The organism is Neisseria sp. P0001.S005 (assembly GCF_051963715.1).
This window is the reverse complement of sequence record NZ_JBQCTZ010000011.1, coordinates 1-42,476: the sequence shown is the minus strand read 5'-3', so window position 1 is coordinate 42,476 and position 42,476 is coordinate 1. Positions and strand designations below refer to the sequence as shown.

The 42,476-nt window shown below is 51.1% G+C and carries 36 protein-coding genes, 2 tRNA genes and 1 riboswitch; of the genes, 28 read left to right on the top strand and 10 right to left on the bottom strand.

Annotation, left to right across the window (positions count from 1 at the left end):
• Nucleotides 1-36: 36 nt before the first annotated feature.
• Nucleotides 37-933, top strand: a complete 897-nt coding sequence (hslO, locus tag ACTHSP_RS03115) for an Hsp33 family molecular chaperone HslO (protein ID WP_314511121.1) — start codon at nucleotides 37-39, stop codon at nucleotides 931-933.
• Nucleotides 934-1,104: 171 nt separating this feature from the next.
• On the opposite strand, the gene tyrS is transcribed toward hslO, so the two are convergent.
• The 5 genes from tyrS to ppc all read right to left on the bottom strand — a co-directional run bounded on the left by tyrS (nucleotide 1,105) and on the right by ppc (nucleotide 9,483).
• Nucleotides 1,105-2,400: a tyrosine--tRNA ligase gene (gene tyrS, locus ACTHSP_RS03110; protein WP_063069041.1), complete on the bottom strand. Its 1,296-nt coding sequence runs from the start codon at nucleotides 2,398-2,400 to the stop codon at nucleotides 1,105-1,107.
• A 75-nt stretch (nucleotides 2,401-2,475) separates the two neighbouring features.
• Nucleotides 2,476-4,335, bottom strand: coding sequence for an acyltransferase family protein (locus ACTHSP_RS03105; protein WP_285071401.1), 1,860 nt, complete (start codon nucleotides 4,333-4,335; stop codon nucleotides 2,476-2,478).
• A 484-nt stretch (nucleotides 4,336-4,819) separates the two neighbouring features.
• Nucleotides 4,820-5,911 carry a redox-regulated ATPase YchF gene (gene ychF, locus ACTHSP_RS03100; protein WP_107857353.1) on the bottom strand — a complete coding sequence of 364 codons (1,092 nt, stop codon included), beginning with the start codon at nucleotides 5,909-5,911 and terminating at the stop codon, nucleotides 4,820-4,822.
• A 124-nt stretch (nucleotides 5,912-6,035) separates the two neighbouring features.
• Nucleotides 6,036-6,425, bottom strand: coding sequence for a hypothetical protein (locus tag ACTHSP_RS03095; protein ID WP_314511115.1), 390 nt, complete (start codon nucleotides 6,423-6,425; stop codon nucleotides 6,036-6,038).
• 355 nt (nucleotides 6,426-6,780) lie between these two features.
• Complete coding sequence (ppc, locus tag ACTHSP_RS03090) at nucleotides 6,781-9,483, bottom strand: phosphoenolpyruvate carboxylase (protein ID WP_440345619.1); 2,703 nt, start codon at nucleotides 9,481-9,483, stop codon at nucleotides 6,781-6,783.
• A gap of 187 nt (nucleotides 9,484-9,670) precedes the next feature.
• Here ppc and ACTHSP_RS03085 point away from each other — a divergent pair, with 187 nt between their 5' ends.
• From ACTHSP_RS03085 to ACTHSP_RS03060, 6 genes are all read left to right on the top strand, one after another.
• Nucleotides 9,671-10,135: a cyclic pyranopterin monophosphate synthase MoaC gene (locus tag ACTHSP_RS03085; protein WP_154953147.1), complete on the top strand. Its 465-nt coding sequence runs from the start codon at nucleotides 9,671-9,673 to the stop codon at nucleotides 10,133-10,135.
• Between the two features lie 49 nt (nucleotides 10,136-10,184).
• The gene (locus ACTHSP_RS03080) at nucleotides 10,185-10,931 is read left to right on the top strand and encodes a HesA/MoeB/ThiF family protein (protein ID WP_440345622.1); all 747 of its coding nucleotides are present in this window, start codon (nucleotides 10,185-10,187) and stop codon (nucleotides 10,929-10,931) included.
• A 186-nt stretch (nucleotides 10,932-11,117) separates the two neighbouring features.
• Nucleotides 11,118-11,462, top strand: a complete 345-nt coding sequence (locus ACTHSP_RS03075; protein ID WP_440345618.1) for a CidA/LrgA family protein — start codon at nucleotides 11,118-11,120, stop codon at nucleotides 11,460-11,462.
• Nucleotides 11,462-12,160, top strand: coding sequence for an LrgB family protein (locus ACTHSP_RS03070; RefSeq protein ID WP_440345621.1), 699 nt, complete (start codon nucleotides 11,462-11,464; stop codon nucleotides 12,158-12,160). Before ACTHSP_RS03075 ends, ACTHSP_RS03070 begins: the two co-directional genes overlap by 1 nt.
• Nucleotides 12,161-12,202: 42 nt before the next feature.
• The gene (gene argJ, locus ACTHSP_RS03065) at nucleotides 12,203-13,423 is read left to right on the top strand and encodes a bifunctional glutamate N-acetyltransferase/amino-acid acetyltransferase ArgJ (RefSeq protein WP_137040050.1); all 1,221 of its coding nucleotides are present in this window, start codon (nucleotides 12,203-12,205) and stop codon (nucleotides 13,421-13,423) included.
• Between the two features lie 77 nt (nucleotides 13,424-13,500).
• Nucleotides 13,501-14,871 (top strand): chloride channel protein, encoded by a 1,371-nt coding sequence (locus ACTHSP_RS03060; RefSeq protein WP_440345620.1) that lies wholly within the window; start codon nucleotides 13,501-13,503, stop codon nucleotides 14,869-14,871.
• A gap of 75 nt (nucleotides 14,872-14,946) precedes the next feature.
• On the opposite strand, the gene ubiB is transcribed toward ACTHSP_RS03060, so the two are convergent.
• Nucleotides 14,947-16,458, bottom strand: a complete 1,512-nt coding sequence (ubiB, locus tag ACTHSP_RS03055; protein WP_314511109.1) for a ubiquinone biosynthesis regulatory protein kinase UbiB — start codon at nucleotides 16,456-16,458, stop codon at nucleotides 14,947-14,949.
• A 206-nt stretch (nucleotides 16,459-16,664) separates the two neighbouring features.
• Nucleotides 16,665-16,762, top strand: a riboswitch (glycine riboswitch).
• 210 nt (nucleotides 16,763-16,972) lie between these two features.
• On the opposite strand from ubiB, the gene gcvT reads away from it, so the two are divergent.
• The 16 genes from gcvT to ACTHSP_RS02975 all read left to right on the top strand — a co-directional run bounded on the left by gcvT (nucleotide 16,973) and on the right by ACTHSP_RS02975 (nucleotide 33,317).
• Nucleotides 16,973-18,073: a glycine cleavage system aminomethyltransferase GcvT gene (gene gcvT / locus ACTHSP_RS03050; protein WP_314511108.1), complete on the top strand. Its 1,101-nt coding sequence runs from the start codon at nucleotides 16,973-16,975 to the stop codon at nucleotides 18,071-18,073.
• Nucleotides 18,074-18,206: 133 nt separating this feature from the next.
• Complete coding sequence (gcvH, locus tag ACTHSP_RS03045; RefSeq protein WP_063068454.1) at nucleotides 18,207-18,605, top strand: glycine cleavage system protein GcvH; 399 nt, start codon at nucleotides 18,207-18,209, stop codon at nucleotides 18,603-18,605.
• Nucleotides 18,606-18,712: 107 nt separating this feature from the next.
• Nucleotides 18,713-19,264 (top strand): DNA-3-methyladenine glycosylase I, encoded by a 552-nt coding sequence (locus tag ACTHSP_RS03040; RefSeq protein WP_314511105.1) that lies wholly within the window; start codon nucleotides 18,713-18,715, stop codon nucleotides 19,262-19,264.
• A gap of 55 nt (nucleotides 19,265-19,319) precedes the next feature.
• Nucleotides 19,320-22,172 (top strand): aminomethyl-transferring glycine dehydrogenase, encoded by a 2,853-nt coding sequence (gene gcvP, locus ACTHSP_RS03035; RefSeq protein WP_314511103.1) that lies wholly within the window; start codon nucleotides 19,320-19,322, stop codon nucleotides 22,170-22,172.
• Between the two features lie 224 nt (nucleotides 22,173-22,396).
• A complete protein-coding gene (gene thiD, locus ACTHSP_RS03030; protein ID WP_314511101.1) occupies nucleotides 22,397-23,206 on the top strand; it encodes a bifunctional hydroxymethylpyrimidine kinase/phosphomethylpyrimidine kinase in 810 nt (269 codons plus the stop codon).
• 111 nt (nucleotides 23,207-23,317) lie between these two features.
• Nucleotides 23,318-23,737, top strand: coding sequence for an OsmC family protein (locus tag ACTHSP_RS03025; protein ID WP_314511099.1), 420 nt, complete (start codon nucleotides 23,318-23,320; stop codon nucleotides 23,735-23,737).
• A 261-nt stretch (nucleotides 23,738-23,998) separates the two neighbouring features.
• Entirely contained in the window at nucleotides 23,999-24,712 is a 714-nt protein-coding gene (locus tag ACTHSP_RS03020) for a GntR family transcriptional regulator (protein ID WP_070646633.1), read from the top strand.
• Between the two features lie 73 nt (nucleotides 24,713-24,785).
• Nucleotides 24,786-25,565, top strand: a complete 780-nt coding sequence (locus tag ACTHSP_RS03015) for a DeoR/GlpR family DNA-binding transcription regulator (protein ID WP_101755833.1) — start codon at nucleotides 24,786-24,788, stop codon at nucleotides 25,563-25,565.
• A 105-nt stretch (nucleotides 25,566-25,670) separates the two neighbouring features.
• Nucleotides 25,671-27,359, top strand: coding sequence for a glutamine--tRNA ligase/YqeY domain fusion protein (locus ACTHSP_RS03010; protein WP_440345617.1), 1,689 nt, complete (start codon nucleotides 25,671-25,673; stop codon nucleotides 27,357-27,359).
• Between the two features lie 74 nt (nucleotides 27,360-27,433).
• On the top strand, nucleotides 27,434-28,189 hold the full coding sequence (locus tag ACTHSP_RS03005; RefSeq protein WP_314511093.1) for a BPSS1780 family membrane protein: 756 nt from the start codon (nucleotides 27,434-27,436) through the stop codon (nucleotides 28,187-28,189).
• 57 nt (nucleotides 28,190-28,246) lie between these two features.
• Entirely contained in the window at nucleotides 28,247-29,149 is a 903-nt protein-coding gene (locus tag ACTHSP_RS03000; RefSeq protein WP_314511091.1) for a DMT family transporter, read from the top strand.
• Between the two features lie 245 nt (nucleotides 29,150-29,394).
• Nucleotides 29,395-30,654, top strand: a complete 1,260-nt coding sequence (gene rho, locus ACTHSP_RS02995) for a transcription termination factor Rho (protein WP_003680905.1) — start codon at nucleotides 29,395-29,397, stop codon at nucleotides 30,652-30,654.
• A 56-nt stretch (nucleotides 30,655-30,710) separates the two neighbouring features.
• The gene (locus ACTHSP_RS02990) at nucleotides 30,711-32,069 is read left to right on the top strand and encodes a deoxyguanosinetriphosphate triphosphohydrolase (protein ID WP_314511089.1); all 1,359 of its coding nucleotides are present in this window, start codon (nucleotides 30,711-30,713) and stop codon (nucleotides 32,067-32,069) included.
• A gap of 132 nt (nucleotides 32,070-32,201) precedes the next feature.
• Nucleotides 32,202-32,278, top strand: a tRNA-Arg gene (locus ACTHSP_RS02985).
• Nucleotides 32,279-32,290: 12 nt separating this feature from the next.
• A tRNA-Glu gene (locus tag ACTHSP_RS02980) sits at nucleotides 32,291-32,365 on the top strand.
• A gap of 394 nt (nucleotides 32,366-32,759) precedes the next feature.
• On the top strand, nucleotides 32,760-33,317 hold the full coding sequence (locus ACTHSP_RS02975) for a hypothetical protein (protein ID WP_107769215.1): 558 nt from the start codon (nucleotides 32,760-32,762) through the stop codon (nucleotides 33,315-33,317).
• Nucleotides 33,318-33,400: 83 nt separating this feature from the next.
• Here the strand turns inward: ACTHSP_RS02975 and ACTHSP_RS02970 are convergent, their stop codons facing one another.
• From ACTHSP_RS02970 to ACTHSP_RS02960, 3 genes are all read right to left on the bottom strand, one after another.
• Complete coding sequence (locus tag ACTHSP_RS02970) at nucleotides 33,401-34,711, bottom strand: NCS2 family permease (RefSeq protein WP_314511085.1); 1,311 nt, start codon at nucleotides 34,709-34,711, stop codon at nucleotides 33,401-33,403.
• Between the two features lie 229 nt (nucleotides 34,712-34,940).
• Complete coding sequence (miaB, locus tag ACTHSP_RS02965) at nucleotides 34,941-36,263, bottom strand: tRNA (N6-isopentenyl adenosine(37)-C2)-methylthiotransferase MiaB (RefSeq protein WP_440345616.1); 1,323 nt, start codon at nucleotides 36,261-36,263, stop codon at nucleotides 34,941-34,943.
• Nucleotides 36,264-36,334: 71 nt separating this feature from the next.
• A complete protein-coding gene (locus ACTHSP_RS02960) occupies nucleotides 36,335-36,730 on the bottom strand; it encodes a hypothetical protein (protein ID WP_004519559.1) in 396 nt (131 codons plus the stop codon).
• A 198-nt stretch (nucleotides 36,731-36,928) separates the two neighbouring features.
• On the opposite strand from ACTHSP_RS02960, the gene hemL reads away from it, so the two are divergent.
• Nucleotides 36,929-38,212: a glutamate-1-semialdehyde 2,1-aminomutase gene (gene hemL / locus ACTHSP_RS02955; protein ID WP_296185907.1), complete on the top strand. Its 1,284-nt coding sequence runs from the start codon at nucleotides 36,929-36,931 to the stop codon at nucleotides 38,210-38,212.
• Nucleotides 38,213-38,290: 78 nt separating this feature from the next.
• On the opposite strand, the gene ACTHSP_RS02950 is transcribed toward hemL, so the two are convergent.
• On the bottom strand, nucleotides 38,291-38,755 hold the full coding sequence (locus tag ACTHSP_RS02950) for a universal stress protein (protein WP_003680896.1): 465 nt from the start codon (nucleotides 38,753-38,755) through the stop codon (nucleotides 38,291-38,293).
• 186 nt (nucleotides 38,756-38,941) lie between these two features.
• On the opposite strand from ACTHSP_RS02950, the gene ACTHSP_RS02945 reads away from it, so the two are divergent.
• From ACTHSP_RS02945 to brnQ, 4 genes are all read left to right on the top strand, one after another.
• Nucleotides 38,942-39,718 carry a tRNA threonylcarbamoyladenosine dehydratase gene (locus ACTHSP_RS02945; protein ID WP_314511082.1) on the top strand — a complete coding sequence of 259 codons (777 nt, stop codon included), beginning with the start codon at nucleotides 38,942-38,944 and terminating at the stop codon, nucleotides 39,716-39,718.
• A gap of 13 nt (nucleotides 39,719-39,731) precedes the next feature.
• Nucleotides 39,732-40,199: a hypothetical protein gene (locus ACTHSP_RS02940; protein ID WP_314511079.1), complete on the top strand. Its 468-nt coding sequence runs from the start codon at nucleotides 39,732-39,734 to the stop codon at nucleotides 40,197-40,199.
• Between the two features lie 92 nt (nucleotides 40,200-40,291).
• The gene (locus ACTHSP_RS02935) at nucleotides 40,292-41,188 is read left to right on the top strand and encodes a segregation and condensation protein A (protein ID WP_070607002.1); all 897 of its coding nucleotides are present in this window, start codon (nucleotides 40,292-40,294) and stop codon (nucleotides 41,186-41,188) included.
• Between the two features lies 1 nt (nucleotide 41,189).
• A partial coding sequence (gene brnQ, locus ACTHSP_RS02930) for a branched-chain amino acid transport system II carrier protein (protein WP_440345615.1) occupies nucleotides 41,190-42,476 on the top strand: 1,287 nt, incomplete at its 3' end.

Below are 42,476 nucleotides of genomic sequence, written 5' to 3'. Positions count from 1 at the left end.
TAAGCGGCATTCATTGATTTATTTTCAGAGACTGACATGACACAAAATCACAGCGATATCCGTACACGCTTTATCTTCGACGATATGCCTATCCGCGGCATGCACATCCGCCTCGAAAAGGTTTGGCACCACATCGTCAACCAAAAACATTATCCTGTCGCCATCCGTCGCGCATTGGGCGAATTGTTGGCCGCCGGTGCTTTATTGTCTGCCAACCTTAAAAACGAAGGCGCGCTGATTGTTCAGGTTCAAGGTCAGGGCCGTCTGAAAATGTTGGTGGTGGAAGCAACTTCTGAAAATACTGTCCGTGCTACCGCGCGTTGGGACGAAACCGCTGAAATCCATGATGACGAAAGCCTGACTGCGCTGTTGGGCGAAAACAGCGTGTTCGTTTTGACTCATCAGCCTAAAGATGCTGACCCATGGCAAGGTGTTGTCCCGCTGGAAGGCGACAGCATTGCGCAAATGCTGGTCAACTATATGAAACGTTCCGAGCAGCTCGATACCTATATTACGCTTGCCGCCGATGACCAAGCCGCAGGCGCATTATTGCTGCAACGTCTGCCGGAAGAAGAATTGGATGATGCTGCTTGGGAGCATGTGACCACGCTTGCGCAAACGCTTACTCCGCAAGAATTGACCGGTTTGGACGCTCATCACGCCCTTTACCGCCTTTACCATGAAACCCCGCCCCGCGTTTTTGAACCGGAGACCATTGAATTTGCCTGCACCTGCTCTCGCGGCAAAGTCAGCGATATGCTGTTGATGCTTGGCGGTCAGGAAGTCGGCGGCGTGGTGGCAGAACAAGGCAGCATTCAAATCGATTGCGATTTCTGCCATAGCAAGTATGTGTTTGATGAAACCGATGTCAACGCTTTGTTTGGCGCGGATGTGGTAAATGCCGTCCGTCAAGAAAATGAGCGTTTGCAGTAAGCAGGGGATAAAAGTTTCTTAAGGAAATTGGCTTTATAGAAGGGCAGGTGTAATACCTGTCCTTTCTTTTTGGGAAAACTGAATATCATCAATAGAAAATGCCGTCTGAAAAAAGCGTGGCTGATTTCAGACGGCATGATTGTTTTAAACGATGCATTTAATGTTTAAAGATTATTTCCAAACCAACAAAGCGTGGTTGCGTTTGCCGCGGCGGACGATGGTGTATTTGCCGAAACGTTTATGTTCATCGGTCAGCATATAGGCATCGTCAGGTTTTTCAGCGGCATGGTTCGGATTGTTGGCTTCGGCAGGTTTGCCGTTGAGCAAAACCGCTTTGCTGTTTACAAAGCCGCGCGCTTCTTTGTTGGAAGACGCCAAACCGGTTTTTACCAAAGTCTCAACTACGTTGAGGCTCTCGGAAACTTCAAAAGTCGGCAGGCCGTCGAGTGCCAGCTGCTCGAAGTCGCTTTCGGTGAGATGGCTTTGGTCTTCGGCAAACAGGCTTTCAGAAATACGTTGGGCGGCGGCAAGGGCTTCTTCGCCGTGAATCAGGCGGGTCATTTCCTCGGCAAGAATGCGTTGCGCTTCTGGCTTGGTGCCGCTGGCTTTGTCTTTGGCTTCGATGGCATCAATTTCTTCGATAGACAGGAAGGTAAAGTATTTCAGAAATTTATACACATCGGCATCGGCCACTTTCAGCCAGAATTGGTAGAACTGATACGGAGAAGTTTTCTTCGCGTTCAACCATACCGCGCCGCCTTCGGTTTTGCCGAATTTGGTGCCGTCTGATTTGGTTACCAAAGGCAGGGTCAGGCCGAATACTTGTTTTTGGTGCAGACGGCGGGTCAAGTCGATACCGGCAGTGATGTTGCCCCATTGGTCGGAACCGCCGATTTCCAAAACTGCGCCATGGCGTTTGTTCAATTCGGCAAAGTCGTAGCCTTGCAGCAGGGAGTAGGCGAACTCGGTAAAGGAAATACCCACATCGTCGCGCTCGATACGCTGTTTGACGGACTCTTTGTTCAGCATAGCGTTGACGGAAAAATGCTTGCCGATGTCGCGCAGGAAGTCGAGGCAGTTCATGCTGCCGAACCAGTCGGCGTTGTTCGCCATAATGGCTGCGTTGTCGCCTTCAAAGCTTAAGAAAGGGGTCAGTTGGTTGCGGATGCTTTCAACCCAGCCGGCAACGGTTTCGGCAGAATTCAAGCTGCGTTCGGCGGCTTTAAAGCTTGGGTCGCCGATCATGCCGGTCGCGCCGCCTACCAAAGCAATCGGCGTATGGCCAGCTTGTTGGAAACGGCGCAATGCCAATACAGGCAGCAAGTGGCCGATGTGTAGGCTGTCGGCTGTCGGGTCAAAACCGCAATAGAGGGAAATTTTTTGTTCGTTTAGCAAAGCGTCTAAGGCTTCGATGTCGGTAGTTTGGGCGATTAAGCCACGCGATTGTAGGTCTTTGATGACGCTCATTGTTATCTTCCAAAAAAATTAGCAGTTTTACAAACTGCTAATTGTAACAAATTTCATCGGATGAATGGCTATGGCTTACTGAAGAAGCGTGTGTTTTTCAGAAAAACGCTTGGCCAGTTCTCTGCCGCCGTAAGGGTTGATGTGGTCTCTATCGGAATAAACCGGCAATCCGTTTATTTTGAAGTTCTCCGGAATATAGGCAGTGGCATCGACAATGTGCACATTGGCATATTTTTCCGCCAAATTTTTGATGCGTTCATTTCCTTTTGAAGTAACTGTTTCATCAATGGCAAGATTCTGACTAAATCCCGGTATGCGGTAAGACAGGATATAGGCGCGCAAGCCGTTGTATGACAGATTAGGGTTGTCTATCATCAGGTAAACCGCTTGTTTTTCCGAAGAAAGTTTTTGCAACATGAGGTCGAATTTTTTGAAAAAATCGGCATCGTAAGCAAGGGAGTGGCTGTTTTCAGGCATTTGGCTGCCCCAGCGCATGGCCAAAAGCACTTTTGAGTATTGGGGCAGATGCTCTTTGGCGTACTCATAAACGGCACGGCAGGAGGCGTTTTGCTTGAATACGGGCGCGGCATAATCTTCTACATAGGCACAACTGTCCGCAGAAACCATCGCTGCCGACCAGTTTTCTTTTTTGCCGACGGTATCAAAAAACGTTTTATATTGGTCGGCATGCGAATCGCCTAGAATCAGTAATTCCGGCTGTTTGTCGGTATCGCCCCAAATACACTGTTTGTCGGTATTGTTGTGACAAGAAGTGTAGGAACGTGCCAATCCCATACGGTCGTATTGCTGCATAAACGGGAGCTTCATGGCAAGAAAAGGCGTAATGGCCAAAACAAGCATGGGGACGGCATAAACCCATGTCACAGATTGGGCAAAAGAGCCTTTCCAGTTTTTAAACGGCTTCTCGACAAAATAATAAGAAAGCAGAGAGAGTGCAAACATTAAGACAATCGCGACCGCAGTCGAATAAGAAGGCAGATTATTTGAACCGATGTATCTCATAAAAGCCAATACAGGCCAATGCCACAGATACAGTGAATAGGAAATCAAGCCTATGCCGACAGTAATCTTCCATTGGAAAAATTTTTTCAGCCGGTGTTCAAATTGATTGAAATAAATGAATGCGGCGGCGGCCAAACAAGGAATCATGGCGGCAGGCCCCGGGAAATAGGCAGTTTTTTCTGTATAGGTAAACAGGCAGGCAAACAGTACGCATAAGGAAAGTAATGCGCCTGCCGCCGCATATTGTTTGCCGGTATCCAGCCCTTGTTGTTGCCGATATTGCATCCACACTGCCGTCAACGAGCCGATCAGCATTTCGCAGGCGCGCAGATGGGGAAGGTAATATTTATCCAGTGCAGTCGGCATAAAAGAAGCCAAAATACTGAATACGCATAGCGTGATGAGGAAGGCAAACTGGGTGCGCCAGCTTTTGCGGACAACCAATAACAGCAATATCGGGAAGACGAAATAATATTGTTCTTCGACCGATAAAGACCAAATGTGAAGCAAAGGTTTTTCTTCTTGTATGGGATCGAAATAGCCCTGACCCTTGGCAAAAAAGATATTGGAGATGAACCCCAAGGTGGACAGGGCTGTCCTCCATAAAAGGGAAAAATCATCTTTGGTGAATAAAAGAAAGCCGCATATCAGCGTTACCGTCAATACGGTAAAAAATGCGGGCAGTATCCGCTTGATACGGCGGATGTAAAACTTTTTGAACGAAAAAATCCCACTGCTCATTTCACGATGGATAATCATCGTGATCAGAAAGCCGGAAATAACAAAAAAGATATCAACACCAAGAAAGCCGCCAGGCAGCCAGTTTTTTTCAATATGGAAAATGACAACGGATAGAACAGCAACGGCACGCAATGTATCAATATCTGGGCGGTAAGATAAAACTTTGCTCATAATATTTTGATTTTAATTAGTTTATTTTAATGGCGTCGTCTGAAAAGTGATTCCTGCCGAGAATGGCAGCATTTCGGAGGTCGGCCATCGTTTGTCAGTACTGGGCAGTTTGTTTGCCTTCTTAGAATGATTGCTGATGATATGCGTTTGAATAGTAATAGATTAGAGTAGGGATACAGTTGATAGTTTCAACATAATATTTAATATGTTGTTTTTATAATGAATCAATACGATGTGGTATTGTTTAATTTTTTATTGTCATATCAGTGGTATTGTTATTGATGATGTAACCTTGCGCTATTTTTAGGTGAAGCGTCGATAAGAAATGGGAGATTTTAAGAGAGAAAAATTACGGACCATGCCCGCATTTATTATGGAGATGATGTCTTGTTTTGTTGATATTTCAAGACATGAGGCCGGCTGAAAATAAATTCAGACGGCCTTAATCTTAGAAAAGGCCGTCTGAAAAGGCGTTTTGCTGGGTTTAGACGTTAAAGAGGAAGTGCATCACATCGCCGTCTTGTACGACGTATTCTTTGCCTTCTACACGCATTTTACCTGCTTCTTTGGCTTTGGCTTCGCCGCCTAAAGCGATGAAATCTTCGTAGGAGATAACTTGGGCGCGGATGAAGCCGCGTTCAAAGTCAGTGTGAATCACGCCGGCGGCTTGTGGGGCTGTGTCGCCTTTGTGGATGGTCCAAGCGCGGACTTCTTTGACACCGGCGGTGAAGTAGGTTTGCAGGCCCAAGAGGTCGTAGCCGGCACGAATCAGGCGGTTCAGGCCCGGTTCTTCCAAGCCCATTTCAGCGAGGAATTCGGCTTTTTCGTCGTCTTCCAATTCAGCGATTTCGCTTTCCATTGCAGCGCATACTGCCACAACCGGCGCGTTTTCTTTTGCAGCCAATTCTTTCAGGCGGTCGAGGTGCGGGTTGTTTTCAAAACCATCTTCGGAAACGTTGCCGACGTACATGGCGGGTTTGGCAGTCAGCAAGAACAGCGGCTTGAGCATGGCGAGTTCTTCTGAGTCCAAACCGAAGGAGCGTACAGGCTTGCCTTCGTCCAAATGCGGCAGCAGTTTTTTACACAGATCGACCAGTTTTTGCGCGTCTTTGTCGCCTGAGCGGGCGCGTTTTTCTTCGCGGACAATGGCTTTTTCGACGCTGGCCAAGTCAGCCAGTGCCAACTCGGTGCCGATGGTTTCGATGTCGGCGATCGGATCGACTTTGCCTGCAACGTGAACGATGTTGTCGTCGTCAAAGCAACGCACGACGTTAACAATTGCGTCAGTCTCGCGGATGTTGGCGAGGAACTGGTTGCCTAAGCCTTCGCCTTTGCTCGCGCCTGCAACTAAACCGGCAATGTCGACAAATTCGACGATGGCGGGCTGCATTTTTTGCGGATTGACGATTTTTGCCAATTCGGCCATACGCGGATCTGGGACTTCAACGATGCCGACGTTGGGTTCGATGGTACAGAAAGGATAGTTTGCCGCTTCGATACCCGATTGGGTCAGCGCGTTAAAGAGGGTGGATTTGCCGACGTTGGGCAAACCGACGATGCCGCATTTCAAGCTCATGGTTTTTCCTGAAAAGATAAAAGTTTAACGGCGGATTATAGCATATTGTGAAGGTACTCAAAACAGCCGCAATGCTGGTGTGTTCTTATGATAAAAGGCCGTCTGAAAAAAGAGGGGTAGACATTCAGCTTATTGTTCTTCCGAAGAATGAGTAAATGAATAAAGCCGTTAAATAAAACAATTTTTCAGACAGGAGGCTTAAGATCAAACCCAAAAGAATGCCCAGTACCCAATAAATCATCTGCCGGTATTTCGGGTCGGATGCGGTACGCAACATTTTAAAATACAAAACCAGACAGCCGAACATGCAGATTGTTTGAAACAGAATGAGGGGGAGGCTGTCAATGGCTCCGGAAATCGAATCATGAACGATGATTGTTCCTATGCGTATGCATAAATAAATTAAAGCCGAGCCTGCCGCCGAATGCCCAAAAGGGACGGGCGTGTCGGATGAATCGGGCGTTTTGTGGGGCTGAAGCCTGCCGAATAACAAGATAAATACAATGTCAAACATATTGATAGTTGCCTTGGTGTGAGATGTTTTTGTTTTTCAGACGGCCTCAGGGTTGTCTGAAAGCTTATTGTGCGGCGATATGGGGCAGTGCCGCGGTAAGGTATGTCAGTAGGTCAACCATCCACCATGCTGAAGTGGTTGCCATAATTAAGTTAATAATTTGATTTTTCAGTGTATTATCTGCTGTTGCCAGTAATGGTTTGAAATACAGGGCAAGTTAAATGAATAGAGGGGAAGAGGGGTAAGTAGGTTGAAAAACGGTATGGGGTTTCGTGGGTAAAGCCTTTGCCGTGGTTCGCAGTTAATTTAAAGGCCGTCTGAAAACTGTTTCAGACGGCCTTTTTTCCGTACTGCCTTAACCGGTATTACGCAAACCTTGCGCCACGCCGTTGATGGTCAAGTGAACCATCAGCAGGGCGTGCGGATTGTCGGGCTCTTTGCGCAGGCGTTTGAGCATGGCGACTTGCAGGCCGTTGAGGGCGTTCAGATATGGAATCCTCAAGGCAAGAGAACGGGCGAGGCTGCGGTTGTCGCGCAGGAGCTCTTCGGTTTGCAGCAGGTCGAGTAGTGCTTTGCGGCTGCGTTGGTATTCTTCCTTGATCATGCCGAAGATGACTTTTGCTTTATCGGGCGATTCGCTCAAGCCGGCATAGTTTTCCGCCAAAGTGATGTCGGTTTTCGCCATCACTTGCTCCATATTGGAGAGCATGGCTTGGAAGAACGGATTGCTTTGAGCATGTTCGCGCAGGGCGGCCAGTGTGTCGGGATTACCTTCGCACAAGGTTTCCACTGCGCTGCCAAAACCGTACCAAGCCGGCAGCATGAGGCGGTTTTGCATCCATGAGAATACCCACGGAATCGCACGCAAGTCCTGAATCCGCGCCAAGGTTTTGCGGCTGGCGGGGCGGCTGCCGAGGTTGAGGGTGGCGATTTCCTGAATCGGGCTGGTTTGCAGGAAGTAGTCGATGAAGTCGGGGTGGGTAATCAGTTCGCGGTAGTATTTGAACGATACGTCCGACAAATCCTGCATCAGTTTGGCATCAGGGTCTTTTTTGTCCGGCAGGATGCTGGCTTCCAACGTCGCGGCAACCAAGGTTTCCAAGTTGCGTTGGGCATTGCCCGGGTCGGCGTATTTGGCGGTAATGACTTCACCTTGCTCGGTAATGCGGATTTGTCCGGCAACGCTGCCTGCAGGTTGCGCCAAAATGGCTTGGTAAGAAGGGCCGCCGCCGCGACCTACGCTGCCGCCGCGGCCGTGGAACAGGCGCATGCGGACCTCGTATTTTTTGAAGAGTTCGACCAAGCCCAACTCTGCCTGATACAGACACCATGAGCTGGTAACGTAGCCGCCGTCTTTGTTGGAGTCGGAGTAGCCGAGCATGATTTCTTGAATGTTGCCGCGGCTTTCGAGCAGGGCGTCATACCAGTCGAGGCGGAACATGGTTTCCATGACCGGGCAGGCGTTTTCGAGCGCTTCGATGGTTTCAAACAGAGGCACGATATTGATGCGGCTGTGCGGTTTGCCGTTTTCTACCACCAACAGGCCGCTTTCTTTCAGTAGCAATGCCAAGGCGAGCAGGTCGCTGGGTTGTTCGCAGTTGGAAATAATGCTTTGTGTAACGGCATCTTCACCGAATTCGTCTTTGATTTTGCGCGCTTCGTTGAAAATTGCCAGTTCGTGGCGGGTATGGTCGCTGTATGTGATAAACGGGCTGTACAGCGGACGTTGATGGCTCAATTCGCGCAACAGGGCGGTTTGTTTTTGCTCTTCGTTCAGGCTGTTGTAGTCTTCCAAGCCTGCGTGTTGGAAAAGCTCGGCAACCACATCGGCGTGTTTGCCTGCGTGTTGGCGCAGGTCAAGCGGCATCATGTGGAAGCCGAATACGGACACGCTGCGGATAATGTCGGCCAGACGGCCTTCTGCCAGCAGTTGGCTGCCGTTTTCGTGGAGCGAGCGTTGCAGTTTTTTCAGGTCGTTGAGGAATTCTTCAACCGTAGCATAAGGCTCGAGGAAGCCGAATTTGCAGCCCATGCCCAAACCGAGTGAGCGCGCTTTGCCCATGGCGCGCGCCATGATGTAGGCGATGGCGCGGCGGTAGGGTTCTTCGGTACGGGCGATTTCTTCGTCAGGCGAGAGGGCGGCCAATGCCATCACGTCGTCGTTGACTTTGACGCGGCGGATGGAGAGTGGCAGTTCGCGGTAAAGTTTGTCAAGTTCGCCACGATAGAAACGGAACACTGCGTCGGCATGCCGTCTGAACGCAAAACGCAAGGTTTCGGCAGAAACGAACGGGTTGCCGTCGCGGTCGCCGCCGATCCAGCCGCCGATTTTAAGGATATTCGGAACGCGGACGCCGGGATAGGCCGTCTGAAAATCGCGTTCCATTGTGCGGTAGAGTTTGGGCAGGGCTTCAAAGAAGCTCATCGGGAAGATGGATACGCCGTTGTTGATCTCGTCGTTGACGCTAAGTTTGTGGCGGCGCGTTTCGCTGGTCTGCCACAAGCCCAAAAGCACGGTGTCGATTTCGCGGCGTAACTGAGCCAGCGCATCAGGATTGGTGCAGCGTTCGCGTTGCGGCAGCAGCGCGCGGATGCGGCGGTTGAAGCTCAAGACGGTTTGGCGTTGCACTTCGGTCGGGTGCGCGGTTAAAACGGCGGTAACGACCGTGTTGTCCAGTTGTTGTTGCACCGCTTTGCCGTTGACTTTGCCGGCTTTGAGTTTGCGTACGGTTTCCGTCAGGCTGCCTTCTGCTGCGCTGTGGCCGGCATCTTCGTGGATTTGGCGGCGGCGTTCGTGGTGCACGTCTTCGGCGATGTTCAAAATCTGTGCGAACAGGCCGCAGGCCAAGGTTAAATCGTGGGTTTGTTGTTCGTCCAATTGCGGCAACACCTTCTCAATCAAGGCAGCGCTGTCGTCTGAAGTCGATAATAACTTAACGGTTTCGACTACCAAAGGCGACGCTTCCTCATGCAGCAGATTGAAAAGAGACTGTTTTAAAAATTCCGCATCCGCTGCCAAAGCGGCATCTTTGGGATTGTTTAAGATATGCAGTTGCATGATTTTTCTCTTATTTAAATGTTAATTTGGGTTTGTCCTGAATCCATTGTATAGCAAATTTTTGTAAACTGCCAATGCTGCCGTCCGATACATTTCAAACCAGAAAACAGCCGTCCGTATCCGCCGCGTGGTCGCTGTCTGTAAAATGCCGTAAAATATTGCCCATCAAAACAGAGGCGAGAAACCCATGATTGAATTTCCCAACCAGCCCGATTTTCCTGAACAACACACCGCCGTCGCCGTCGGCACCGTCAACATGAGCCAGCAGGCGATACGGGTGTTGATAGAGAATGCCACCGAAAAGGCAAGTATCCTGACCATCGCCCGCGTTGCCGCCATTCAGAGCATCAAACAGACTGCCAACCTGATTCCGCTGCACCTGCCCGGCCGCATCATCGGCGTGCAGGTTGATTTCGATATTAACGTTGAGTTGGCCTGCCTGAAGGCCACGCTGACCGTCCAAGCGCACAGCAACGGCAGCATTGCCACCGAAGCCCTGGCCGGCCTCAATTTGGCGCTCTTGAGCGTTTACGACATGATGAAAGACGTTGACCGCAATATGATGCTCAGCGGCATCCGCCTCGAATCCGAAACCAGCAGCGAAGGCCGTCCTTTCCTGTTTGACAACGCATACGAAAATATTAATTTCTAAACCATTCAGGCCGTCTGAACGTTGGGTTTCAGACGGCCTTATCATTATGATGAACGATCAACAACTCTTGCGGTTCAGCCGCCATATCCTGCTTGACGAAATCGGTATCGAAGGCCAAGAAAAACTCATGGCCGCCCATGTGCTTGTTGTCGGTTGCGGCGGACTGGGTGCGGCGGCCTTGCCGTATCTTGCCGCCGCCGGTATCGGCCGCCTGACGATTGCCGATGCCGATACCATTGACGAGACCAACCTTCAACGCCAAATCACGTTTACCGAAGCCGACATCGGTAAAAACAAGGCTTTGGTCATGCAAGGCCGTCTGAAACAGATCAACAGCCAAACACACATTACAGCCATTGCCGAATTTCTCGATGAAGCCAGGCTTGTCGAATTGGCAAACGCAGCCGACATCATCCTCGATTGTTCCGACAATTATCCCACGCGCCAGGCGGTCAACCGCGTCGCCGTTGCCACGCGCACGCCTTTGGTTTCCGCCGCGGCCGTCGGCTTTGACGGACAAATTGCCGTGTACCGTCCCGATCTTCCCGATACGCCCTGCTATGCCTGCCTGTTTGACGGCGAACAAGCCAGCGACGGCGCTTGTGCATTGTTCGGCGTTTTTTCGCCATTGGTCGGCGTTATCGGAACGACCCAAGCCGCCGAAGCGCTTAAAGTGCTGCTCGGTATCGGTGCACCGTCGCACGGCAAACTTTCTACCTACAACGCGTTGAGCGGAAAATGGCAGCAATACGGGGTGAGACGTAATCCCGAATGCCCGGTTTGCGGCGGCCGTTAAAGACAAAAAGCAGGGTAGGGGTTTCAATATTGCCTAAGCCAATCCGCTAGAGTAATCATACTTATCTTTCATTAAACTTGAAGGAAGGTGTTTCTTCCCTTTTCAGACGGCCTGTGGCACGATATGATTCAATGATTAATAAATTTTTTGAGGCCGTCTGAAAAAGGATAAGGAGAAACCGGCTTAATGAATATTATTCGTGCCTTATTGGTGGTATTGGGTTGCTTGGCTTTGGGCGAGGCAACCGTTTGGATTTTGGGGTTGAAACTGCCGGGCAGTATTGTCGGCATGGGTTTGCTGTTTGTCGCGCTTCAGGCCGGCTGGGTCAAATTGTCTTGGGTGGGAGAGCTGGCAGACATTTTGATGGCAAACCTGACTTTGTTTTTGGTGCCGCCTTGCGTGGCCGTCATCAGCTATTTGGATGTGATTGCAAATGACTGGTTTTCGATTTTGACGGCCACAATCGGTAGTACGATCTGCGTATTGTTGGTGACCGGCAAAGTGCATGAGTGGGTCAGGAGGTGGATGTGATGAACATAGACGGGCTGTTGCGCATGCCCTCGGTCATGTTGTTCCTGACTTTGGCCGTGTATGCTTTGGCGGTGCAGATTCGGGCGCGCACGGGGAATGTGCTGTGTAATCCGGTATTGATCAGTACGCTGGTGTTGATGGGGTATTTGAAGGTATTTACCATCGATTACGAGCTGTACCATTCTGCTTCGCACTTTATTGATTTTTGGTTGAAACCGGCAGTCGTGTTGCTGGCGGTGCCACTTTATCGAAATTGGGACCGTATCCGCAGCCAGTGGTTGCCGGTGGTGTTGTCGCAGTTGGCAGGCAGCGTGACGGGCATTGTTACAGGCGTGTATTTTGCCAAATGGCTGGGTGCTTCGCGCGAAGTGATTCTGTCGCTGGCTTCCAAATCTGTGACCAACCCGATTGCGATTGAAATCACGGCGTCCATCGGCGGTATTCCGGCGATTACGGCGGCAACGGTGATTATTGCCGGACTTTTTGGCCAGATGGCCGGATATAAAGTGTTGAAAGGGGCGTTGTATATGCCTTCTTCAGTGGGAATGTCTTTGGGTACGGCCTCGCATGCGATGGGTATTGCGGCGTCTTTGGAATATGGCCGCCGTATGGCCGCATATGCCGGCTTGGGCTTGACGCTCAACGGCGTGTTGACGGCGATATTGGTACCTATCTTAATTCCCTTATTGGGCGTATAGCGTTTAGGCCGTCTGAAAATAGTGTAAACAGGAGAAAATGATATGGCTGTAAATTTGACTGAAAAACGTGCAGACGAATTGTTGGAAATCGACGGCATCCGTCTGTTTACAGGTCGTGCCGGCATCAAGCAACAAGACCGCGACGATTTGACGCTGATGGTGTTGGGCGGCGGTCATACGGTGGGCGCGGTGTTTACGCAAAACCGTTTCTGCGCCGCGCCGGTGCATATCGCCAAGTCGCATCTGTTTGACCAAGACGGCGTGTGTGCCTTAGTCATCAATACGGGTAATGCCAATGCGGGTACCGGCGCACAAGGCCGTCTGGACGCGATTAAAGTGTGCGCGGCGGCGGCGGAACAGGTCGGCTGCCAATCCAATCAGATTATGCCGTTTTCGACCGGTGTGATTTTGGAGCCGTTGCCTGTGGATAAAATCGTGGCCGCTTTGCCGCAAGTGCGCCCTGCATTCTGGTCGGACGCGGCTCGTGCCATCATGACGACGGATACTGTACCGAAAGCCGCTTCACGCACAGGCTTGGTCGGCGAGAAACACACAGTCCGCGCCACCGGCATCGCCAAAGGTTCGGGTATGATTCATCCTAATATGGCGACCATGTTGTCGTTTATCGCTACTGATGCCAAAGTGTCCCAACCGATTTTGCAACTGATGACACAAGAAATCGCAGACGAAAGTTTCAATACGATTACCGTGGACGGCGATACCAGTACCAACGACAGCTTCGTGATTATGGCGACAGGCCGTTGCGGTCAGAGCGAAATCGACAATACCGCCGATCCGCGCTATGCGCAGCTTAAAGCCTTGCTCGGTTCGCTGGCTTTGGAATTGGCGCAGGCGATTGTCCGTGATGGCGAGGGTGCGACCAAGTTCATCACGGTTGAAGTGCAAAACGCGAAAACCCGCGAAGAGGCGCGCAAAGTGGCTTATGCCGTCGCCCATTCGCCTTTGGTGAAAACCGCTTTCTTTGCCTCCGACCCGAACTTGGGCCGTCTGTTGGCAGCCGTCGGCTATGCCGGTATTGAAGACTTGGATGTCGATGCTTTGAAAATGTGGCTGGATGACGTGTTAGTGGCCGAAAACGGCGGCCGCGCGGAAAGCTATACCGAAGAAGCAGGACAAGCGGTGATGAACCGTCCGGAAATTACCGTCCGCATCGATTTGCAACGCGGCGATACGACGGCGGCCGTCTATACCTGCGATTTGTCGCACGAGTATGTGTCGATTAACGCGGATTACCGTTCTTAAAAACCTTTATTCTTGTTTTCAGACGGCCTTTGAGAAAAGTATCAAGGCCGTCTGAACACATTGACTGCGTGTTTATGATGAAATTTCCCCAAACTTGGGCGGCGCGCCTCGCCCACAAAATCCGCCAAACCAAACGCCTGTCCAAAAAGAGCATTGCCTTTCTGTTTTTGCTGGCAGGCTCGGCACTGGTTGCCCTGACGGCTTTGATGTTTGCGTACTTGGCGGATTTGGCTTTGGAATGGAACGCTTTGTTGGTAGGGAAATATCCGTGGTTTGCGTGGGTGGCTTTGCCGCTGGGTTTGCCGCTTTTGGCATGGTTTACGCGCAAATTTGCGCCGTACACTTCCGGCAGCGGTATTCCTCAGGTCATCGCTTCTTTGTCTTTGCCTTATGGCGCGCAGAAAACCCGTCTGATTCGTTTGGGAGAAACCTTTTTTAAAATTCCGCTGACGTTTTTGGGCATGATTTTTGGGGCGTCGATTGGCAGGGAAGGGCCGTCTGTACAAGTGGGTGCGGCGGTCATGAACGCTTGGGGTGCGTGGTGTAAAAAGCACGGGCTGGCGTTTAGGGGCATGCAGGAAAACGATTTGATTGCCGCAGGTGCGGCCGGCGGTTTGGCGGCGGCGTTTAACGCGCCTTTGGCCGGCGTGGTCTTTGCCATCGAAGAATTGGGACGCGGCGTGATTTTACGTTGGGAGCGCCAAATCCTGATGGGCGTGTTGGCAGCCGGTTTCATTCAAGTGGCGATACAGGGCAACAACCCGTATTTTTCAGGGTTTCAAGGGCACGAGCTGCCAAACATGCTGATGTGGGCCGTGGTGTCGGGTATTGTCTGCGGCGTGGCAGGCGGATTGTTCGGCAGCTTTTTGTATCGCGGCGCGGCAGCATTCGCGCCGGTACGCTGGCGCAGTTTCATCCGCCGTCATTTGTTGGTGGTCGCTTTTGTGATGGGTATCTTGCTGGCGCTGCTCGGTACGTTTTATCAAGGCAAAACCTATGGTACGGGCTATCACGAAGCCGCAGCCGCTCTTAAAGGCGCGTATGAAGCGCCGTTCGGCTTGGCCGCCGCAAAATGGGCGGCAACTGTGTTCAGCTATTGGGCAGGTATTCCCGGCGGTATCTTCACGCCGTCGTTAACCATCGGTGCGATGATAGGCGAACACATGGCTTCTTTCGCGCAATTGGGCGATGCGTCCAATGTCGCGGTTTTGCTCTGCATGGCCGCGTTCCTTGCCGCCGCGACCCAATCGCCGTTGACCGCCGCCGTGGTGGTAATGGAAATGACGGGCGGACAGAATTTACTGTTTTGGATGTTGCTGACTTGCATCTTCGCTTCGCAAGTCTCGCGCCAATTCTCGCCGCATCCGTTTTACCATGCCGCAGGTTTGCGCTTCAGACGGCATATCGAAGCCGAAAGCGGACATGTTCAGCACGAGAAAAAAGAATAGGTTGGTATATAAAAGGCCGTCTGAAAACTAAATTTCAGACGGCCTTTGTTATGTCGTTTAAAGCTGTATTACGGTTTACTTAAACAGCAAAATCAGCAGCAAAACAACCGCAATCATACCCAGCCACAGGCTTTGGCGTTGCTGTACTTTGACCAGATGCACATAGGCATCGCGCATTTCCTGTTGGCGGTTCTCATCAACCAGCGCACTGATTTTGCGCGGCAGGGAAGGGATGATTTGCGCCCAGTCGGGGGCTTCGTTTTTGAGGTTGCGCCAAAGGGCTTTGGGGCCGACCTGTTCGTTCATCCAGCGCACCAAAAATGGTTTGGCGGTTTTCCACAAGTCCAAATCGGGATCGAGTTGGCGGCCCAAACCTTCGATGTTGAGCAGCGTTTTTTGCAGCAATACCAACTGCGGTTGGATTTCGACATTGAAGCGGCGGCTGACTTCAAACAGGCGCATTAGCACCAAGCCGAAGGAAATTTGTGAAATCGGTTTGTTGAACACCGGTTCGCACACGGCGCGGACGGCGGCTTCCAATTCTTCCGCGCGCGTGTCGGCAGGCACCCAACCCGATTCGATGTGGGCAGTGGCGACGCGGTGGTAGTCGCGGTTGAAAAAGGCGAGGAAGTTGATGGCGAGATAGCGCTTGTCGTAGTCGGTCAGCGTGCCGACGATGCCGAAATCGAGGGCGATGTAGCGGTTGTCGGCGGCGACCAGAATATTGCCGGGGTGCATATCCGCATGGAAAAAACCGTCACGGAAAACTTGCGTGAAGAAGATTTCCACGCCGTAATCGGCAAGTTTGTGCAAATCAATGCCGTCTGCTTTGAGTTTGGCAATATCGGATACCGGTGTGCCGTCCATCCATTCGATGGTCAGCACGTCGCTGGTGCAGTAGTCGTAAAACACCTTCGGCACAATCAGCATATCGCTGTTTTGGAAATTGCGACCGAGCTGGCTGGCATTGGCGGCTTCGCGCATCAAGTCCAATTCGTCGTGCAGGTATTTGTCAAATTCGGCCACTACTTCGCGCGGCTTCAAACGCTTGCCGTCTGAAAACAAACGCTCCACCCAGCCTGCACCAAAGCGCATCAGCGACAAATCCTGTTCGATAACGGGCAAAAGGTTGGGGCGCAAGACTTTCACGGCGACCTGTTCGCCCGAATGCAGGCGGGCTTTGTGTACTTGGGCGATGGACGCGCTGGCGACAGGCTCTGTTTCAAATTCCGCGTATAAAGTGTCGATGGATTGTCCCAGTGATTTTTCGATTTGCGAGCGTGAAAGTTGCGCGTCAAACGGCGGCACTTTGTCTTGCAGCCTTGCCAGTTCGACCGCGTAATCGTGCGGAATCAAATCGGGACGCGTGGACAATACCTGCCCGAATTTGATGAAAATCGGCCCCAGGCTTTCCAACGCCAAACGCAGGCGCACGGCAGGCATTTCGTGTTTGAACTTGGACGACTGCGGCAGCATATTGAGGAAAGTCCGCGCCCAACCCGGACGGACCAGCGAGGCAATCAGCTCGGCAAGGCGGTAGCGGTAGAGCGTGCAGAGGATGGTTTTAATGCGTTTGAGGCGGTTCATGATGGGCGCGGATAAATCTAAAAAACAGAATTATATAGGAAAAACGGGTAAGGGCTTCAGACGGCCTGAGACTTTTGCAAAAACATTTGCCGCATAGCTAACAATTTTATAAAGGCTCAAGTTTTGCCGCCCCAATAAAAAGACGGATATTCACATCATAAATATTCGTCGGCTACTTGCCCAAACTGCCGATTCAAGACATAATCGGGAAATGTGCAGGAGAGTGTTACACCCAACTACAATGTAACCACCGAAGGCGCAGACACCCTTAAATCGCTCAGGTATCAGGGACTGCACATTGAAACAAACAATCTGGAGAGCGGCGTTGGAATAACGTCCACCGAAGGGGAGAAGGCCGTCTGAACCACCATTCAGACAACCGCGCAAAGCAGTGAGCAGACTGGTTTGCCATCATGCGGATACGGCCGAAAATCTCAGGTTCAAGGACAGATAGGGTCATCCGCGCACAGGTGCGCGGGCGGCATCTGAACAAAAAATCCGGAGAAACTTGAGAATGACTGCTCTGAAAACCACCCCATTTCATCAAGCCCATCAAGATGCAGGCGCGAAGCTGGTAGATTTTGCCGGCTGGGAGCTGCCCATCCATTATGGTTCACAAATCGCCGAACACGAAGCCGTGCGCACCGACGCCGGTATGTTTGACGTATCCCATATGCTCGTTACCGACGTAGCAGGCGCAAATGCCAAAGCCTTTTTCCGCAAATTGATTGCCAACGATGTCGCCAAACTTGCTTTTGTCGGCAAAGCCCTTTATTCCGCTTTGCTCAACGACAACGGCGGCGTGATTGACGACTTAATCGTTTACCGCACCAACGAAGCCGAAACCCAATACCGCATCGTGTCCAACGGCGCGACTCGCGAAAAAGATACGGCGCAATTCCACAAAGTCGGACAAGAGTTCGGCGTTGCCTTCAATCCGCGCTACGATCTCGGCATGCTTGCTGTACAAGGCCCTAAAGCCATCGAAAAACTCCTGACCGTCAAACCTGAATGGGCAGACGTAATTCACGGCCTCAAACCGTTCCAAGGTGCAGACTTGGGCAACGACTGGTTTGTCGCCCGTACAGGCTACACCGGCGAAGACGGTGTCGAAGTCATCCTGCCCGGTACCGAAGCCGTCGCATTCTTCAAAGCCCTGCAACAATCCGGCGTACAGCCTTGCGGCCTCGGCGCACGCGACACCCTGCGCATGGAAGCCGGTATGAACCTCTACGGCAACGATATGGACGACAATACCAGCCCGCTCGAAGCAGGCATGGGTTGGACCGTTGATTTGAAAGACGAAAGCCGCGATTTCGTCGGCAAAGCCGCATTGGTGGCATTGAAAGAAAAAGGCGTTGCCGTGAAACAGGTCGGCCTGTTGCTCGAAAAAGGCGGCATCCTGCGCGCGCATATGGAAGTGTTGACCGACAAAGGTCAAGGCGAAACCACCAGCGGCGTATTCTCGCCAAGCCTGAAACAATCCATCGCCATCGCCCGCGTACCGAAAGACTTTGACGGCGATACCGCCAAAGTGCTGATGCGTGGTAAAGAAGTGGATGTGCGCGTACTGAAGCTGCCGTTCGTCCGCAACGGTCAAAAACAGTTTGATTAATATCGGTTCAGACGGCCTTTATTTGTTAAGGGCCTTCTGAAAGCAGGTTTTAATTGTCGTCCGGTACGGACGTTTGTAGAAAGCATTGAACAAGGCATCTATGAAGATGCCGTCTGAAAATAACCCCCTATCAATGGAGTATCAAACCATGAGCAACATCCCAGCAGAACTGAAATACGTTGCCAGCCACGAATGGCTGCGCCTTGAAGAAGACGGTACCATCACCGTCGGCATTACCCATCACGCGCAAGAGCTGTTGGGCGACATCGTGTTTGTCGAGCTGCCCGAAGTCGGCGCAAACCTGGCTGCCGAAGAGCAAGCCGGTGTGGTTGAGTCTGTAAAAGCCGCATCTGACGTATACGCTCCGATTGCAGGCGAAATCGTTGCCGTCAACGAAGATTTGCCAAGCGCTCCGGAAACTGCCAACAGCGATCCTTACGGCGCAGGCTGGTTCTTCAAAATCAAACCTGCCAACCCTGCCGATTACGACGGTCTGCTGACTGCCGAACAATACGCAGGCGAAGTAGCTTGATTTTTGCAAACATTCAAACAGGTTTTTCATCTGTTTGATATTGCAGGTCTTAGGTCGTCTGAAAAATGCTTTCAGACGGCCTTTGTTTCAATTTTTCCTTAGCAAACATGAATTACTGCGAATTTGTCGCCACGCTTCCCGACGATACGGACAATCCCAACAAACATTATCACGACACGCAATACGGTTTTCCGATTGAGGACGACAATGAATTGTTTGAGCGGCTGGTGTTGGAAATCAATCAGGCAGGATTGAGCTGGACGCTGATGCTGAAGAAGCAGCAGGCATTTCAGACGGCATTTAAAGGTTTTGACATCGATACGGTCTCCGCATTTGATGAAGCCGATATTGAGCGGTTGCTTGCCGATGCAGGCATCGTCCGCAACCGCCTGAAAATCAACGCAGCCATTTATAACGCGCGACAAATCAAACAAATACGGCAAGAATACGGCTCATTCAAAAACTGGCTGGATACACACCATCCGCTCGACAAGGCTGAATGGGTGAAGCTGTTTAAAAAACATTTCAAATTTGTCGGTGGCGAAATCGTCGGCGAATTTCTGATGAGTACCGGCTACCTACCTGGAGCGCATGTGGAAACCTGTCCGGTTTATAGGGAAATATTGGCATGTCGTCCAAAGTGGGCGGAGGCCGTCTGAAACAACATCTGCAAGAAAAAACAGTGTTGATATCGATAACACCGAAGGAGTAGAAATGAAACTATCTGAATTGTTCAACCCGAACGAATTTGCCGCGCGCCATTTGAGTTTTGGCGACGAGGCTGCGCTTTTGGAAGCGCTCGGCGAGAAGAGCATGGATGATTTTGTCGGCAACACCGTGCCGCAAAGCATCCGTATGCCGTCCGAACTCGATTTGCCCGAAGCGTTGACCGAGGCGGATGCGTTGGCGAAATTGAAAGGCATCGCGTCTAAAAACGTGATCAACAAATCCTATATCGGTTTGGGCTATTACCCGACCCGCGTGCCGAACGTGATTTTGCGCAACGTATTGGAAAATCCGGGTTGGTACACTGCCTACACCCCGTATCAGGCGGAAATTGCCCAGGGCCGTTTGGAAGCTTTGTTGAACTTCCAACAAGTGTGTATCGATTTGACCGGTTTCCCTGTGGCAGGCGCGTCTTTGTTGGATGAGGCAACTGCCGCGGCGGAAGCGATGGCGATGGCGCACCGCGTGGGCAAAGTGAAATCCGAGCGTTTCTTTGTGGATGCGCGCGTCTATCCGCAGACTTTGGACGTGATGAAAACCCGCGCCAAATATTTCGGCTTCGAGCTGGTGGTCGGCGATTTTGCTAAAGCGGATGAAGGCGAATACTTCGGCGCGCTGTTCCAATACGTCGGCAAAGACGGCGACGTGCAAGACTTGCAGGACGTTATCGGCCGTCTGAAAGCAAAAGGCACAATCGTGGCCGTTGCCGCCGACATCATGAGCTTGGTTTTGCTGAAGTCTCCGGCTGAATTGGGCGCAGATATTGCTTTGGGTAACACCCAACGCTTCGGCGTGCCGATGGGCTTCGGCGGTCCGCACGCTGCTTATTTCGCGTTTAAAGACGAGTTCAAGCGTTCTGCCCCAGGCCGTATCATCGGTGTGTCCAAAGACGCATCGGGCAAGCCTGCCTTGCGCATGGCTTTGTCCACCCGCGAGCAACACATCCGCCGCGAAAAAGCGACATCCAATATTTGTACCGCACAAGCATTGTTGGCGAACTTGGCCGGTATGTATGCCGTTTACCATGGCCCTGAAGGCGTGAAACGCATTGCCAACCGTATCCATGCGTTGGCTTCTGCCTTTGCCGATGCGCTGGTTTCAGACGGCCTGAATGTGGTTCACAAAGTCTTCTTCGATACCGTTACCGTCGATTTTGGCAGCAAAGAGAAAGCAGACCAGGTGTTTGCCGCTGCTTTAGAATCGGGTTATAACCTGCGCCGCGTCAGCGATACTCAAGTTGCGGCTGCATTCCATGAAACATCGGCATGCGAAGATTTGGTTGATTTGTACCGCGTGTTTACCGGCAAAGATACGTTCACATTTGCCGATGACGTCAAAGGCCGTCTGAACGCCGAATTGCTGCGTCAAGACGACATTCTGCAACATCCTGTGTTCAACAGTTACCACACCGAACACGAAATGCTGCGCTATCTGAAAAAACTCGAAGACCGCGATTTGGCGATGAACCGCAGCATGATTTCATTGGGCAGCTGCACCATGAAACTCAACGCGACTGCGGAAATGTTGCCGATTACTTGGGCAGAGTTCACCGACATCCACCCCTACGCCCCCAAAGACCAAGCCGCAGGCTACCGCGCGCTTTTGACCGACATGGAAAACAGCCTGAAAGCCATCACCGGCTTTGACGCGATTTCCTTCCAGCCCAACTCCGGCGCGCAGGGTGAATACAGCGGCATGCTCTCCATCCGCCGCTATCAAGAAGCCAACGGCGAGGGACACCGCAACATCTGCCTGATTCCCAAATCCGCCCACGGCACCAACCCTGCGACTGCGGCCATGCTGGGTTTGAAAGTCGTCGTTGTCGACACCGACGAACACGGCAACGTCAACATCGACGATTTGAAAGCCAAAGCCGAGCAATACCGCGACGCTTTGTCCGCCATCATGATTACTTACCCGTCCACCCACGGCGTGTACGAAGAAGGCATCCGCGACATCTGCCGCATCATCCATGAAAACGGCGGACAGGTTTACATGGACGGTGCCAACCTCAACGCCCAAATTGGCATCATGCAGCCTGCCGAAGTCGGCGCGGACGTGTTGCACATGAACCTGCACAAAACCTTCTGTATCCCTCACGGCGGCGGCGGTCCGGGCGTCGGTCCTATCGGTTTGAAAGCCCACCTTGCCCCGTTTGCACCGGGACACGCTTTGACCGATACCCACAGCGCCAGTGCCGACCAAACCGCCGTTGCTGCTGCGGCCTTCGGTTCTGCGTCTATCCTGCCGATTACCTGGATGTACCTGACCATGATGGGTAAACAAGGCATGGAGCAGGCAACGTGCTGGGCATTGCTCAACGCCAACTACGTTGCCAAACGCCTGAGCGAAGACTATCCGATTCTGTATACAGGCAAAAACGGCCGCGTCGCGCACGAATGTATCGTCGATTTGCGTCCGCTCAAAGCCGAAAGCGGCATCACTGAAACCGACATCGCCAAACGCCTGATGGACTACGGCTTCCACGCGCCGACGGTTTCCTTCCCTGTTGCCGGCACGCTGATGATTGAGCCGACCGAGAGCGAAAGCAAAGCCGAACTCGACCGCTTCATCGCCGCCCTGAAACAAATCAAACAGGAAGTGCTGAAAGTCGAGCGCGGCGAATGGCCGAAAGAGGATAATCCGCTGGTGAACGCTCCGCATACCGCAGCAGATGTAACCGGTGAATGGGCGCATCCGTACTCTCGCGAAGAAGCCGTCTTCCCATTGCCGTTCGTTCGCGAACACAAATTCTGGCCGAGCGTCAAACGGGTAGATGAAGTGTATGGCGACCGCAATCTGGTTTGCTCCTGCTTGCCGATTGACGCATACGAAGAATAAGCCTGAATAGGTTTAAAATTGAACAGGCCGTCTGAAAATGAAAATAGTTTTCAGATGGCCTTTTGTTTGTTAAGATATTCCGCCCGAGAACGTACATTTGTTTTTGGTAAAACAACAAATAAGGCATTCGGAAAGATAGACGGCGAATGCCTTTGTTTGCGGATAAAACCAAACTGCTCTCAACAACGATAAACACAAGGCCGTCTGAAAAACAGGAGGATATGATGGACGAACTTTTTATTCAAACGCTGACGATTGCCGGCTCAGATTCCGGCGGCGGCGCGGGCATACAGGCAGATTTGAAGACATTTCAGATGCGCGGCGTGTTCGGTACCAGCGTACTGACAGCGGTTACCGCACAAAATACTTTGGGCGTATCGGCAGTGCATCCGATACCGACCGACATGATTGCTGCGCAAATTGCCGCGATTCAGGAGGATTTCCAAATCCGTGCCTATAAAATCGGCATGTTGGGTACGGCGGAAATCATCGAATGCGTGGCGGAACAAACCGCCGAATGCGACTTCGGCAAACGCGTGTTGGATCCGGTCATGATTGCCAAAGGCGGAGCGCCGTTGTTGGAAAATTCAGCCGTTGAAGCCATGAAACGCCTGCTGTTGCCGCATACGGACGTATTGACCCCCAATCTGCCCGAAGCGCAGGCATTGACGGGTATCAATATTGAAAACCGCCAAGATGCGGAACGCGCCGCCAAAATTCTTCAGGATTGGGGTGTGAAAAATGTGGTAATTAAGGGTGGCCATCTTGCCGACAGCCAAAGCGAATATTGCACCGACTGGCTGTTTACGCAATATGAAACCATCGAGCTGAACAGCAAACGTTTCACAACGCCGCATACCCATGGCACGGGCTGCACATTTTCTGCCTGCATCACTGCCGAGTTGGCAAAAGGGTTTAGCGTACCCGAGGCGGTTCAAACGGCAAAAAACTATATTGCCGCCGCCATTTCCTATCCTTTGGGCATCGGGGCAGGACACGGGCCGGTCAACCATTGGGCGTATCGGGACGAATAATGCGTTTAGGCCGATTGTAATTGATTGTATTTTTCAGACGGCCTGACTAGGTTTATCACTTGAAATTGTTTACAATATCGGATTAATGCTTTTACGGATAAAAAAGACACCATGCAAGTTACTTCAAAATGGATAGATGGAATGTGCTTCGTCGGTACAACGGCAAACGGACACAGCGTTGTGATGGAAGGCGCGGCGGCTGAAGGCGAAGTCAAACGCGGCCCAAGCCCGATGGAAATGCTGTTGTTGGGTGTAGCAGGCTGTTCCAGCATCGATGTCGTGATGATTGCCGAGAAACAACGCCAAAAAATTACCGACTGCCGTGCCGAAGTGACTGCCAAACGCGCCGACACAGCGCCGCGCGTGTTTACCGAAATCCATATCCATTTCAAAGTGTATGGTCAGGATTTGCAAGAAAGCGCGATTGAACGCGCCGTACAGATGTCTGCCGAAAAATATTGCTCCGCATCGATTATGCTGGGCAAAGCGGCAAAAATGAGCCACAGCTTCGAGATTGTCGAAACAGAATAGGGCGGTTTCAGGGTGGGCGTGCCGGAGCGTGAACCGGCTACCCACAAAAAAAGCAGATATATTCACGCATTAACATGAATATATCTGCTTGCTTTTTATTCCTTTTTCTCTCTCTCTATCAGCCTTTATAACTTGGCTTGTTGATCTCATTGTGCAAGTTTCGTTTAACATTGTCAACAATTTTTAATTATATTTTAAACACCCCCGAAAGCTGCAGGTTTGTAAACGCTTGCGCCTTAATACGGATACTGGGGAAACAGTATGGATTACGAAAATAATACCAACATTGCGCCTGCAACTTCATCGCTTATTTTGGAAGAGCGTCACGATTCGGAACTCTTCCGAGTGTACGCATTGATTTTGGACGGCATTACCGACCATCTGCTGCTGCCGGGCAAAAAACTGACCGAGTCCGAGCTTTGCCGACAAATGGTTTGCTCGCGCAATACCGTGCGTGGCGCATTGTCGCTTTTGGCGCACGATAAAATCGTCGATTTGCAGCCCAACCGCGGCGCATTTGTCCATGTGCCGGACTTGAAAGAAATGAAAGACGTGTTCAACACGCGTATCGAAATGGAAAGCATGATTTTGAGCGTCCTTATCGATATGCCTGATTTGGAAACGCGTCTGAAACCGCTTTACGCCATGATTGAGCAAGAGGGTGCAGCTTCCGAAAGTGGCGACCGCGTGGGTTGGAACCGCCTGTCCAATGCCTTCCATGTCGAATTGGCGCGGCTGCTGGACAACGATGTCCTGTTTGAAATCATGAATACCTTATGCGCGCGCTCTTCATTGATTGTGGCCGTTTCCGATCCGCTTCGCAAAGAAAAGCGCAACATCGATTCCAATTCACACCATGAACACCGAGAAATCCTCGATTTGTTGCTGGCAGGCAAGCGCAACCGTGTGACCAAAGTCATGCGCCGCCACTTGGGCGCGTGCATGGAACGCTTGGAACAGAAACTCGAGATGTAATCGGTTTGACAATGAAAAAGGCCGTCTGAAATATTCAGACGGCCATTGGTTTATCCCTACAAAACGAAACGCCATGAAACCCAAAATCCAAAGACACGAACATATCCTCAGCCTTGTCCGCGAACATAATTTTATGACGGTAGAAGAATTGGCGGCGAATTTGGATGTTACGCCGCAAACCATACGCCGCGATGTGCAGGAATTGAGCGAAACCGGGCAGCTCAAACGCTATCACGGCGGCGCATCTTTGGGCGATGTTTCAGTCGTAACGGCAGGGCAGGAGAGGCGCAACCATCAGCAGCAGGAAAAAAACGCTATTGCCCGTCTGATTGCTTCCACCATTCCCGACAATGCCTCGCTGTTTATCAGCATCGGCACCACCATGGAAGCCGTCGCCGCCGAATTGGTCAGACAGCGTAAAAATCTGCGGATTATCACCAACAATATCTACGCCGCCTCGATCACTGCGGCGCGTACCGATTACACAGTCATCATCGCTTCCGGCGTGGTCCGCCCCTTGGACGGCGGTATTACCGGCGTGGCGACCGTCGATTTCATCAACCAATTCAAAGTCGACTATGCCATCATGAGTACCCACGGCATAGAAAACGACGGCTCACTTTTGGATGACGATTACAAGGAAGTCAGCGTGATGCAGGCGATGGTGAACAATGCCCGCGTGCGCTATCTCGGCGTCGATCACAGCAAGTTCAACAGCAATGCCTTGGTCAGACTGGGCGATATCGGCGCATTCGATAAGCTGTTTACCGACCGCCCACCATCCGCCGCCATGCAGAAAACCCTAAACGAACGCGGCGTAGCATGGCAGGTTGCCGACCCTGTATCAAAGTAGCCAAGTCGGGTACAATTGAGCCATCATTCCATTCCTTTCAGACGGCCTGATTGAATGTTCAGGCCGTCTGAAAACAGAAAATCATTTTCCCATCAAAGAAATATTATGTTGAATAAAGACCAATTCGCGGACAACCACTTTATCCGCACTATTATCGAAGAAGACCTCAAAAGCGGTAAACATACAGCCATCCAAACCCGTTTCCCGCCCGAGCCGAATGGCTATTTGCACATCGGCCACGCCAAATCCATCTGCCTGAATTTTGGTTTGGCTTATATTTACGACGGCTTGTGCAACCTGCGTTTTGACGATACCAATCCTGAAAAAGAAAACGACGAATACGTCAACGCCATCAAAGAAGACGTTGAATGGCTCGGTTTCCATTGGGCGGGCGAGCCGCGTTTCGCTTCCAACTATTTCGACCAGCTTTACGACTACGCCGTCGGTTTAATCAAAGACGGCAAAGCGTATGTCGATGATTTGACGCCCGAAGAAATGCGCGAATACCGCGGTACGCTGACCGAAGCAGGCAAAAACAGCCCTTACCGCGACCGCAGCGTCGAAGAAAACCTCGACTTGTTCACACGCATGAAAAACGGCGAGTTCCCCGACGGCAGCAAAACCCTGCGCCTGAAAATCGACATGGCATCAGGCAACATCAATATGCGCGACCCCGTCATCTACCGCATCCGCCGCGCCCATCACCACAACACCGGCGACAAATGGTGCATCTACCCAATGTACGACTACACGCATTGCATTTCCGATGCCATCGAAGGTATCACGCATTCCTTGTGTACGCTCGAATTTGAAGCCCACCGCCCGCTGTATGACTGGGTGTTGGACAACATCCCTGCGCCGCACGCCACCCGTCCGCGCCAATACGAATTTTCCCGTTTGGAGCTTTTGTATTCCATCACGTCCAAACGCAAGCTAAACCAACTGGTTTCAGACGGCCACGTTGCCGGCTGGGATGATCCGCGTATGCCGACCATTTCAGGTATGCGCCGCCGCGGTTATACGCCCGAAGGCCTGCGCCTGTTTGCCAAACGCGCGGGTATTTCCAAATCTGAAAACATCGTCGACATGAGCGTGTTGGAAGGTGCGATTCGTGAAGAGTTGGAAAACTCTGCGCCACGCCTGATGGCGGTTTTGAATCCGCTTAAAGTAACCCTGACCAACTTTGAAGCCGGTAAAACCCAAAGCCGCCGTGCCGCGTTCCACCCGAACCACGAAGAAATGGGCGATCGCGAAGTACCTGTTTCCCAAACCATCTACATCGAAGCCGATGACTTTGCCGAAAATCCGCCCAAAGGCTTCAAACGCCTGATTCCCGGCGGCGAAGTGCGCTTGCGCCACGGCTATGTCATCAAGTGCGATGAAGTAGTAAAAGACGAGGCAGGCAATGTGGTTGAACTCAAGTGCAGCATCGACCACGACACCTTGGGCAAAAATCCTGAAGGCAGAAAAGTCAAAGGCGTGATTCACTGGGTTTCCGCCGAACACGCCGCCGAAATCAAAGTCCGCCTGTACGACCGCCTCTTTACCGTCGAGCGTCCCGATGCCGTGCGCGGCGAAGACGGCAACTACCTGCCGTTCACCGATTTTCTCAACCCTGAATCCATCAAGGAAATCACCGCCTACGCCGAGCCTGTCGTAAAAGATTTGCCGGCGGAGAGCCGTTGGCAGTTTGAACGCATCGGCTATTTCGTCACCGACCGCAAAGACCACAGCAAAGACACACCGGTGTTTAACCGCACTGTGACACTGAAAGATTCTTGGCAGGCAAAATAATTGGTAAGAAGGCAGTCAGTATGCACTGGCTGCCTTTATTGTGTTTAAATTTTTGATTTTATAATAGGAATTTTATGGAAAACCAAATACCCACTTCACAGGAAGTTCGATATCACGAACCCAAACGCCTTCCTGCTTCTGCAGGCATCAAGTGGATTACCGACGCTTTCGGTATTTTCAAACTTCATCCGTGGAAATGGATAGGCGTATTATTGGCTTATATGATCGTAGGCTTTGTGGTTTCTATTATTGACTTACTAGGAATTAATGCGCTTTCTAGTTTAAAAGGTATTGTATTCAGCTGGGTGGGTTCATGCTTAGTAGGCGGAGCTATGTATGTTGCTAACAATATCAATAATGGAAAAGCATTTGATGTGAAAGATTTTTTTATTGTTTTTTTAGATAAAAAAATGAGTTTTTTCATTTTATTGTTACTTCAGGTGCTGTTCAGTATAGCTGTTAGTTTGCTTATCATTCCGCTATATTTTGCAGGTCATTGGGCAATGATGATAGGTGTTGTATTGATTGTTATTGTCCTTTTGTCTATATTTTTATTAACCCCCGCTTTGATTGTTTTAGATGGTCTGAAGCCATGGGAGGCTATTAAAGCTAATGTTAAAGCGGCTATGTGTAATATTCCTGCAATATTAGTTTATGTTGTAGGTGTGGCTCTCTATTCTTTTATGTGGGGCGTATTAGGCAGCATGTTAGGCCAGTGGATTATCATGATCATACTTTTACTATTCCTACCTGTCAGCGCAGTTTTACTGCTGGCTCCTTATATTGCTTACCGCAATATTTACCCTAATGGTCGTATTGTAAAATCCTAAGTGGATAAAGGCCGTCTGAAACATTTTCAGACGGCCTTTGTCGATAAAAGGAATGAGATGGAACGTTATTCTGTACATTTGAAACTGCTGGGGATGGCGGTGCTGTGGGGCGCGTCTTGGCCGATGGGGCGGATGCTGGGGCAGTCGCTGCCGCCGCTGACGGGCGGGGCGGTTCGGTTTGTACTGGCTTCGGTTTTGTTGTTGGGCTGGTTGTTTGCGCGTAGCAGGTTCGCGACTTTGGCGGCTTTGTCGGCGCGGCAATGGCTGGGTTTGACGGCAGCCGCTTCCGTCGGCGTGTGCGGTTATGCGGTGTTTTTTATGCTGGGTTTGCAGACTATGCCGGCAGGCAAGGCGGCGGTAGTCGTGGCGGTGAATCCGGTATTGACACTGCTGTTGGCAACTTGGTTTTTCGGCGAGCGTTTAAATGTGAAGATTTTGGCGGGTATGCTGCTGGCGGTCGGTGGTGCCATTATGGTGGTAACGCAAGGGCAGCCGTTGACAGTGTTATCGGGCGGCATCAAGGCGGGGGAGTGGCTGATTTTCGGCTGCGTGGTCTGTTGGGCGGCTTATACCTTAATCGGTCGCGCGGTTTTGCGCGGGATAGATGCGCTGACGGTAACAACGGCAACGTCGTTCATTGGTGCGTTGATGTTGTCGGTGGTGGCGTTGTGGACGGACGGAATGCCGTTTGAGGCGATAGCGGCAATGGATGGGCGAGGCTGGACAGCCTTGGCGTGGCTGGTCATCGGCGCGACGGTATTGGCCTATGCGTGGTATTTTGAAGGCGTGAAGACTTTGGGTGCAGGCAGCGCGGCGGCGTATATTACGCTTGTGCCGATTTTCGGTGTACTGTCTTCGGCGTGGTTTTTGGGCGAACCGCTGCATATTTCACTGGTTGCAGGTTGTGCGGCGGCGGTTGGCGGCATGACGCTGATGCGGTACGGGCAGAGGGCCGTCTGAAGTTGGGTAAATACTCGGATTTTTGATGATAAGATTGCGGTTGCCATGTTACTTCCAGCCGTAATCTTATTGAAGGATAAGACCAAGGTCTCGGCCTCAGTGTTCAATTTAAAAATTTGACACCCTGCCTCCAACTGCCTAAAATTCAACTTTCTCAAAAATCTACCGTATCCTGCGGCACGATTTCATCCTTTCAGACGGCCTTTGTGCCATCTCTCTGATACCATTCAAAATATATCAATACTATGCACGTTTCAGAACTCCAAACCCTCCACATTTCCAAACTCTTGGAAATGGCAGAAGAACATGGCATTGAAAATGCCAACCGTTTCCGCAAACAAGACCTCGTTTTTGCCATCGTCCGCCAGATGATGAAGCAAAATGTCAGCTTTACCTGTTCCGGCACACTCGAAATCCTGCCCGACGGCTTCGGTTTCCTGCGCAGCGCAGATACTTCTTACCTTGCCGGTCCTGACGATATTTATGTTTCGCCCACGCAAATCCGCCGCTTCAATCTGCACACCGGTGACACCATCGAAGGCAGCGTGCGCGTACCTAAAGACAACGAGCGTTATTTCGCGCTTGTTCGCCTCGATACCATCAACGGTGATCAGCCCGAAGTCTGCAAACACAAAATCCTCTTTGAAAACCTCACGCCTTTATTCCCAACCGAACAATTCAAACTTGAGCGCGACATCAAAGCCGAAGAGAATCTGACCGGCCGCGCTATCGACTTGGTTTCCCCAATCGGTAAAGGCCAACGTGCATTGTTGGTGGCGCCGCCTAAAACCGGTAAAACCGTGATGTTGCAAAACATTGCCCACGCTATTACCGCCAATTATCCCGATGTCGAGCTGATTGTCCTGTTGATTGACGAACGTCCGGAAGAGGTTACCGAGATGAGCCGTTCTGTACGCGGCGAAGTCGTTTCCTCTACGTTTGACGAACCTGCGCAACGCCATGTACAAGTAGCCGAGATGGTGATTGAAAAAGCCAAACGCATGGTCGAACATAAAAAAGACGTGGTCATCCTGCTGGATTCGATTACCCGTTTGGCGCGCGCCTACAATACCGTCGTGCCGACTTCGGGCAAAATTCTGACCGGCGGTGTCGATGCCAACGCTTTGCACCGTCCAAAACGCTTCTTCGGCGCAGCGCGTAATGTGGAAGAGGGCGGTTCGCTTACCATTATTGCGACAGCGCTTGTTGAAACCGGCAGCCGCATGGACGACGTGATTTACGAAGAGTTCAAAGGCACGGGCAATATGGAATTGCACCTTGACCGCCGAATGGCAGAAAAACGCCTGTTCCCGGCCATCAGCATCAATAAATCCGGTACGCGCCGCGAAGAATTGCTGGTGCCGAACGATCAGTTGCAACGTATGTGGCTCTTGCGCAAATTCCTGCATCCTATGGACGAAATCGAAGCGACCGAGTTTTTGGTGGGCAAACTCAAAGACTCCAAAAACAATGACGATTTCTTTGAATTGATGCGCGGTAAATAAGCATAAGGCCGTCTGAATATGTTTCAGACGGCCTTTACTTTGCTTGAGGAACCTTTATGACCATCCGAATGAATTGGCAAAACTTATTATCCACCCAACGCTTCCGCACTAAAAACGGCGAAATCGTGCCGACCGTTACCCCTTCGACTCAGGAAGGTGCCGATGCTTTGCGTACGGATTTTCACATCGACTACGACCGGGTTGTTTTTTCCGGAGCCTTCCGCCGCCTTGGTCGAAAAACGCAGGTGCATCCGCTGGCGCAGCACGACTTGACGCACAACCGCCTGACGCACAGCGTTGAAGTTGCCAGCGTGGGCAGGAGCTTGGGCAACCGCGTGGGCGTGATGTTGCACAACGGCGGTTTTCTGCCGCAGGGCAATACACCCAGCGATATTGGTGCCGTGGTGCAGGTTGCCTGTTTGGCACATGATTTGGGCAATCCGCCGTTTGGCCATACCGGCGAAGATGCTTTGCGTGATTGGTTCAGACGGCCTGAGCATCAAATTTATCTGAACACATTAAACGAAGCGGAACGCAACGATATTCAAACCTATGAAGGCAATGCGCATAGCCTGCGTATCGTCGCCAGCCTTGAAATGTATCCCGAGGCGGGCGGAATACGCCTGACTGCAGCCGCCATCGGCGCATTGCTGAAGTATCCATGGACAACGCAACATCCAAACGGCAGAAAGAAATTCAATATTTATCAAACAGAGTTACCATTTATACGTCAAGTTGCCGACGAATTGGGGCTGGTTTCCGCGGGAGCAGACAGCTGGGCGCGCCATCCTTTGTCTTATTTGATGGAGGCCGCCGACGATATTTGCTATGCCTTGCTGGACTTGGAAGATGCCGTCGAATTGGATTTGCTCATGGATACGGAAGTGGAGAGTATTTTGTCCGAGCTGACCTTTGCCGAAAGCGCATGGCACGCCAGCTCCAGCCGTCAGCGTTGCGCCATGTTGCGCGGCATTGCGATTGGCAAGGCGATTGATGATGTTGCGCAAACCTTTATGCTGCATCAGTCCGATTTACTGGATGGAACATTCAAAGGCAAAGACTTGCTTGCTCTGTGCAGCCCGCAAGTGCAAAACACTTTGGCAAAAGCGAAAGAATTGGCGCAAACACGGATTTTCCGCCATCACACCAAACTCTTGACCGAGATTGCCACGTTCCCATGTTTAGGCTCCATCTTGGATTTACTTGTTCCTGCCGCTTATGCCCTGATTGCTGAAAAACAGTTGGCAACGCGTCAGTCTTTGGCGTTGGAATTATTGAAAAAGCACAATCCGATTCTTCCTGAAGACAGTCTGTATCAGGCCTATATGAAGATTTTGGATTTTGTCGGCGGTATGACCGATAACTCCGCCGCCAAAATGGCGCAGGATTTGTCAGGAGTAGGGATTTTACGTTAATTTTATATTGTTTAATTTCAATCATCTAATTAAAAATATAAAAAATATCTGCGAAAAGAGTAGACAGGTTTCAGTAAAGCCTATATTATTCGGTCTTCTTGATTCACAACGCACTAGCGAAGTGATGAGGATGCACCCGTAGCTCAGTTGGATAGAGTATCTGGCTACGAACCAGAGGGTCGGGCGTTCGAATCGCTCCGGGTGCGCCACAAGATTTATCCGCGCCCATCGTCTAGCGGTTAGGACATCGCCCTTTCACGGCGGTAACCGGGGTTCGATTCCCCGTGGGCGTGCCAGTTTTCAAAAAAACGCAATCTGTTTCAGATTGCGTTTTTTTATTACATTTACTGTTTGTGTTCTAAGGCCGTCTGAAACGCTTAGCAATTCAAGAGACAGAAGTGTGTAAAATAAATTGCCCAGACTTTTTGTCGTCTATATGCGCTTTTCAATCTCATTTTACCATTGCCAAAACCCAATTTATTGACAACAGTATTCATCTTAAGAGTTCCTAAACCTGAATTTACATGATTTCATATTTATAATTTCTTGATTTTAGAAAATAAAAATATTTATTTGAACTTTTATTAAAAAATGCCGTCTGAGATAAAGACAAGACGGAATATCTCTGTTAATGTGTAAATGTCAGCCGGCGTTTGCCGGTTTTTTATTGAAACCATTTGGGAGTCAATTATGAATATGAATGTTAAATTAATCGTTCCTGCCGTTTTGGCGGCTGTTGCCCTGACTGCATGTAGCAGCGGTTCTAAAGCCAAACCTGAAGCTAAAGCTGCGCCTACTGCGCAACAACAAACTCAAGCTCAGGCTCAACAAGCTCAAGCTCCAGTACCTAATACTTTGAAAGTAGACTCTATCGACGGTACTAAAGAAGTTCACTACAAATGCGGTAAAGACGGCAAAGAGCCTCTGAGCGTAATGTACGGTTTCAAAGGCAACGAAGTTGTTGCTGCCCAAGTAAAATACAAAGGTCAACTAACTGAAAACCTGTTCCGTATCACTGACAGCAGCAAAGACGTAAACGCATTCTGGGGCGGTAATGTCGCTTGGGTTGCTGAAGCAGCCACTGCAGCCAACGTAGACAAAGTTGACGGCAACATGCTGACTATCCGCGGTACTACCGAAGTAAACGGCAAACAAGAAGTGGTTGATCAAATCATTACCCGCTTCTGCGCATTGGACAAAGGCGCGAAAGCTGCCGCTAAACCAGCTGCTAAAAAAGCGAAAAAATAATCTTTTATCGACAGCTTTAAACGCTGGGTAAAATAAAACAGGCCGTCTGAAAAGTTTTCAGACGGCCTGTTCTTTTGAGTGGTTTAACCCAAGAACCAGAATTTCAGTGCCCACAATACGGCGACAATCCATACCATAGGCGGTACGTCTTGGGTGCGGTTGCACAAGAGTTTGATGAGTGCGTAGCTGATAAAGCCAAACGCGATACCGTCGGCAATCGAGTAGGTAAACGGCATGAAGACGATGGTCAGGAATGCCGGTGCGGCTTCGGTCATGTCGTCCCAATCGATTTCACGCGCGCTGCGCAACATTTGCGCGCCAACATAGAGCAGGGCGGGTGCGGTAGCGAATGCAGGGATGCTTTGAACCAGTGGGGAGAAAATCAGACAGGCCAGCATCAGTACGCCGACGGTAACGGCAGTCAGGCCGGTACGGCCGCCGGCAGAAACGCCTGCCGCGCTTTCAACGTAAGGGGTAGTGGAAGAAGTACCCAAGGCGGCGCCTGCGATAATGGCGGTAGAGTCGGCAAGCAGGGCGCGTTTCAAACGCGGCAGTTTGCCGTCTTGCAACAGGCCTGCGCGGTGGGAAACGCCGACCAAGGTGCCGGTAGAGTCAAACAGGTCAACCAGGAAGAATACAAAAATCACGCTGACCATGCTGACGGTGAACAAGCCTTTGAAGTCCATCTGCATGAAAGTCGGTGCAATGCTCGGAACTTCGCCGACCACGCCTTTGAACTCGCTCAAGCCCAAGACGGTGGAGACGGCGGTCAGCGTCAGAATGGTAATGATGATGGAGCCTTTGACGCGGAAGTGGCCGAGTGCAACCACCATGACAAAGCCTGCCATCGCCAGCAGGGCGGTAGGCTGGTGGATGTCGCCCAAGCCGACCAATGTGGCAGGATTGGCCACAATCACGCCTGCGCCTTTGAGTGCAATCAATGCCAAGAAGAGGCCGATACCTGTGGCAATCGACATTTTCAAGCCCATAGGCAGGGCGTTGACCAGCATTTCACGCACTTTAAAGAAGCTGAACAGGATGAAAATGATGCCTGAAATGAAAACGGCACCCAAAGCCACACGCCAGTCCACGCCCATGCCCTTGACGACGGCAAAGGTAAAGTAGGCGTTCAAGCCCATGCCCGGTGCGAGGGCGATTGGGTAGTTGCCGACAAAGCCCATCACGAAACATCCGATGGCGGAGGCGATACAGGTGGCCACAAATACTGCGCCCATATCCATGCCGGTTTCGCCCAAAATCAGGGGGTTGACGATGATGATGTAACACATGGCGAGGAAGGTGGTCAAACCGGCCATGATTTCAGTGCGGACGTTGGTCTGATTGGCACTCAGGTTGAACAATCGTTCCAAAACGCTTTGATTTGAAGAACTCATTTAAAAATATTCCTTTGGGGAAAGCCGCTTGCGGGACGGCATCGTCGGATTGGTCTGAAAAAAGTTTGGTTTTTGGCCTTAACTTCTCAACAGATAAGGGAATTTTCGGGCGGTATTATACTGAAAAGCCTTTTGTTCGGGTAATAAAAATACATGAATCAGATAATGCCGGGCCGAACCAAGATAAAGGCCGTCTGAACAGTTTCAGACGGCCTTTGTTTGTGTGTGCTTATACCGGTTTGCCTTTCAGGGAGAAGGTGTAGGCTTCGGTGATTTCCAAATCGATCATTTGGTTGATCATGTCGGGTGTGCCGGTAAAGTTGACCACGCGGTTGTTGGCGGTACGGGCTTGCAGTTGGTCGGGGTCTTTTTTGGAGATACCTTCGACCAAGCAGCGTTGAACCGTGCCGACCATGGTTTGGTTGATGCGCGCGGTTTCGGCTTCGATAACTTCGTTCAAAGCTTCGAGGCGGCGCACTTTTTCTTCGTGCGGCGTGTCGTCGTGCAGGTTGGCGGCAGGCGTACCGGGGCGCGGACTGTAAATAAAGACGAAGCTCAAGTCAAAGGCGATGTCTTTGACCAGTTTCAAGGTTTGCTCGAACTCGCGTTCGGTCTCGCCCGGGAAGCCGACGATAAAGTCGGAGCTGAGGCACAAATCAGGACGGATGGCGCGCAGCTTGCGGATGATGGATTTGTATTCCAAGGCGGTGTAACCGCGTTTCATTGCGCTCAATACGCGGTCGGAACCGCTTTGAATCGGCAGGTGCAGGTGGGAAACCAGCTTCGGCAGGTCGCGGTAGCACTCGATAATCGCATCGGTAAATTCGCGCGGATGGCTGGTGGTAAAGCGCAGGCGTTTGATGCCCGGGATTTCGTGGACGATGCGCAACAAAGTGGCAAAGTCGCAGATTTCGCCGTTTTCCATTTCGCCGCGATAGGCATTGACATTTTGGCCTAAGAGGTTGATTTCTTTAACACCTTGTTGCGCCAAACCGGCAATCTCGGTCAATACATCATTGAGCGGGCGGGAGAATTCTTCGCCGCGGGTATAAGGGACGACGCAGTAAGAGCAGTATTTGGAACAGCCTTCCATAATGGAAATGAATGCCGAGCCGCCTTCTACGCGCGCAGGCGGCAGGTGGTCGAATTTCTCGATTTCGGGGAAGGAAATGTCGATTTGAGACAGGCCGGTGGTTTCTTTATCGACGATGAGTTTGGGCAGGCGGTGCAGCGTTTGCGGACCAAAAACCACGTCCACATACGGAGCGCGTTTGACGATGTTTTCGCCTTCTTGAGAGGCAACGCAGCCGGCAACGCCGATGATGAGGTCGGGATTTTTTTCTTTGAGCGGGCGGACGCGACCCAAGTCGGAGAAGACTTTTTCTTGCGCTTTTTCACGCACGGAGCAGGTGTTGAACAAGATGATGTCGGCGTCGTCAGGTTGGGTAACCTGTTCGATGCCGTCGTGTTCTTCGGCGAGGACGGACAGCATTTTTTCGCTGTCGTACTCGTTCATTTGGCACCCGAAGGTGCGGATAAATACTTTTTTCATGGTTTGTTTTGATTGACTTGCTTGTTGTAAAAGGGTTCAGACGGCCTTTGAATATCCGGGCCGTCTGAAAGTTATTCTTCCGCCTGTTTTTGCGCTTTGGCGTGTGCGGCAAACCTGTCGGCCTCGGCGTCGGTCAGAATCCAGATTTCGCGGACGAGGCGGCTTTCTTCGTTGTATTTGAACGCGACGGCTTTGCCGGTTTGATTCAGCAGGCGGCCCATGGGGATGAAACGGTCGTTTTCATCGTGGATTTTGGTGAAGCGCGTGATTTGCAGTTTGGCCGCATTGCCGTCTACAATGCCCAAGGTCAGCAGGCGCGTCCAAGAAAAACCGCCTTTGCTGACTTTCAGATAAGGCAAATCGACAGTCTTTAAGACGGCCACGTCCATATCGTCGGGCAGGCTGCGTTGTGCATGGACGAGGGAGGACGCCAAAAGGGCGAGGCTGAGTATGAATCCGCGTAACATGATGCTTTTCTTTTATTGTTTCAATAGGTCGCGGATTATAGCACAAGCAGGAAAAATGTGGATAGAGTGTTTGTTTTTAAAGAATAATTTTGATTTTGCGCCCGATTCTTATTTTGAAGCTTGGGCCGTCTGAAAAGGATTTGGTGTTAAAATGGCACCGATTTGATTTTCAGACGACCTCTTACGAAAGAATTGACCATGAACCGTAATGAAAGCTTGTTCAACCGCGCCAAAGCCATTATTCCCGGCGGCGTGAACTCTCCTGTGCGCGCATTCGGCAGCGTCGGCGGCGTACCGCGCTTTATCAAAAAGGCAGAAGGCGCGTATGTTTGGGACGAAAACGGCACGCGTTATACCGACTATGTCGGCTCTTGGGGCCCTGCGATTGTCGGCCATGCCCATCCTGAAGTCATTGAAGCTGTGCGCGAAGCGGCATTGGGCGGTTTGTCGTTTGGTGCGCCGACTGAAGGCGAAATTGTCATTGCCGAAGAAATCGCCAAAATCATGCCGTCGGTCGAGCAGCTGCGCCTTGTCAGCTCCGGTACGGAAGCGACGATGACCGCCATCCGTCTGGCACGCGGTTTTACCGGCCGCGACAAAATCATCAAGTTTGAAGGCTGCTACCACGGCCATTCCGACAGCCTGTTGGTGAAAGCAGGCAGTGGTCTGCTGACGTTTGGCAATCCTTCTTCCGCCGGTGTGCCTGCCGATTTTACCAAACATACTTTGGTACTCGAGTACAACAATATCGCTCAACTGGAAGAAGCCTTTGCCCAAAGCGGCAATGACATTGCCTGTGTGATTTTAGAGCCTTTTGTCGGCAATATGAATCTGGTTAGGCCGTCTGAAGCCTTTGTCAAAGCCTTGCGCGAATTGACTGAAAAACACGGTGCCGTGTTGATTTACGACGAAGTGATGACCGGTTTCCGCGTGGCGTTGGGCGGAGCGCAATCTTTGCACGGCATCAAGCCTGATTTGACCACCATAGGCAAAGTGATCGGCGGCGGTATGCCTTTGGCGGCGTTCGGCGGCCGTAAAGACATTATGGAATGTATTTCCCCGTTGGGCGGCGTATATCAGGCAGGTACATTGTCCGGCAACCCGATTGCGGTTGCAGCCGGTTTGAAAACGCTGGAAATCATTCAGCGCGAAGGCTTCTATGAGAACCTGACTGACTTGACCCAACGCCTTGCCAACGGTATTGCCGATGCGGCTAAAGCACATGGCGTTGAGTTTACGGCGGACAGCGTGGGCGGCATGTTTGGTTTGTATTTTGCCAGCCATACGCCGCAAAATTATGCCGACATGGCGCGTTCCAATATCGACGGTTTCAAACATTTCTTCCACGGTATGCTCGACCGAAATGTCGCATTCGGCCCGTCAGCTTATGAAGCCGGTTTTGTTTCCGCCGCGCATACGCCTGAGCTGATTGACGAAACCATTGCTGTGGCACACGAAGTGTTCAAAGAAATGGCGAAATAAAAGTTGAAGCTGTCATGTGAAAAAAGGCCGTCTGAAAAATATTCAGACGGCCTTTCGCTATTTTAAATAAATGCTTGATTATGCTTCTTCAGCTTTGCTGCGGATAATCAGCAGAGGCAGGTGGCTTTGACGCATTACGGTCTCGGCGAAGCTGCCCATCAGCAGGTGCATCAGGCCGGTGCGGCCGTGTGTGCCGAGTACCAGCAGGTCTGCGCCGTTGTTGTCGGCATAGTCAACCAAGTCTTGCGCCATTTCGCGCGCGCCTTTGTTGGCGACCAACAGGTGTTTCACGATGTTTTCAACGCCGCTTTCACGCGCTGTTTTTTCTGCGAAATCCAAAACTTCGTTACCTTGAGCCACTGCGGCGGCTTCATAGCTTTCGTGTTGCAGGAATTCAGGAGCCAAAGCCATGTATTCGGCAGGGTTGGCAACGTGAACTAAAGTCAGTTGGGCTTTGTTGAGGCTTGCCAGTTCGGCGGCGTGTTTCAATGCATTGAGGGAGGTCTCGCTACCGTCAACGGCTACAACCAGATGTTTGTACATATTCATTCTCCTTTTGCGCCGAGTAGCGGCACTTTCGTTTAATATGAAATCAGAACTTGTCTGAATGTGAAACGATTATAAACTCTTTCGGGCAGGTACAACAGCCTATCTGCTTTCAAGTATAATGTCTGTCCGAATCGCCTGTCGCGTTTTTCATTAATTTATTGATATATCACAAGGTTACTTATGCAGGACGCCGCTTTTCTTTCTTCGCGCCGCTTTGGCGGCATTGCCAGACTTTACGGAGACGAAGCACTGGCACGCTTTTCGCGTGCGCATGTGTGCGTGGTCGGTGTCGGCGGCGTCGGCTCGTGGGCGGTGGAGGCTTTGGCGAGGAGCGGTATCGGTCGTTTAACGCTGATTGATTTGGACAACGTTGCTGAGTCCAATGTTAACCGCCAATTGCACGCTTTGACCGATGATTTCGGTAAGGCAAAAGTTACCGCTTTGCGCGAACGCATTGCCCAAATCAATCCGCAATGCGAAGTGACGGAAATCGAAGATTTTGTGACCGAAGACAATCTGGACGAACTTTTCAGACGGCCTTTTGACTTTGTCATCGACGCCATTGACCAAATCCGTGTCAAAGCGGCGATGGCGGCGTATTTCGTGCAACATAAACAACCGTTTATTATCAGCGGCGGCGCGGGCGGACAGAAAAATCCGGCTTTGATACAGACCGCCGATTTGAGCCGCGTTACCCACGATCCGCTGCTTTCCAATTTGCGCTATACCTTGCGCAAACGCTACGGCTTCAGCCGCAATACCAAAGAAAAAATGCGCGTGCCTTGTGTTTATTCAACCGAGAATATTACGCCGCCGCAATCCGGCGAAGCGTGTTCGACCGATGCAGCGCCGCAAGGTTTGTCCTGCGCGGGCTACGGCGCGAGTATGCTGGTGACGGCTTCGTTTGGGCTGTATTGTGCGCAGGCGGCGGTGGAGCATATCGCGGGGCGGAAGTGAGGGGTAGGGGAAGATGGTTAAGAGCCGATTTTTTAAAGCCTACTTTATTGCCAGTCTGATTTATGCGGTATGGTTCGGCGTGTTGATGTATGCTGTCGATCCGATGTTTCTCGATGTGATGGAATGCAATACGCTGCCGGGCGATTATTTGTGTGTGCAAAGCGGTTATAACCGCCCATTCACCGCTTTTCTTTATCCGTTTCTGTCCGTCGTGATGTTCAGCCTTTTACACGCCGGTATTATGAAATGGCGTAAACGCCGTTCGGTTAAAATGATTTGGCTTTGGGTCGGCTGCGAAAGTTTGCTATTGTTGGCTTTAATAGTGGCGATGCTTGCGAGGGATGGTTTTGTGTTGTCCCGAGATATCGGCTCGGTACTGACGGGTACAGTTTTCGCCAGCCTGCCGCTGTTGGGTATGGCCTTGGCCCAGACTTTTGCCGTCGCCATTGTTTCTTTGCAAATCAATCGTAAAAAACGTTGATTTTTATATTAAAAACGGGTTGTCCCCGTTTCAGATGGCCTTTTATTGATGAAACTTCTTACTAAACTTAAAAAGAAAAAGACCCTTTAACCATGCCTTCAGAACACCTTATTTCTTCCACTGCCGCAACGCCGTCTGAACATACCGTTGCGTGGGTGTTCGGTCAGCCTGTCACCGATGTGCCGCAGGATTTGTTTATTCCGCCTGATGCGTTGAAGGTGGTATTGAGCAGCTTCCAAGGGCCGTTGGATTTGCTGCTGTACCTTATCCGCAAGCAGAATATCGATGTCCTCGATATTCCGATGGTGAAGATTACCGAGCAGTATCTGCACTATATTGCTCAAATGGAAGCGTATCAGTTTGATTTGGCAGCGGAATACCTGCTGATGGCGGCGATGCTGATTGAAATTAAATCGCGCCTGCTGTTGCCGCGTCCTGAAGAAGTTGAGGATGAAGAGGCGGATCCGCGTGCCGAATTGGTGCGCCGTCTGTTGGCTTACGAGCAGATGAAACTGGCGGCTCAGGGTTTGGATGCGTTGCCGCGCGCCGGACGTGATTTTGCTTGGGCGTATTTGCCGCTGGAAATTGCGGTCGAAGCAAAGTTGCCGGAAGTGTATGTTGCCGATTTGACGCAGGCTTGGTTGGGTATTTTGTCGCGGGCGAAACATACGCGCAGTCATGAAGTGGTGCGGGAAACCATTTCAGTGCGCGCGCAGATGACGGCGATTTTGCGCCGTTTGAACGAAAGCGGTATCAGCAAGTTCAGCGATTTGTTTAAGCCGGAGCAGGGTGCGACATATGTGGTGGTCAATTTTATTGCATTGCTGGAATTGGCTAAAGAAGGCTTGGTGCGTATCGTACAGCCTGAAAATTATGGTGAAATCGAAATCAGCCTGAAAGACGGTTTGGAAACAAACGAAGCCGAAATGCTTTCAGACGGCCTTGAAGCCGATGAAACCGATAACGAAAATTTGAAAAAAGAGAACTAAAATGAATTCGACGACGAGTCATACCAAAGCTTCTTTATGGGCGGTGGGCTTAATGCTGTTTGCCCTGTTTTTTGGGGCGGGGAACCTGATTTTTCCAGCTTTTTTGGGGCAGCAGGCCGGTGATAACTGGCTTTCGGCGATGTCCGGCTTTCTGCTGACCGGGGCGGGTTTGCCATTGTTGGGCGTGATTGCCGTCGGCTATTCCGGCTCGCGCGATGTGGAAGCGCTGGCTTCCCGTGTTGCGCCTTGGTACGGCGTGACTTTTGCCACTGCGCTTTATTTGGCAATCGGCCCTCTGTTTGCCATGCCACGTACGGCGACAGTGTCTTTTGAAACCGCGATTTCCCCTTTCATTGATGAATCTTGGAAAAACATCGCATTGGCCGTATTCAGCCTGGTGTTTTTCGGCATGACTTATTGGCTGTCGATTTCTCCGGGTAAGCTGGTTGACCGTATCGGTAAAATCCTTACGCCCATTTTGTTGCTGTCAATTGCGATATTGGTCGGCTATGCCGCCATTAATCCGATGGGCGTGCCGCAGGCGGCGCAAGGTGATTTTGCTACTCATCCGTTGGTTAAAGGCATTTTGGAAGGCTATGGCACCATGGACGCGCTGGCTTCGCTGGTGTTTGCCATTATCGTTATTGATGCTGTTCGCGCCATGGGCGTGGACAACCGCGCGGACTTGTTGAAGACTACGACGATTTCCGGTGTGTTGGCGGCTTCTTGTTTGGCAGTGGTTTACCTGTTTATCGGCTATATGGGCGTGACAGGTGTGGCCGGTATCGGTTTGCAGGAAAACGGCGCGTCGGTTTTGTCTAAAACCGCACAGCACTATTTCGGTACGGCCGGTATTGTGTTGCTTGGCGTCATGGTGTTGCTTGCCTGTCTGAGTACGGCGGTTGGCTTGATTACTTCATGCGCCGAATATTTCAACCGTCTTTGCCCGGGTATTTCTTATAAAATCTTTGTGATACTGAATACGGTGGTGTCTATCCTGTTGGCCAACAAAGGCCTGTCAGCGATTTTGCAGTTTTCCATCCCTATGTTGATGCTGTTGTATCCGCTGACCATCGTCATCATTTTGCTGGCCTTGACGGATAAATTGTTTGGCGGCGGCCGTATTGTCTATTTCTGCACCATGATGGCTGCCCTTGTGGTCGGTTTGCTCGATGCCTATAAGGCCGCGTTTGGATTTAATGCCGACACCGCTGCTGCCATCGAGCGCGCATTGCCGTTTTACAATATCGGTTTAGGGTGGGTTGTTCCCTCTTTAGCCTGCTTTATA

Excerpts from the sequence above, each read along its gene's own strand:
- hslO (WP_314511121.1), top strand. The coding sequence starts at position 37 with ATGACACAAAATCACAGCGATATCCGTACACGCTTTATCTTCGACGAT.
- tyrS (WP_063069041.1), bottom strand. The coding sequence starts at position 2,400 with ATGAGCGTCATCAAAGACCTACAATCGCGTGGCTTAATCGCCCAAACT.
- ACTHSP_RS03105 (WP_285071401.1), bottom strand. The coding sequence starts at position 4,335 with ATGAGCAAAGTTTTATCTTACCGCCCAGATATTGATACATTGCGTGCC.
- ychF (WP_107857353.1), bottom strand. The coding sequence starts at position 5,911 with ATGAGCTTGAAATGCGGCATCGTCGGTTTGCCCAACGTCGGCAAATCC.
- ACTHSP_RS03095 (WP_314511115.1), bottom strand. The coding sequence starts at position 6,425 with ATGTTTGACATTGTATTTATCTTGTTATTCGGCAGGCTTCAGCCCCAC.
- ppc (WP_440345619.1), bottom strand. The coding sequence starts at position 9,483 with ATGCAACTGCATATCTTAAACAATCCCAAAGATGCCGCTTTGGCAGCG.
- ACTHSP_RS03085 (WP_154953147.1), top strand. The coding sequence starts at position 9,671 with ATGATTGAATTTCCCAACCAGCCCGATTTTCCTGAACAACACACCGCC.
- ACTHSP_RS03080 (WP_440345622.1), top strand. The coding sequence starts at position 10,185 with ATGAACGATCAACAACTCTTGCGGTTCAGCCGCCATATCCTGCTTGAC.
- ACTHSP_RS03075 (WP_440345618.1), top strand. The coding sequence starts at position 11,118 with ATGAATATTATTCGTGCCTTATTGGTGGTATTGGGTTGCTTGGCTTTG.
- ACTHSP_RS03070 (WP_440345621.1), top strand. The coding sequence starts at position 11,462 with ATGAACATAGACGGGCTGTTGCGCATGCCCTCGGTCATGTTGTTCCTG.
- argJ (WP_137040050.1), top strand. The coding sequence starts at position 12,203 with ATGGCTGTAAATTTGACTGAAAAACGTGCAGACGAATTGTTGGAAATC.
- ACTHSP_RS03060 (WP_440345620.1), top strand. The coding sequence starts at position 13,501 with ATGAAATTTCCCCAAACTTGGGCGGCGCGCCTCGCCCACAAAATCCGC.
- ubiB (WP_314511109.1), bottom strand. The coding sequence starts at position 16,458 with ATGAACCGCCTCAAACGCATTAAAACCATCCTCTGCACGCTCTACCGC.
- gcvT (WP_314511108.1), top strand. The coding sequence starts at position 16,973 with ATGACTGCTCTGAAAACCACCCCATTTCATCAAGCCCATCAAGATGCA.
- gcvH (WP_063068454.1), top strand. The coding sequence starts at position 18,207 with ATGGAGTATCAAACCATGAGCAACATCCCAGCAGAACTGAAATACGTT.
- ACTHSP_RS03040 (WP_314511105.1), top strand. The coding sequence starts at position 18,713 with ATGAATTACTGCGAATTTGTCGCCACGCTTCCCGACGATACGGACAAT.
- gcvP (WP_314511103.1), top strand. The coding sequence starts at position 19,320 with ATGAAACTATCTGAATTGTTCAACCCGAACGAATTTGCCGCGCGCCAT.
- thiD (WP_314511101.1), top strand. The coding sequence starts at position 22,397 with ATGGACGAACTTTTTATTCAAACGCTGACGATTGCCGGCTCAGATTCC.
- ACTHSP_RS03025 (WP_314511099.1), top strand. The coding sequence starts at position 23,318 with ATGCAAGTTACTTCAAAATGGATAGATGGAATGTGCTTCGTCGGTACA.
- ACTHSP_RS03020 (WP_070646633.1), top strand. The coding sequence starts at position 23,999 with ATGGATTACGAAAATAATACCAACATTGCGCCTGCAACTTCATCGCTT.
- ACTHSP_RS03015 (WP_101755833.1), top strand. The coding sequence starts at position 24,786 with ATGAAACCCAAAATCCAAAGACACGAACATATCCTCAGCCTTGTCCGC.
- ACTHSP_RS03010 (WP_440345617.1), top strand. The coding sequence starts at position 25,671 with ATGTTGAATAAAGACCAATTCGCGGACAACCACTTTATCCGCACTATT.
- ACTHSP_RS03005 (WP_314511093.1), top strand. The coding sequence starts at position 27,434 with ATGGAAAACCAAATACCCACTTCACAGGAAGTTCGATATCACGAACCC.
- ACTHSP_RS03000 (WP_314511091.1), top strand. The coding sequence starts at position 28,247 with ATGGAACGTTATTCTGTACATTTGAAACTGCTGGGGATGGCGGTGCTG.
- rho (WP_003680905.1), top strand. The coding sequence starts at position 29,395 with ATGCACGTTTCAGAACTCCAAACCCTCCACATTTCCAAACTCTTGGAA.
- ACTHSP_RS02990 (WP_314511089.1), top strand. The coding sequence starts at position 30,711 with ATGACCATCCGAATGAATTGGCAAAACTTATTATCCACCCAACGCTTC.
- ACTHSP_RS02975 (WP_107769215.1), top strand. The coding sequence starts at position 32,760 with ATGAATATGAATGTTAAATTAATCGTTCCTGCCGTTTTGGCGGCTGTT.
- ACTHSP_RS02970 (WP_314511085.1), bottom strand. The coding sequence starts at position 34,711 with ATGAGTTCTTCAAATCAAAGCGTTTTGGAACGATTGTTCAACCTGAGT.
- miaB (WP_440345616.1), bottom strand. The coding sequence starts at position 36,263 with ATGAAAAAAGTATTTATCCGCACCTTCGGGTGCCAAATGAACGAGTAC.
- ACTHSP_RS02960 (WP_004519559.1), bottom strand. The coding sequence starts at position 36,730 with ATGTTACGCGGATTCATACTCAGCCTCGCCCTTTTGGCGTCCTCCCTC.
- hemL (WP_296185907.1), top strand. The coding sequence starts at position 36,929 with ATGAACCGTAATGAAAGCTTGTTCAACCGCGCCAAAGCCATTATTCCC.
- ACTHSP_RS02950 (WP_003680896.1), bottom strand. The coding sequence starts at position 38,755 with ATGTACAAACATCTGGTTGTAGCCGTTGACGGTAGCGAGACCTCCCTC.
- ACTHSP_RS02945 (WP_314511082.1), top strand. The coding sequence starts at position 38,942 with ATGCAGGACGCCGCTTTTCTTTCTTCGCGCCGCTTTGGCGGCATTGCC.
- ACTHSP_RS02940 (WP_314511079.1), top strand. The coding sequence starts at position 39,732 with ATGGTTAAGAGCCGATTTTTTAAAGCCTACTTTATTGCCAGTCTGATT.
- ACTHSP_RS02935 (WP_070607002.1), top strand. The coding sequence starts at position 40,292 with ATGCCTTCAGAACACCTTATTTCTTCCACTGCCGCAACGCCGTCTGAA.